Source organism: Neobacillus citreus (assembly GCF_018343545.2).
Lineage (GTDB): Bacteria > Bacillota > Bacilli > Bacillales > Cytobacillaceae > Neobacillus > Neobacillus citreus.
The window spans coordinates 1-44,808 of sequence record NZ_JAGYPE020000048.1 but is presented as its reverse complement, the minus strand read 5'-3'; the positions used below and the strand labels follow the sequence as shown (position 1 = coordinate 44,808).

The 44,808-nt window shown below is 47.2% G+C and carries 41 protein-coding genes; 34 read left to right on the top strand and 7 right to left on the bottom strand.

From position 1 onward, the window contains the following. The 12 genes from fdnG to KHB02_RS21385 form a co-directional block, all read left to right on the top strand. Positions 1-2,258: formate dehydrogenase-N subunit alpha (gene fdnG / locus KHB02_RS21440; RefSeq protein ID WP_241114006.1), on the top strand; the 2,258-nt coding region annotated here is incomplete at its 5' end. Continuing rightward, the gene (locus tag KHB02_RS21435) at positions 2,258-3,082 is read left to right on the top strand and encodes a 4Fe-4S dicluster domain-containing protein (protein ID WP_213147924.1); all 825 of its coding nucleotides are present in this window, start codon (positions 2,258-2,260) and stop codon (positions 3,080-3,082) included. The genes fdnG and KHB02_RS21435, both read left to right, overlap by 1 nt. After that, on the top strand, positions 3,075-3,779 hold the full coding sequence (locus KHB02_RS21430) for a formate dehydrogenase subunit gamma (protein WP_213147925.1): 705 nt from the start codon (positions 3,075-3,077) through the stop codon (positions 3,777-3,779). The genes KHB02_RS21435 and KHB02_RS21430 overlap by 8 nt, the downstream gene beginning before the upstream one ends. Positions 3,780-4,116: 337 nt before the next feature. Further along, complete coding sequence (locus KHB02_RS21425; protein ID WP_213147926.1) at positions 4,117-4,926, top strand: formate dehydrogenase accessory protein FdhE; 810 nt, start codon at positions 4,117-4,119, stop codon at positions 4,924-4,926. A gap of 12 nt (positions 4,927-4,938) precedes the next feature. Continuing rightward, positions 4,939-5,538, top strand: coding sequence for a molybdenum cofactor guanylyltransferase (mobA, locus tag KHB02_RS21420; protein WP_213147927.1), 600 nt, complete (start codon positions 4,939-4,941; stop codon positions 5,536-5,538). A gap of 16 nt (positions 5,539-5,554) precedes the next feature. Continuing rightward, positions 5,555-6,787 (top strand): molybdopterin molybdotransferase MoeA, encoded by a 1,233-nt coding sequence (locus KHB02_RS21415; protein ID WP_213147928.1) that lies wholly within the window; start codon positions 5,555-5,557, stop codon positions 6,785-6,787. 14 nt (positions 6,788-6,801) lie between these two features. After that, a complete protein-coding gene (locus KHB02_RS21410) occupies positions 6,802-8,724 on the top strand; it encodes a molybdopterin biosynthesis protein (protein WP_213147929.1) in 1,923 nt (640 codons plus the stop codon). After that, complete coding sequence (locus KHB02_RS21405; protein WP_213147930.1) at positions 8,725-9,192, top strand: molybdenum cofactor biosynthesis protein MoaE; 468 nt, start codon at positions 8,725-8,727, stop codon at positions 9,190-9,192. Next, the gene (gene moaD / locus KHB02_RS21400; protein ID WP_213147931.1) at positions 9,185-9,418 is read left to right on the top strand and encodes a molybdopterin converting factor subunit 1; all 234 of its coding nucleotides are present in this window, start codon (positions 9,185-9,187) and stop codon (positions 9,416-9,418) included. The genes KHB02_RS21405 and moaD overlap by 8 nt, the downstream gene beginning before the upstream one ends. 269 nt (positions 9,419-9,687) lie before the next feature. Then, complete coding sequence (locus tag KHB02_RS21395) at positions 9,688-10,707, top strand: thiazole biosynthesis adenylyltransferase ThiF (RefSeq protein WP_213147932.1); 1,020 nt, start codon at positions 9,688-9,690, stop codon at positions 10,705-10,707. Between the two features lie 163 nt (positions 10,708-10,870). Further along, positions 10,871-11,200 (top strand): YwdI family protein, encoded by a 330-nt coding sequence (locus tag KHB02_RS21390; protein ID WP_213147933.1) that lies wholly within the window; start codon positions 10,871-10,873, stop codon positions 11,198-11,200. A 143-nt stretch (positions 11,201-11,343) separates the two neighbouring features. Continuing rightward, the gene (locus tag KHB02_RS21385; RefSeq protein ID WP_213117082.1) at positions 11,344-11,715 is read left to right on the top strand and encodes a DUF423 domain-containing protein; all 372 of its coding nucleotides are present in this window, start codon (positions 11,344-11,346) and stop codon (positions 11,713-11,715) included. Positions 11,716-11,762: 47 nt separating this feature from the next. Here the strand turns inward: KHB02_RS21385 and gerQ are convergent, their stop codons facing one another. Both gerQ and hemQ read right to left on the bottom strand, forming a co-directional pair. Then, positions 11,763-12,227, bottom strand: coding sequence for a spore coat protein GerQ (gerQ, locus tag KHB02_RS21380; RefSeq protein ID WP_213147934.1), 465 nt, complete (start codon positions 12,225-12,227; stop codon positions 11,763-11,765). A gap of 185 nt (positions 12,228-12,412) precedes the next feature. Further along, a complete protein-coding gene (gene hemQ, locus KHB02_RS21375; protein ID WP_213147935.1) occupies positions 12,413-13,156 on the bottom strand; it encodes a hydrogen peroxide-dependent heme synthase in 744 nt (247 codons plus the stop codon). A gap of 247 nt (positions 13,157-13,403) precedes the next feature. Here hemQ and pta point away from each other — a divergent pair, with 247 nt between their 5' ends. Together pta and lipL are read left to right on the top strand one after the other, a co-directional pair. Further along, positions 13,404-14,372 carry a phosphate acetyltransferase gene (gene pta / locus KHB02_RS21370; RefSeq protein WP_213147936.1) on the top strand — a complete coding sequence of 323 codons (969 nt, stop codon included), beginning with the start codon at positions 13,404-13,406 and terminating at the stop codon, positions 14,370-14,372. 257 nt (positions 14,373-14,629) lie between these two features. Then, positions 14,630-15,460, top strand: coding sequence for an octanoyl-[GcvH]:protein N-octanoyltransferase (gene lipL / locus KHB02_RS21365; RefSeq protein WP_213147937.1), 831 nt, complete (start codon positions 14,630-14,632; stop codon positions 15,458-15,460). A gap of 268 nt (positions 15,461-15,728) precedes the next feature. Here the strand turns inward: lipL and KHB02_RS21360 are convergent, their stop codons facing one another. Then, positions 15,729-16,490: an RsfA family transcriptional regulator gene (locus tag KHB02_RS21360; protein WP_213147938.1), complete on the bottom strand. Its 762-nt coding sequence runs from the start codon at positions 16,488-16,490 to the stop codon at positions 15,729-15,731. Positions 16,491-17,019: 529 nt separating this feature from the next. On the opposite strand from KHB02_RS21360, the gene KHB02_RS21355 reads away from it, so the two are divergent. The 3 genes from KHB02_RS21355 to KHB02_RS21345 all read left to right on the top strand — a co-directional run bounded on the left by KHB02_RS21355 (position 17,020) and on the right by KHB02_RS21345 (position 19,216). Continuing rightward, positions 17,020-17,241: a YuzB family protein gene (locus KHB02_RS21355; protein ID WP_213147939.1), complete on the top strand. Its 222-nt coding sequence runs from the start codon at positions 17,020-17,022 to the stop codon at positions 17,239-17,241. 140 nt (positions 17,242-17,381) lie between these two features. After that, the gene (locus tag KHB02_RS21350) at positions 17,382-18,677 is read left to right on the top strand and encodes an HD domain-containing protein (protein WP_213147940.1); all 1,296 of its coding nucleotides are present in this window, start codon (positions 17,382-17,384) and stop codon (positions 18,675-18,677) included. Between the two features lie 32 nt (positions 18,678-18,709). Beyond that, a complete protein-coding gene (locus KHB02_RS21345) occupies positions 18,710-19,216 on the top strand; it encodes a YwgA family protein (protein WP_213147941.1) in 507 nt (168 codons plus the stop codon). A gap of 114 nt (positions 19,217-19,330) precedes the next feature. On the opposite strand, the gene KHB02_RS21340 is transcribed toward KHB02_RS21345, so the two are convergent. Continuing rightward, on the bottom strand, positions 19,331-19,516 hold the full coding sequence (locus tag KHB02_RS21340) for a 2-hydroxymuconate tautomerase (protein WP_213117092.1): 186 nt from the start codon (positions 19,514-19,516) through the stop codon (positions 19,331-19,333). A gap of 167 nt (positions 19,517-19,683) precedes the next feature. Between KHB02_RS21340 and KHB02_RS21335 the strand changes: the two genes are divergently transcribed. After that, positions 19,684-20,343, top strand: coding sequence for a site-2 protease family protein (locus KHB02_RS21335; RefSeq protein WP_213147942.1), 660 nt, complete (start codon positions 19,684-19,686; stop codon positions 20,341-20,343). A gap of 18 nt (positions 20,344-20,361) precedes the next feature. Further along, positions 20,362-20,871 carry a YwhD family protein gene (locus tag KHB02_RS21330; protein ID WP_213147943.1) on the top strand — a complete coding sequence of 170 codons (510 nt, stop codon included), beginning with the start codon at positions 20,362-20,364 and terminating at the stop codon, positions 20,869-20,871. A gap of 183 nt (positions 20,872-21,054) precedes the next feature. On the opposite strand, the gene KHB02_RS21325 is transcribed toward KHB02_RS21330, so the two are convergent. Beyond that, on the bottom strand, positions 21,055-23,124 hold the full coding sequence (locus tag KHB02_RS21325; RefSeq protein WP_213147944.1) for a transglycosylase domain-containing protein: 2,070 nt from the start codon (positions 23,122-23,124) through the stop codon (positions 21,055-21,057). Positions 23,125-23,349: 225 nt separating this feature from the next. Here KHB02_RS21325 and speE point away from each other — a divergent pair, with 225 nt between their 5' ends. The 5 genes from speE to KHB02_RS21300 all read left to right on the top strand — a co-directional run bounded on the left by speE (position 23,350) and on the right by KHB02_RS21300 (position 27,891). Beyond that, positions 23,350-24,180, top strand: a complete 831-nt coding sequence (speE, locus tag KHB02_RS21320) for a spermidine synthase (RefSeq protein WP_213147945.1) — start codon at positions 23,350-23,352, stop codon at positions 24,178-24,180. Between the two features lie 54 nt (positions 24,181-24,234). Continuing rightward, positions 24,235-25,107, top strand: coding sequence for an agmatinase (gene speB / locus KHB02_RS21315; RefSeq protein ID WP_213148108.1), 873 nt, complete (start codon positions 24,235-24,237; stop codon positions 25,105-25,107). A gap of 222 nt (positions 25,108-25,329) precedes the next feature. After that, positions 25,330-25,740, top strand: a complete 411-nt coding sequence (locus KHB02_RS21310; protein WP_213147946.1) for a YwiB family protein — start codon at positions 25,330-25,332, stop codon at positions 25,738-25,740. Next, entirely contained in the window at positions 25,737-27,407 is a 1,671-nt protein-coding gene (gene argS, locus KHB02_RS21305) for an arginine--tRNA ligase (protein ID WP_213147947.1), read from the top strand. The genes KHB02_RS21310 and argS overlap by 4 nt, the downstream gene beginning before the upstream one ends. A 304-nt stretch (positions 27,408-27,711) precedes the next feature. After that, a complete protein-coding gene (locus KHB02_RS21300) occupies positions 27,712-27,891 on the top strand; it encodes an H-type small acid-soluble spore protein (RefSeq protein ID WP_213117100.1) in 180 nt (59 codons plus the stop codon). A gap of 36 nt (positions 27,892-27,927) precedes the next feature. Here the strand turns inward: KHB02_RS21300 and uvsE are convergent, their stop codons facing one another. Together uvsE and cls are read right to left on the bottom strand one after the other, a co-directional pair. Further along, a complete protein-coding gene (uvsE, locus tag KHB02_RS21295; protein ID WP_213147948.1) occupies positions 27,928-28,887 on the bottom strand; it encodes a UV DNA damage repair endonuclease UvsE in 960 nt (319 codons plus the stop codon). A gap of 58 nt (positions 28,888-28,945) precedes the next feature. Then, positions 28,946-30,148: a cardiolipin synthase gene (gene cls / locus KHB02_RS21290; protein WP_213147949.1), complete on the bottom strand. Its 1,203-nt coding sequence runs from the start codon at positions 30,146-30,148 to the stop codon at positions 28,946-28,948. A 186-nt stretch (positions 30,149-30,334) separates the two neighbouring features. Here cls and KHB02_RS21285 point away from each other — a divergent pair, with 186 nt between their 5' ends. The 10 genes from KHB02_RS21285 to KHB02_RS21240 all read left to right on the top strand — a co-directional run bounded on the left by KHB02_RS21285 (position 30,335) and on the right by KHB02_RS21240 (position 44,617). Next, positions 30,335-32,446 (top strand): heterodisulfide reductase-related iron-sulfur binding cluster, encoded by a 2,112-nt coding sequence (locus KHB02_RS21285; RefSeq protein WP_213147950.1) that lies wholly within the window; start codon positions 30,335-30,337, stop codon positions 32,444-32,446. Positions 32,447-32,770: 324 nt separating this feature from the next. Continuing rightward, complete coding sequence (locus tag KHB02_RS21280; RefSeq protein WP_213147951.1) at positions 32,771-33,958, top strand: acetyl-CoA C-acetyltransferase; 1,188 nt, start codon at positions 32,771-32,773, stop codon at positions 33,956-33,958. 195 nt (positions 33,959-34,153) lie between these two features. Next, on the top strand, positions 34,154-35,005 hold the full coding sequence (locus KHB02_RS21275) for a 3-hydroxybutyryl-CoA dehydrogenase (RefSeq protein ID WP_213147952.1): 852 nt from the start codon (positions 34,154-34,156) through the stop codon (positions 35,003-35,005). Positions 35,006-35,206: 201 nt separating this feature from the next. Then, a complete protein-coding gene (locus KHB02_RS21270) occupies positions 35,207-36,337 on the top strand; it encodes an acyl-CoA dehydrogenase (RefSeq protein ID WP_213148109.1) in 1,131 nt (376 codons plus the stop codon). Positions 36,338-36,478: 141 nt separating this feature from the next. Continuing rightward, positions 36,479-37,618, top strand: coding sequence for an acyl-CoA dehydrogenase (locus KHB02_RS21265; RefSeq protein ID WP_213147953.1), 1,140 nt, complete (start codon positions 36,479-36,481; stop codon positions 37,616-37,618). A gap of 142 nt (positions 37,619-37,760) precedes the next feature. Then, positions 37,761-38,393 (top strand): TetR/AcrR family transcriptional regulator, encoded by a 633-nt coding sequence (locus tag KHB02_RS21260; RefSeq protein ID WP_213147954.1) that lies wholly within the window; start codon positions 37,761-37,763, stop codon positions 38,391-38,393. A 45-nt stretch (positions 38,394-38,438) separates the two neighbouring features. Beyond that, positions 38,439-41,699, top strand: a complete 3,261-nt coding sequence (gene icmF / locus KHB02_RS21255; RefSeq protein ID WP_213147955.1) for a fused isobutyryl-CoA mutase/GTPase IcmF — start codon at positions 38,439-38,441, stop codon at positions 41,697-41,699. A 135-nt stretch (positions 41,700-41,834) separates the two neighbouring features. Beyond that, positions 41,835-42,032: a hypothetical protein gene (locus tag KHB02_RS21250; RefSeq protein ID WP_213117109.1), complete on the top strand. Its 198-nt coding sequence runs from the start codon at positions 41,835-41,837 to the stop codon at positions 42,030-42,032. Between the two features lie 133 nt (positions 42,033-42,165). After that, a complete protein-coding gene (gene rpoE, locus KHB02_RS21245; RefSeq protein ID WP_277398331.1) occupies positions 42,166-42,756 on the top strand; it encodes a DNA-directed RNA polymerase subunit delta in 591 nt (196 codons plus the stop codon). Between the two features lie 265 nt (positions 42,757-43,021). After that, positions 43,022-44,617, top strand: a complete 1,596-nt coding sequence (locus KHB02_RS21240; protein WP_213147956.1) for a CTP synthase — start codon at positions 43,022-43,024, stop codon at positions 44,615-44,617. The last annotated feature ends 191 nt before the right edge of the window (positions 44,618-44,808 follow it).

The following is a 44,808-nucleotide window of genomic DNA, read 5'->3' as shown; positions in this document are numbered from 1 at the left end:
ACGGCGGTAAAATTATCAGTGTTGACCCGCGTTATACTCGGACATCAGCAGTATCTGATATTTACGCTCCTCTTCGTTCCGGAACAGACATTGCGTTCCTGGGCGGAATGATAAAATATGCACTCGAAAATAATCTTATTCACAAAGAATATGTTATTAACTATACAAACGCTTCCTTTATCGTAGCGGATGGCTATGATTTCAAAGATGGCTTATTCTCTGGTTATGACCAAGCAAAACGCACTTATGATAAAACAAAATGGGCTCTTGCTGCGGGACCAGATGGAAAACCGGTAACGGATCCAACCTTGGAGAACCCTCGTACTGTTTTCCAATTACTGAAGAAGCATTATTCGCGCTATGATTTGGATACGGTTTCATCTGTAACAGGTACACCAAAAGAAGATTTATTAAAGGTTTACAAGACATTCTGTGAAACCAGCAAAGTCGGTAAAGCGGGAACAATCCTCTATGCAATGGGTACAACCCAGCATACAGTCGGCTCGCAAAACGTCCGTGCTTATGCGATTATTCAGATGCTCTTGGGCAACATTGGCCTGCCAGGCGGCGGAATTAACGCGATGCGCGGCGAATCAAACGTACAAGGCTCCACTGACTTTGGATTATTATGGGATAACCTGACAGGTTACCTGGCTATTCCTAAAGCATCAGTACCTGAGCACGCGACACTTGACGGCTACTTAAAGAAAGAAACTCCTCCATCAGGCTATTGGAGCAACAGACCAAAATTCGTGGTCAGCCTACTAAAGTCGTGGTACGCACAAAATGCAACAGCCGAGAACGAATTTGGCTATCAATATTTACCAAAACCAGGGGCAAAGAACTACTCGCACATTTTCTTATTCAAAGCAATGTACAATAAAGAGCTTGACGGTGCTTTCCTATGGGGCACAAACCCAGTTGTCGGCGGACCGAATGCCGGCAAGGAAAAAGAAGCACTTGGCAACTTAAAATGGCTGGTTGCTGTTGACCTTTGGGAAACAGAAACAGCGGCCTTCTGGAAAAAAGAAGCGGGCAGCGACCCATCGAAAATCAATACAGAAGTATTCTTGCTCCCAGCATCCGCTTCATTTGAAAAAGAAGGAAGTATTTCCAACAGCTCACGCTGGATGCAATATCGCTGGAAAGCTATTGATTCAAAAGGCGAAGCAAGACCAGACCTTGATATCATCCATGAGCTGGCACTTAAGCTTAAAAAGCTCTATGCCGGTGACATGAGTGCACAAGCTGCTCCATTCCTAGCTCTTGATTGGAATTTTGGCAACGGTCCTGAATGTGACATTGATCTAGTTGCCAAGGAAATTAACGGCTATGATGTGGCAACGGGGAAATTGATTCCTGGTTTCGGTGCCTTAAAAGCAGATGGAACAACTTCTAGCGGAAACTGGATCTATAGCGGCTTCTATCCTGAAGAGGGCAAGAACAAATCTAAGAATCGCGACAACAAAGATACGGGCGGACATAACTATCTAAACTGGTCATTCGCTTGGCCGTTGAACCGTCGTGTCCTATACAACCGTGCTGCAGCGGATCCAAGCGGTAATCCATGGAGCAAGGAAAAGGCGATCATCTGGTGGGATGCCATCCAGAATAAATGGGTGGGCAACGACGTTCCTGACTTTAATGCTACATTAGCGCCAACAGCACCAGGCGGTACTGGCGCAATCATGATGAATAAAGACGGAGTTGGGCTGCTTTATGCACCAACGATGAATGAAGGTCCTTTCCCTGAACATTATGAGCCGTTTGAAAGCCCGGTTCCAAATGCTTTCTCATCTGTGGAATTAAACCCGGCCGTTGTGATTCATGAAGGCGACTTCAACAAGAAAGGCTCAAAAGGAACTTACCCAATCATAGCGACCACCTACCGGGTATCTGAACACTGGCAGTCCGGTTCGATGACCCGAAACCAAGAATGGCTGTCAGAAATCGCCGGTTACATGTTTGTTGAAATAAGTGAAGAACTCGCAAAAGAAAAAGGCATCAAAAACAAAGATAAAATCACTGTCAGCTCAGCACGCGGCGAAATCACTGCATACGCAATGGTTACAAAACGTTATAAACCTTTCAAAGTAAGAGGCAAAGTCGTGCACCAAGTGGGAATGCCATGGCATTTTGGCTATAAGGGATATGTTACAGGAGATACAGCTAACCGCCTGACTCCGCACATTGGAGATGCTAACACGCAAATTCCTGAATACAAAGCATTCCTCTGTGATGTTAGGAGGGCTGACTAATGGCTAAAGAATATGTGAAATTCGTTGATGTTACCAAATGTGACGGCTGTAAAGCCTGCATGGTGGCCTGTAAAAACTGGAATGACCTGCCTGTTGAAGAGACAGCATTCCAAGGCAGTGCTCAGTCCCATCCAAAAACAACAGCTGATACATGGAACGTCCTCCAGTACATTGAGCATGAGAATTCCAAAGGCGGTCTGGATTACTTGTTCCGCCACTCATCCTGCTTCCATTGTACGGACGCAGCGTGTGAAAAGGTATGTCCGGAGAATGCCATCAGCTATACCGATTTTGGTTCCGTTGTTATCGATCAAGACAAATGTGTAGGATGCGGCTATTGCGTCCAAAACTGTCCGTTCGAAGTGATTTCTCTAAAGGAATACAAAGATAAAAACGGTAAAGAGTACCGTAAAGCTCACAAATGTACAATGTGTACCGACCGTTTGGAAGAAGGCTTGCAGCCTGCCTGTGTAACGACCTGCCATACTGGAGCAATGGAATTTGGCGATAAAGATGCGATGATCAGAAAAGCTGAAAAGCGCGTCCAAGAAATCAAAGACCGTTATCCTAATGCCCAGGTGTACAATCCGCAAGGCGTTGGCGGCACACACACCGTTTATGTTTTAGCAGAAAAGCCGTCAGTTTACGGGCTTCCGGAAAATCCAAAAGTTCCAACCTCCGCAGTTGCTTGGAAGGATTACGCACAGCCAATCGGCAAGATGATGCTGGGTGCCACCACGATGGCTCTTGTCGGTGCGTTTGTGACAAACAAGCTATTCAATAAAGAAGGCAAGGAGCAAGACGGAGGTGGAAGCAATGAGTAATCAGATAAAACCTGATGTAAAAGTTCGCCGCTTTCCAAAGGCGTTTGTTTGGGCCCATGCAATCAATGGAATTTCCTTCTTTGCGTTGTACATTACAGCACTGCCAATGTATACCGAATTCTTTGACTGGCTGTATCCGGTGTTTGGCGGCCCGGCCAACGCCCGGCTGCTGCACCGAATTTTCGCCGTCACATTTATAACGCCAACCTTGATCTTGTTGATTTTTAGCCCGAAGTTCCTGATGCTTTGGCTAAAAGAATTAATCACATGGAAAAAGCGCGACCTTGAATTTTTCAGCAGTTTCGTTAAAGAATTGTTCGGCTTTAAGTTTAAGCATATAAAACAAACCTTCTTCAACGCCGGGGAAAAAATTAACTCGATTCTGCAGATGTTCTGTGCAATTTTGGTTATTTGTTCAGGCTTCACAATGTGGTTTCCTGAGTATTTCCCGAGAGCTCTTGTGCAATGGGGCTACTTCTTCCACAACGTCGGCTTCGCTCTTGGAATTGCCGTCATTGTCGGTCACATTTACTTGAGTGTGATTCATAAAAACTCAAGACCAGGCTACTCCGGTGTCATTACCGGCGAGGTTCCTGCACGGTGGGCAAGGGATCATTACCAAGAATGGTATGAAGAAGAGGTCAAAAAGGGTAACTTCCCTGAGTTGGATGATCCGAAACATAAAAAAGGCGCTTAATTTTATGAGGAAAGGGGCTGGCTGTCTGTCAAAGGCAGCCATTCCCATTAAAAAGTAGACTTTTTAGTGGGAGTACTGTCATTTTATTAGCGAATTTTAATGGTCTATTAGCGAATTCACATGGGCTATTAGCGAATTTTAAGAGTTTATTAGCGAATTTCAGGATTCTATTAGCGAATCGAGTTTCATCCGCCAATTTTTAGAGCGAAAAACAAGGAGTTCCGTACTCAATCGGCGAATTTCAGGCTTCAATCGGCGAATTAAGACTTTCTATCGGCGGATTGCAGCCATCTATCGGCGAATCCAAAAATATCACAAAAAAAGAGGTGCAACAACGATGATTAAATCCGTTGTTTCAAAGGAATACCAGAGCCTGCAAAAGGAAATTGTTCAGCTTCAGGAAAAATGGAAGCAGATGATTAATCCGGATACGGTCAGGCCTAATCTGGACAAAGCGGCGCTGGCTGCAGGGGTACCTGCTGCCGCGTTAACGGCGATTGACTTTGAAATTTCACTATTCTTACAGTGGGTAGAGGAGATAACAGCCCTCCTCATAGAGACCAACCCAGATTTGAAACCAAAGCTCGCTGATATTAGCAGTATGCTCAAGGAAGAAACGGCCATCCGCTGGATAGAGGAGGCATATTCCTTCAATAGCGTCTACTTTGAAAGGTTTGCTGAGGAAAATGGACTGGAACCATGGATTCCGCAATTTTTAGCAGAAACCGCGCTCCGTCCGTATCTTCAACTAGTGGCTGAAAAAGTCCAGCCGGAAATCGACCGTGCCGTACCGGGTTCAGGCTGCCCTGTCTGCGGCGAGCCTGTAAGACTGGCAGTTTTGGAGGATGAGGGTAAAAAGGTCTGCCAATGTCCGCGCTGCCTCGCCCATTGGAATGCCAAGCGCCTGGAGTGCTCGCATTGCGGGAATGAAGACTACCAAAAAATCAAATTTTTAACCATTGAAGGGGACGCCGTTTCGCAAATACAGGTTTGCGAGGAGTGCAACGGCTATATTAAAATTATTGATACAAGGCAATATATAGAAAAGCCGTCTGCTGCCATGATCGATTTAAATTCAATCCATCTCGATTTTGTAGCGCAGGAAAACGGATTTAGCTCAGTAGGAGAGAAAAAAGTAACGAATTAAGAGGTGCTGTCGATGAACGCTTCAGCAATTATTTTATCCGGCGGAAAATCCAGCCGAATGGGCACCAACAAAGCTCTATTAAAAATAAATGAGAAAACTAATATTGAAAGAATTAGAGACACACTTAAGCAACGTTTTAATGGTATAATTCTGGTAACCAATCATTTTGATGATTATGAATTTTTAGAACTGGAAATGGTCGCAGATGACTATCCCGGCATGGGGCCGCTCGCCGGACTTCATGCCGGTTTGAAAGCTTCCAAAGGCGATGTTAATTTTATCGTCGCTTGCGACATGCCGTTTGTGTCCGGGGAACTCGCCGAGACAATGGCAAAGCTATGCGGCGATTATGATGCGGTCATCCCGGTTATCAACGGGAATCAGCATCCGTTATTTGCTGTTTTTAAAAAATCAGTCGCAGCTGTTGCGGAAAGCTGTATTGCGGCGGGGAATCTCCGCATGAAACAGCTGCTGGACCGTCTTAATGTCCTTTATGTAACAGAAAAAGAGCTTGCAGGCTTTAGCCAAACAGAATTGGAGCGGGTCTTCTTCAACATGAACCGCCCGGAGGAATACGAAGACGCGAAAAAGTGGGCCGAAAGCGAACATTAGGGGGAGAAAGAGAACCATGCAATTTTTCAAAGTAAAAACAGTGGAAGAAACATTTGCCTTGATAGATGAAATGATCCCGGCAACCCAACAAACAGAAGTAAGAGAGCTTTCCGAAGCCCTTCATTATATACTAGCCGAGCCGGTGACTGCTAAGGAGAATGTTCCCGGCTTTGACCGCTCGACGGTCGACGGATATGCTGTCCGCGCGAAAGATACGTATGGTTCTTCCGAGTCCATGCCCGGCTTCCTGAACGTTGCCGGGGAAGTCAAAATGGGCGAGGTCCCCGATGTAAAAGTAGGCCGTGGACAAGCTGTTTACGTTCCGACTGGCGGGATGCTTCCGGTTGGCAGTGACAGCGTGATGATGATTGAACATTGTGAGGATGTCGAGGGACTCCTCAATACATATAAACAAGTGGCGCCCGGGGAAAATGTCATCCGGGCCGGCGAGGATATCCGCGAGGGCGAGATTCTCCTTGAAAAAGGGGTGAAACTCCGCGCACAGGAATTGGGTGCCCTTGCCTCCTTGGGGATTACTCATGTCACCGTTTTTCGAAAAATAAAAGCCGGCTACCTGTCGTCCGGCGATGAGATTGTTCCTTATCAAACGGAGAACTTGTCGGTCGGACAAATCCGTGATATTAACGGGCTGACGATTGCTGGCTTGGCCAGCGATTGGAATGTCGAGGTTGTGTACGGCGGCATTGTCCGCGATGACTATGAGGAATTCAGCCAAAAGGCCCGCGAACTTTACGAACAAGTAGACTGCTTGATTATGTCAGGCGGCAGCTCTGTTGGGGCGAAGGATTATACGACGGAGGTTATCCAATCATTGGGTGAGCCTGGCGTGTTTGTCCACGGGATTTCGATCAAGCCCGGCAAACCGACGATTTTAGCGGTGGCGGACGGCAAACCGGTGATTGGACTGCCTGGCCATCCGGCGTCGGCGATGATTATCTTCAAACTTTTTGGCGAGCGGATTTTGAAGAAGTTGTCCGGCGAACATCTCGTGTCTAAGCCTGGGCATATTTTTGCAAAAATAACGAAAAACATCCCGTCAAGCCCGGGACGGTCGGATTATATCAGAATACGGCTTGAGGAAAAGGACGGCGAATGGTGGGCGGAGCCGATTATTGGCAAGTCAGGCTTAATAACTACGTTAGTTAAGAGTGACGGCATTGTGGAAATCAGTTCTGAAAAAGAAGGAGTTTCGCAGGGCGAGTATGTTCCTGTGATTCTGTCCAGGTAAGGGGAGCGACAGTTATGTATAAACGGAAAATTTACTTGGAAGATAAACCACGTTTCGAGGCGCGTGATGAAATTCTCGCTGCTTTTGAGAGTACTCCGGAAAAGGAACTGATTCCGACAGTGGATGCATTAGGGCGTGTGACGGCTGAACCGATTTTTGCACCTGTGTCGACGCCGCACTATCATGCCTCGGCGATGGATGGGGTTGCGGTTGTAGCGGAAAGCACGTATACGGCGCATGAGCAGAACCCGCTTCATTTAAAGCTTGGTGAGCAGTTTGTTCATGTTGATACGGGAAATGCGATACCATCGCCGTTTAATGCGGTGATTATGATTGAGCATGTGCAGGTGTTGGACGAGGAGACGATTGAAATCATCGAACCCGCTACGCCTTGGCAGCACATCCGTCCGATTGGCGAGGATATCGTTCAGGAGGAAATGCTGTTTCCGCAGGGTCATGCATTAAGGCCTGCTGATTTGGGCGTGCTAATTGCGTCAGGGCTGCTTTCGGTTTCGGTTGTGAAAAAACCGGTTGTGGCCGTGATTCCGACCGGTAATGAGTTAGTTGAACCGGGGCAGGAAATGGCGCCTGGAAAAATTGTTGAATTTAACGGCACTGTGTTTGCCAATTTTATTAAAGAGTGGGGCGGCGAGCCGCGTTTGCACCGGATTGTCAAGGATGAGCCGGAGAAGATTAAAGAAGCGCTTTTGGAGGCTTCTGAGACTTCGGACTTTATCGTCATCAATGCGGGGTCGTCGGCGGGGCGCAAGGATTATACCGTTCATATCATTCAGGAGCTTGGTACGGTTTATACCCACGGCGTCGCGGCACGTCCTGGGAAGCCGGTTATTTTGGGTAAGATTAATGGTACGGTTGTGATTGGCGTACCGGGATATCCGGTTTCAGCTTATCTGGCGCTGGAATGGTTCGCACGGCCGCTTGTCTGCAAGTACTTAGGTGTGCCGGAGCCAGAGCGGCAGAAGGTTACCGTCAAGCTTGGCCGGCGCATCGTTTCGTCGATGGGCGCTGAGGATTTTGTGCGAATGAATATCGGCTATGTGAATGGCCAGTTTGTCGCTAATCCGCTGACAAGAGCGGCTGGGGTGACGATGTCGTATGTGCGGGCAGATGGGTTATTGGTGGTGCCGCCAGATGTGATCGGCTATGAACAAGGAGAGCTGGCGGAAGTGGAGTTGCTGCGGCCGCTTGAGGAAATCCGAAATGCGATCATGTTTACGGGCAGCCACGATTTGACGATTGACCTATTGTCGTCGGCGCTGAAGCGGGTGCGGACCGAAATGAAAATTGTCTCCTCGCATGTCGGCAGCATGGCCGGCATTATGGCAATCCGAAAAGGCGAGGCCCATGTAGCGGGGATTCATTTGCTTGACCCTGAGACAAAACAATATAATATATCATATGTACGCCGGTTGTTAGCCGGGCAGGAGGTTGTCCTGTATCCATTTTTGAAGCGCAAGCAGGGCTGGATTTTACCGGCAGGCAATCCGCTTGAAATCCGTGACGTGCGTGATTTGGTGGAAAGGGGAGCGAACTTCGTGAACCGCCAAAAAGGCGCCGGCACGAGGATTTTGTTTGATATGCTGATGGAGGAAGCGGGGCTTGAGCCGGAGAGAATAGCGGGCTATGACCGCGAAATGTTCTCGCATTTAGCAGTTGCTGCGGAAGTGAACAGTGATTCTTGTGGCGCTGGTCTCGGCATTTATCCGGCGGCAAAGGCAATGGGCTTGGAGTTCGTTCCGGTTTCCGACGAGGAATACGATTTAGTCATGACCAGGAGCTTTTATGAAAGTGAACAGTTCAAGCTGCTAGCGGAAATCATCCATTCCCCTGCCTTCAAGGCTCAGGTGGAGAATATCGGCGGCTATCAAGTGGTGGAAAACGCCGAGCCAAAGCGCTTGGCTGAAGAGGTGAAATAATTGAAGCTTTACGAGATTTCAAAAGAACCAATTAATATACAGGATGTTATCGACAAGGTGGTCCAGCGCGAAGCAGGCGCGATTACTACCTTCATCGGCACCGTCCGGGAATTGACCTATGGAAAAAAGACGTTATTTTTAATCTATGACGCATATGAAGCGATGGCTGTGAAAAAGCTGGAGCAGATTGGCCGTGAGATTGAAGAGCGCTGGGCGGGTTCTCAAGTTGCGATTACCCATCGGGTCGGGCGCTTGGATATTACCGATGTCGCGGTGGTGATCGCGGTGTCAACGCCGCACCGGGCTGATGCCTATGAGGCGAACCGCTATGCGATTGAGCGGATTAAGGAAATTGTCCCAATTTGGAAAAAAGAGCACTGGGAGGACGGCGAGGAATGGGTCGGCAACCAGCTCGAAACGAAGGCCTATCCGAGCGGAAAGCCTGAGGAAGGTGATTTAAGTGAATAAAATTTTGTTTTTCGCCCATTTGCGCGATGCGGTTGGTGAAGAGTTCCTAAGGCTTGATGTTAGCGGAAAAACGGTCGCTGAATTGAAGGCGGAACTCTCTGAGAAGTACGACCTGCCGCGTATGGAGACTGTAATGACGGCGATTAATGAGGAGTTTGCTTCTAATGATGAAGTCATCCAGGAAGGCGATGAAATTGCATTTATCCCGCCGGTCAGCGGGGGCTGATTTTTTGATTCGCCGATAGGACGTTAAAATTCGCCGATTGGGAACCCCAATTCGCCGATAGAAGTCTGAGATTCGCCGATAGACTGCAAAAATTCGCCGATAGACTGGAAACTTGTCCTTTTTAAAAAATGAATTTTCTTGTTGGAAACTCAAATTCTCTAATAGAATCACGAAATTCGCGGGCATTAAATATAAATCAATTAAAAATAGCTAATTTTACCCTAAAAGCTCGCCAAAATGGCGAGTTTTCTTCTAGAAAGGGGATCTTTATGAACGAACGCTACTCAAGGCAAGTCCTTTTTCCGGGAATCGGCAAGGACGGCCAAGAAAAGATAAGAAATAAGCATGTGTTAATCATCGGCGCTGGGGCTCTGGGTTCGGGTAATGCGGAAATCTTGACCCGCGCCGGTGTCGGCAGATTAACCATCGTCGATCGGGACTATGTTGAAGCCAGTAATCTGCAGCGCCAGCAGCTTTATACTGAAGAGGATGTGGCAGAAAAACTACCTAAGGCAGCAGCAGCTAAAAAGCGTCTAAAAGCAATTAATTCAGATGTTGAAATTAACGCCATCATCGGCGACGCCACTCCGGAGCTACTCGAGGAGCTAGCTGCGGGGGTCGACCTGATGTTAGATGCGACTGACAATTTTGAAACGCGGATGGCGATGAACGACGTTTCCCAGAAATACAACATTCCTTGGATTTACGGGGCCTGCGTCGGCAGCTATGGGATGAGTTTTTCCATCATTCCTGGTAAAACGCCGTGTTTAAATTGCCTGCTTCGGACGATTCCGCTTCAGGGGATGACCTGCGATACGGGCGGCATCATTTCTCCTGCCGTGCAAATGGTCATTGCCCACCAGACTGCGGAAGCGTTGAAGATGCTGGTCGAGGATTGGGATGCAGTCCGCCAGGCCTTTGTCAGCTTCGATTTATGGAGAAATCAATATACAAGCATGAAAATGTCAAAGGCCAAATACTCCGGCTGCCTATCCTGCGGCGAGGAGCGGACATATCCTTATCTCGACCGTGAAAATATGACAAAGACCACAGTCCTGTGCGGCCGCGATACCGTGCAAATCCGTCCTGCCACACCTGGGGAAATTTCGCTAGAAAGGCTCGCAGGCCAGCTTAGCTCGCTCGGCTACTCTGTAAAAGGCAATCCATATTTAGTGTCAGTTGAAATGGGCGAGGAGCGGATGGTCATCTTCCAAGACGGCAGGGCCCTTATTCACGGGACAAAAGATTTGACCCATGCGAAAACAATCTATCAAAGGATATTAGGATAAACTAAGAAACCCGAATCTTTAAAGATGCGGGTTTTACATTTTTCAACAAGTTTCACGTGGAACATTTGAAATATGTCGAAAGCCTGTAAAAGACTATTTTTTCGAAAAAAAGCCGATACTCATGTAGAATAAAATAGAGACCGAAAATGAGGAGTATTTGAACGTGAATATATCTGTCCAAAAATTATTAGCCAAAATGGAAGAAGAACTGAATCAGGCACGGGCCAGCCATAAGGAAGAAAGCTTGCGGGAAAGGGTTTACTCTATTAAAATATTATGCGAATTGATATTGGAAGAAAAGCAGACCGGACGGGATGTGCAGCCCGCATCGGCCGTTATTCAGCAAGCAACAACAGCTCAAGTATTCCAGCAGGCAGCCTATCAGCCCGCTGTCTCGCAGCCTATTTTTCAACAGCCAACAGTCACTACACCACAGCCAAAAAAATTGGAACTGGACGATGAGGCTAATGGCGATTCACTGTTTGATTTTTAAATAGAAAAGCGGAAGCGCCTTGACCAGCCCCGACAAGCATAAGACAAGCCGGCGAGAAGGCTGTTCTTTAGCCTTCTTGACGGATTGGCTTATGACCTCGAGGGGCTAGGCGCTGCAGCTAGACAAAAGGAGAGAATAATAACATGAAAACTTTTATTGTCATTGGCGCCATCAATGCCTTTTTGGCAGTCGCACTTGGTGCCTTTGGGGCACATGGACTAAAGGACAGATTAGATGCTCATTATCTTGAGATTTGGAAAACTGGCGTTACCTATCAAATGTTTCATGCAACCGGTATTTTAATCATTGGCCTGCTGCTTGGAAAAGCTGCAACTAGCTCTTTGTTTACCTGGTCAGGCTGGTTAATGCTTGTTGGTATCATCTTATTCAGCGGCAGCTTGTATCTATTAAGCTTAACAAAAATCGGCCCGCTTGGCGCCATCACCCCAATTGGCGGCGTTTGTTTCTTAGCGGCTTGGGTATTGATGATTCTTGGAGCGGTAAAACAATTTTAATCATGAAAAAAAGCATTGAGACATGTAAACTCAATGCTTTTTTATTTTTACCTTGGCGGGTAAGTGCCTAATTGCGGTCCTCCGCCGAACGGGTAATCATACTCAATTTCTTCAGAGAATGTAATGTAGTCCACGGCCACCATCGGAATCAGGTAACGGGTGCCCTTTTGCGGATCGCTTAAGATGACATGGTCGCGGCCGGCTGCCTCGATAATTCCTCTAAATTCTTTAGCATTCCACTGTGTGTTGCCTTCAAATGTAGCAAATACAGATACCAGTTTGCCTTTGTTTAAGCGTAAAATATTCTCAATATACGATTGTTCAATTGGCAGCATGCCCGGAACGGCGCCGCCTCCTGCTGGCGGTCTTGGCGGAACAGCTCCTCCCGGCGGAAATCCTCCCGACTGAGTGGGAACAAATCCCTGCCCGCCAGAGATTGGCTGGGCCCCTTGCATTCCGGCTCCACCGCCGGTATAAGGCTGAAATCCTTGAGGATTGTAATATTGGCTCATTTTATTCCCTCCTAAAAAAATATAAATAAAAAGCCCAACAATCTATACATACTCACGAACCATAAATTGGTTCCTACTTCTCGCTGTTTTATTAGTATGAGGGAAAGTTTGGAGATATGACTTTAGGACGAGGAGTAAATGAAAAAAGCTCCCAGCTATGTGTTGGGAGCTTTTAAACAAACGAGTTATACGTGTAAGAAATTCGGGATGCGTTCGTCCTCTAACAGGTTGCCGACAAAGAATGCCCCAAATTCACCGTAGCGGGCGCTGACTTCATCAAAACGCATTTCATAGACAAGCTTTTTAAATTGTAGGACATCGTCCGCGAACAGGGTTACGCCCCACTCGTAATCATCGAAACCGACCGAACCGGTGATGATTTGGCGGACTTTGCCAGCATACTGGCGGCCGATCATGCCGTGGCTGCGCATCAGATTGCGGCGCTCCTCCATCGGCAGCATGTACCAGTTATCATTGCCCTGGCGGCGCTTATCCATCGGATAGAAGCAGACATACTGTGTTTTTGGCAAAGTAGGATACAGGCGTGCTAAAATTTGCGGGTTCTGGTACGGGTCCTCTCCTGCAGGCAGGTAGTTGCTGAGCTCGACAACGGACACATAAGAATGAGCCGGCACGAGGAATTCAGCAAATTTGGTTTTGTTGAATTCGGTTTCAATTTGGTTCAGTTCTTCCATCGTCGGGCGCAGGATCATCATCATGAAATCTGCCTTTTGGCCTACGATTGTATATAAAGCATGGCTGCCTTCTTTGCGTTCTTGGGTGGTGTTCCATTTTTCAATCAGACTTAAAAACTCGTGAATCGCCGCTTGGCGCTCATCTTCAGAAAGCATCTTCCAGGTGGTCCAGTCCACAGTGCGGAAATCATGCAGGCAGTACCAGCCGTCAAGCGTTTGTGCTGCTTCACTCATTAAAATCACTCCTATGTAATCATTCTTCTTAAACAACCATAACTATACCATAGTTTGACCAAGGTTTCCCCAAATAAACCTTTTGTGGATATTTTTGTGAAAAAAAGAGAATAGTAAAAGGTAGAGTGCCATTTTTTGAAAAAATAAATTTTTCCGTGGAAACGCTGTCTGTGATGAACATCGCTTGAAAAATATAATGGGTAAAGTATGCTGATTTAAAGGAGTTTTTTTAAAAGGAGTGTTAGGTGTGGATTTGTTTGAAGGATTGAAAAATAAAATTTCCGGACGCGGCTTGAAGATTGTTTTTCCAGAAGGACTGGATGAGCGGATTGTCAGAGCGGCCGGCCGCTTAGCGGAGGAAAATCTGCTTACACCAATTTTGGTTGGCAATATTGAGCAGGTTCAGGCTAAAGCGCAGGAGCTTGGCGTATCCTTGGATGCCGCGGAAATTTATGACCCGGCGAGCTACGCGGGAATGGATGAGCTAGTGGCCGCGTTTGTGGAACGCCGTAATGGAAAAGCAACCGAAGAGGATGCCCGCAAGATTTTATTAGATGAAAACTACTTTGGCACGATGCTGGTATATACAAATAAAGCACATGGACTTGTCAGTGGCGCTGCCCACTCGACTGCGGATACCGTCCGCCCTGCTTTGCAGATCATCAAGACGAAGGCTGGAGTGAAGAAAACCTCAGGCGTGTTCATTATGGTCCGCGATGACGAGAAATATGTGTTTGCGGATTGCGCGATTAACATCGCACCTGACAGTATGGATTTAGCGGAAATCGCGATTGAAAGCGCGAAAACGGCGGAGAAGTTTGATCTTGAGCCACGTGTAGCGATGCTATCGTTCTCAACGAAGGGCTCTGCGAAGTCGGAAGAAACGGAGCGGGTTGTGGCCGCTGTTGAAGAGGCGAAGCGTCGTGAACCGTCGCTTGTGCTCGACGGGGAATTCCAGTTTGACGCTGCCTTTGTTCCTTCTGTGGCAAAAAGCAAAGCGCCTGGCTCCGTGCTGCAGGGCGACGCGAATGTATTTATCTTCCCTAGTTTGGAAGCGGGAAATATCGGCTACAAAATTGCCCAGCGCTTAGGCGGTTTTGAAGCAGTTGGCCCGATTCTGCAGGGGTTGAACGCGCCGGTTAATGACCTTTCCCGCGGCTGTAACGAAGAGGACGTTTATAAGCTGGCGTTGATTACGGCGGCACAGGGATTGTAGTGATATTTTGAGGGCTGGTCCGAGGCTGGACTGGCTCTTTTTTTCAGGCCCGATTAGAATTTGTAGATATCTTACTAAAATGTGTAGATATATCGTGAAAATTGTAGATATCTGAAAAACTTTTGTAGATAAGTTGCAGAAATTTGTTGATATAAGACAGAAACGTGTCGATACCCTCCTTTGAGAGAGCCCGAACTATTTTTTCCTGAAGCATTTTGATAAAATAACTCCATCATACCGTACAAGGAGCAACCAAAATGGAAGGTTTATTGCGACAACCACAGTGGCGGATTATTGACCAGTCCTCGGTCGGGCCGCATTTTCAGGCGCTGCAGTCATTTGGCATCGATGACACACTGTGTGCCTCGGTCGGAGCGGAACAGGCCCCGGCAACAGCGCGCACGTGGGTGCATTACAACACGATCGTCCTCGGCATACAAGATACAAAACTGCCATTCTTACAGGAGGGCATTCAATTTTTAGAAGAAAAGGGCTATCAGTCTATCGTCAGGAATTCCGGCGGACTTGCTGTGGTTCTCGATGAAGGAGTCCTTAACATCTCGTTGATTCTTCCGGAGGCGGAAAAAGGAATCGACATCAACCGCGGCTATGATGCGATGTGGGAGTTGGTCCAACACATGTTTTTCGACTTTCCGCAGCAGATTGAAGCGAGGGAAATCGTCGGTTCCTACTGCCCGGGCAGCTATGACCTCAGCATCGGCGGAAAAAAATTTGCAGGCATTTCGCAGCGCCGTTTGAAAAAAGGGGTCGCAGTCCAGATTTATCTTTGTGTAAACGGGAGCGGGTCGGAGCGCGCTGAACTTGTTCGCGAATTTTACAGAAAAGCAAAACGAAATGAGCCAACCAAGCTCGTGTATCCCGAAATCGTCCCGGAGGTTATGGCCTCACTTTCAGAGCTGCTCGGAGTGGAACTTAGCATAGCCGACGTCATGCTCAGGCTGCTAACGGAGTTGAAAAATACCAGTGACCGGCTGTTTGCCGGCCCTTTAAATGAATACGAACTGGAGCTTTTGCCTGGCTACTACCAGAGAATTGTCGAGCGGAATGAAAAGCTGGCGGAGATGTAGCGAATCCGGCAAAGCCTGCTGCTTTTACAGCTTTCCGCCAATTGGTGGGCCTTATCCGCAATTTGGAAGGCTCTATTGAAGCAAGTCAGCGCGGATTATCTGCAAGTTGGCAGGCCCTATCCGCAAGTTGGGACTGGCGTGGAGTGCATTCACGGAGCTAATTTTTCAAGCCAAGCAAAAAAGCCGTCACATCCTTTGTAAAGGATGTCCGGCTTTTTTTGAATAAAGATGCTGTGCGTCTCTCTCCCAGTGCTTTCTGTCTAGAGAATTATTCGGCTACCTTTTCGAGGTTCCCGTTGCGGTCCATTTTGAACTTTGTTGCCGGACGTTCCTCTTCCTCAAAAAGAACAAGCTTGCGGGCGCGGTTCATGATCTTCATGAGGGTCTCGTAATCTTCCTGCATCGTTTCGCGGTTATCCTCAAGATCCCTGACTTTCGAGCTCAATTCTTCATTCTGCTGTCTCAGGTCAGCAATTTCTCTTTTTAATCTTTCATTCTCAGTTTTTAATACATCATTTTGCAGATTGGAATGTTTAAAGTTTTCCAAGAAAGCAATAATGGTATCCATTGTGAGACCTGATGCGGATGTTGTCACAGCTGGCCTGTAGGTCTGTACCGGCGCTGTTTGCGCTTGCGTCTGCACCAATGCTTCTACTGCCATTTCAACCGTCATGTCCTGCATTTCAGCAGGGGCCTCAGGCATCACTTCACTCTGAACGTTTAAAACTCCTAAATCTTCGGAGACTGGAACCGGCGGGTTGTAGAGAAGCTTTTTCTTGCCGCCTTGATCCTTTCCTAGGATTCTTTGTCTTTGTTTGCGCTGTTTTTTCGCTAATTGCAACGCTTTTTCATAGCGATGGCGGACAACGGCGTTCCATCTGAAACCGCAGGCTGCGGAGGTCCGGTTCAATTTGTCTCCTACCTCTTCAAATGCGTTAAGCTGGGTGCTGCCCTCCCTCACGTGTCTGAGGACGGTTTCGGCCAAAAGCAAATCGTCTTCATCTGTCCATGCATCTTGACGAACTTTCATATTTTTTCATCTCCCTAACATAATATCCACATGATTTGCCGGGCAAATTCCGGCGAAATTATAAAAAGTTCTAGTCTTATGATGGACAAGTTTTCTAGGCTTTATACCAAAATGGTTAAAAGGATAATAGATTTTTTTGCTAATAGGTTAAATGAAAACTCGCCGATTGGCGAGTCCGATAGGACGAAGACAGAGGCGTAGTTGAATTTATGCGTTAAGAAAGTATAAAGTTTTCGACAGAAAGTTTATACTTTCTTATTAGCAAATATAAAGCAGTGATTTGGGTGATTGCTTTGGTTATGCCGATTAGCGGCTGTTGTGTTGCGGTTTATTGAGAAGTAGAACCATGATTGCTAAACTTTGCAACTTGCATTGAAAACAGAGAAAATGTAAAATACGTTAGTAGTTCAATGTACGGACCTGAGGTTTTAAACTTTTTTCAAATTGTGATTTTTCTCATTGTAATTTCAATATGGTAGTTGGTTAAACTATTATTTATAGATTGTTTTTGTAGAAAGGGTTGTAATAAATGTCCAATGAATTTCGCGTTTGCGACGATTGTCAAGCCGTAAATTTAAAGACATTGATCCCTCGTCTGAAAGAGATTGACCCGAATGCCGAAATCAAAATCGGCTGCCAGTCTTATTGCGGACCCGGCCGAAAAAAGACGTTCGCCTTTGTCAATAACCGCCCGCTCGCGGCCCTGACAGAAGAGGAATTAATGGAGAAAATCAATAAAAAGCTAAAATAATCACCTTTGCGATTATACATTGGTGATTTTTTTCTTTTATTGATGTCGAAAAATACTGATGAAAATTGTTGAATTTTGGATGATTTACCCTTTTATTGGGGATATAATAGAACCAAGAAAGATCAGGAAGAGGGAAGCCAATGGTGTATTCGGCGGAAAAATTAAGCGAAGAAAAAGTGTTTAAGGACCCCGTCCATCGCTATGTCCACGTCCGCGACCGGGTGATTTGGGATTTGGTCGGGACGAAGGAGTTTCAGCGTTTAAGACGCATTAAGCAGCTGGGGACGACCTTTTTGACCTTTCACGGTGCAGAGCACAGCCGATTCAACCATTCCCTTGGCGTTTACGAAATTGTCCGCCGGATCATCGATGACGTGTTCGAAGGAAGGCCAGAATGGAACGACGATGACCGCCTTCTAACCCTTTGCGCGGCTTTGCTGCACGACCTCGGCCACGGTCCGTTTTCCCACGCCTTTGAGAAAGTGTTCGGCTTTGACCATGAGGACTTCACCCGTGCGATTATCCTCGGAAGCACAGAGGTAAACAGGGTCCTCCAAAGAGTCAGCCCGGAGTTTCCTGAGCAGGTAGCCGAAGTGATCGCGAAAACATCGGAAAAGAAGATGGTTGTCAGCCTGATTTCCAGTCAAATTGACGCTGACCGGATGGATTATCTTCAGCGCGATGCCTACTTTACCGGGGTAAGCTATGGGCAGTTTGACATGGAGCGGATTTTAAGGGTGATGCGTCCGCGCGAGGACCAGGTCGTCATTAAAAAGAGCGGCATGCATGCGGTCGAGGATTATATCATGAGCCGCTACCAAATGTACTGGCAGGTTTACTTCCACCCCGTCTCCCGCAGTGCGGAGGTTATTTTGACAAAAATTCTCCATCGCGCCAAGGAATTATTTAAGAAAAACTATTCTTTTAAACATGAACCGATTCACTTTATCTCTTTTTTCACGGAGCAAGTGACGTTAGAAGACTATTTAAAATTAGATGAATCTGTGATTATGTTTTATTTTCAGATCTGGCAGGAGGAGGCCGACCCTATTATAAGCGACCTCTGCAAGCGTTTTGTCAATCGGAATTTATTTAAGTATGCCGAATTTGATCCTGCCAAGGAATATAAAAAGCTCGCCGAATTAACGTTGCTTTTTGAAAAAGCAGGTATTGACCCCGAATATTACTTGGTGGTCGATTCTTCATCAGATCTGCCATATGACTTTTACCGTCCAGGTGAGGAAGAGGAACGGCTGCCGATTCATCTGTTGATGAAAAATGGGGACTTGCGGGAGCTTTCCCGCGAATCAGAAATCGTCGATGCGATTTCGGGAAAACGCAGAACGGACCACAAGCTATACTATCCGGCTGATTTTCTTGAGGACACTGCCAATGGTGCAGAGTGGAAAAAGAAAATTCGCGCCCTTTTACAATAAGTATTGTTAAATGGAGTAGGAGATGACGAACATTGCTGAAAGATCATGCCAAACTGATGCAGGCAATTCTAGTTTCCGGTGAAATTATCGGAAGAAAAAAGCTGCAGAAGATGATATATATTGCTAAAAAAATTGATTTTCCGTTTCAGGACCGATTCCAATTTCACTTTTACGGCCCATACTCTGAGGAATTGACCACCCGCGTGGAGGAGCTTTGCAATATGGGGTTTCTAAATGAAGTGAAGGAGAAAAAGGGCGGATATTATCAATATCGCTATACATTGACCGATTCAGGCAAGGAGTTTTTGAGTCTAAACGAAGTGGACATGCCTTGCTTGGAGGATTGCCTGACCGATATGAATGACCAGAATGCTAGATTCCTTGAACTGGTTTCGACGGTTTTATATTTTGATAATCTTCCAAAGGAAGAGGTTGCCCAGAAGGTGTTCACGCTGAAAAGCAGCCAGCGCTATACAGAGGAAGAAATCGATGAGGCGTATCGATATATTGAGGCATTAAAAGTCAAAGTAACGCAATAAAGGCAATTGTAAAAAACCGCTTGAATCACGGCCGATTTCAAGCGGTTTTTTATTGCATTTGAGTCTGGGTGTGCACCTTAGGCGGACAAATGTCCACGAGCGGTGCCTGACACCCTATTTGTCGCTGAAGCGAACTCCTGCTCTTGCGTAGTGGTTTTTGCTCATTTCTTCGATGAAGATGGTGATGTTTTCTTTTGGTGCGCCGGTGGTTTCGCTGACGGCGTCGGTTACTTTTTCAACGAGCGCTTTCTTTTGCTCCTCGGTGCGACCTTCAAGCATTTTAACAGTTACATATGGCATACTAACTTCCTCCTTTTAATGGGTCATGATTGTAGTGTTCCACAAACGGTCAAAATGTGCAAGAATGGTCGGCACATTTGGTTTTCTTTTTCCATGCGGTTTCATGTATACTTAAAGGAAACTAGAGAGATACCAAGCTGTTTTTTCACGAGAGAGGAGAAATCCATTTGGAAGGTTTTAGTCGATTTTTCGCATACCCGTTGGAGCTGATTCCCTACGTCGCGATTACGCTCGTGTTTGCCTTTACATTTCACGAATTTGCCCATGCTTATGTTGCCTATAAATTCGGCGACCACACTGCCCAAAAGCAAGGCCGCCTGACGTTAAACCCGCTGCAGCATCTTGATCCATTCGGGACCATTTTAATTTTTATCGCTGGCTTTGGCTGGGCCCGTCCTGTTCCGGTCAATCGCTTTTTCTTTAAAAAGCCGCGCCTTGCCGGAGTGCTTGTGTCAGCCGCGGGGCCGCTGAGCAATTTGGTGCTGGCTTGCCTCGGCTTTATTATCGCCTATGGGCTGAACCGGTTTGGGGTCAATGCACCAGATCGTTTATATGATTTTTTTGAAATCTTTATTCAGCTCAATGTGGTATTGTTTATTTTTAATCTTCTTCCCCTGCCGCCGCTTGACGGCTACCGGATTGTCGAAGATTTGGCGCCCAATGAAGTCCGGGCAAAAATGACACAATATGAACAGTATGGGATATTAATTTTTCTGATATTAGTCATCACACCGCTCGACAGCTATACGATTCAGCCGATTTTTAATGTTGTCGTCCCGTGGGTGGCTGGTGGATTAAGCAATTTCTTTTATGGTTTGTTTTTTTAAAGGAGGTTTATAGCATCAATGGAAGAAAACAAGAAAAAACTAGGTTTTAATATTATTAAAAATGACCCGACGGACGGGCACAAGGGCTATGGCAAGGGGGCGTTGAGCCTGGATAATGTTTCGCCGGTCATTATTGACGTCAATGCCGGGGAAGCAGAGATTGATGTCGGTGCGATGCATGCCCGCAGCGTCGTTGAAAAAGGGATCAAATTCCTCCCGAATCAGGATGATGTGCCAAATGGCAAGCCTTATTGGCTTGTGTGGGTGACGGTTGACCGCAAGCCGGAAGGTCCTTATTATGCTGGAGTGACAGCCTGTTATATGACTGTTGACCGGGAAATCCGCCGCGGCTACAAGTCGCTGCCAGAGCACGTCAACCGCATGGATAAATCGCTGAAGCGCCACATTATCGTCGAACATATGGACGACAAATCGAAAAAGGTGCTAGCCGATTTCTTGCGCGGCCATAACGAAGATTTATGGAACAATTCGACCGATGAACTGAAAAAAGGTTTGCAGGCTAATTAGAATATTTTAGGGAAAATCAAGCCCCTTTTTAACCCTAATTATGAACATTTTTTTACAAAAATAAATGATGTCAAACTCTTGTAGTTTTTTTCAAAAATGGGTAGTATTATAAGAAGTGTGAAAACACTGTAAGACTAGGACAGGAAAAAGCTCCGGGGCTGAACCCGGAGCTTTTTCCGTTCATTAACTCCATGGAAGAATGCGTTTATACCATGGGGTTTTTTGGTCATCGCCATTCTTATCATGCTTTTTCGAACCGCCTTTGCCGATATGCTCGGTGCAATATTCGGTTGGTTCAGTGCCAGTCACGTAGTAGGTGAAGCGGCGGACTGGGCAATCCCTGGTCGCCAGCTTGCCGTTCGTCGGGTCGACGTAAAGCCCGATGACACCCTCTTTTGGCGGCTTGAATGCTTTGACGGGCTTGCCGTCCAAAGCCTCCTCCATGAAATTCGCCCAAACGTTCTTCGCATACGTTTTCTCGGCAGTAACATCAAGCGGTTTGCCGATATCATAGCCTGCCCAAACGGCCGTCACCAGCTGTGGCGAGAAGCCGATCATCCAGCTGTCCGTTTCCGTCGAACCGGACTTTCCGGCATAGGGGCGGGTCAAGTCGTTGATGATAGTGCTTCCCGTAACCCTGGCATAGCCGCTAAGCTTAGGGTCGAACACACCGGTCATCATTTGCGTCATGACGAACGCTTTGGCCGGGTCCAGCACCTTTTCTTCTTTATTTTCCTTTTCAAAAATGACATTGCCATTAAAGTCTTCCACTCTCGTAATCAGGTTCGGGCTGACCTTTTTGCCGCCATTGGCGAACATGCTGTAGGCGTTCGCCATTTCAATCACTCGCACCCCTGAGGTACCCAGCGCAAGTGACGGCACCTTCGACATTGTGGTGGACAGGCCGAATTTCTTCGCTGTATCAATTAATGTTTCTTCCCCTAAAAAGAGGTGGGTTTTTACGGCAAAAATATTATCCGAAACGGCAAGGGCCTGAGCAAGAGTAATCTCGCCGTCAGCATACTTGTTGTTAAAATTATGCGGCGTATAGTCGGCCTGCCCGTCGTCAAACTGGAATTTCGTAAACTCGCTCCGCATCGTTGACGATGGCGTGAAGCCGTGCTCAAGGGCAGCGTAGTACAGGAGCGGCTTGATGGTCGAGCCTGGCTGGCGGACCGCCTGAACGGCCCGGTTGAACGGACTTTTTTCATAATCCCGGCCGCCGACCATCGCCTTAACATTGCCGTTTTTCGGGTCCATTGCGACAAGGCCGACCTGAATTTCCGAGGATTTTGAGACATACCGATTGACCTGCTCCTCAGCCGCCTCCTGCTGCTTCATGTTCAGTGTCGTATAGACCTTTAGGCCGCCGAGGGCGATGGTCCGGTCATCGAGATGAAGCTGATTTTTCAAGGCTTTTTTAACCGCATCCTGAAAATAAGGGGCGGTCCTTGCTTTAACCGTCTGGTGTTCCCCCACGAAGACAAGGCGCTGCCCGGCCGCAATTTGGGCTGCATCTTTCTTGATGTATCCGTTTTTCACCATGCTTTGCAAAATAATGTTTTGCCGCGCTTTCGCGTTTTTGATAGACCGGAGCGGTGAATAGATGCCCGGCCCCTTCGGAATGCCGGCGAGCAGGCTTGCTTCTGCCAGCGAGAGGTCGGCTGCTTTTTTACCATAATAATATTGGCTGGCTGCTTCGACCCCATAAGCGCCGTTGCCGTAATAAATCGTATTTAAATAGCCTTCTAGAATTTGTTGTTTTGAATAGTTCATCTCGAGGCGGATCGCATAAAAGGCTTCGGTCAGCTTACGCGTCCAAGTTTTGTCATGCTCGAGGAAAAGGTTCCGAGCGTATTGCTGGGTGATGGTACTTGCCCCCTGAACCTTGGCGAAGGCCTTGATATCGGCGAGAACTGCCCCGGCAATCCGCTTATAATCAAACCCATGATGCTCGTAAAAATTTTTATCCTCAATCGCAATGGTCGCATTGACGAGATCCGGAGAGATATCGTTAAGCTTTGCCCAGTAGCGCTTCTGGCCGTTATTGCTTTCGCCGATCAGCGTTCCGTCGTCAGCGAAGAATAACGTCGACTGCGGAACGGCGAGCGGCGGCGGTCCTAGTATTTTCGCATAGGCGAGGACGCCGAGGAAAAGTACAAGCATACAAATCATGCCAATCAAGCTGATGATGATTAGAGCACGCAAATATTTAACTGTTTTTCGAAAACCGTGATTCGTCATGACTTCCATGCTAACTTCACCCCCTGTTTTTTTGTAATACCGTTCTGACGGGAAATTTTGGATTTTGGAAAAAACCGATAGTAATAGTATTGAAAAAATAGACTCTTTTTAAACAATTTTTTGCAGGAATTTGAAACATTTTTGCTAGACTTTTTCATGTGTTTGTAATTCAATAGTTTGGGTAGTATAAATTTGAAGTGTTTATTAGAAAAAAGAGGAAAGGAAGATGGTTAGATGGGCGGACTTTGGTTTACGGAAAAGCAGACCGAGAACTTTGGGATTACGATGAAAGTGAATCAAACTTTACATACAGAACAAACCGAGTTTCAAATGCTGGAAATGGTAGAAACAGCCGAGTGGGGCAACATGCTCTTGCTAGACGGCATGGTCATGACTTCGGTAAAAGACGAGTTCGTCTACCATGAGATGGTCGCACATGTGCCGTTATTTACGCATCCGAATCCGGAGAATGTGCTGGTTGTCGGCGGCGGTGATGGCGGCGTCATCCGCGAGGTGTTGAAGCACCCAAGTGTGAAAAAGGCGACGCTTGTCGATATCGACGGGAAAGTAATCGAGTATTCGAAGAAGTTCCTGCCTGAGATTGCCGGCTGGCTGGACGACCCTCGTGTCGATGTCCGCGTTGATGATGGGTTTATGCACATTGCCAATAGTGAAAATGAATACGATGTCATTATGGTAGACTCGACTGAACCGGTTGGACCCGCCGTGAACCTGTTTACAAAGGGATTCTATGCCGGGATTTCCAAGGCATTGAAGGAAGACGGAATCTTTGTGGCCCAGTCAGACAACCCGTGGTTTAAAGCGGATCTGATTCGCAATGTGCAGCGTGACGTTCGTGAAATTTTCCCGCTGACCAACCTTTATGTTGCCAATATCCCAACCTATCCAAGCGGCCTGTGGGCATTCACCATCGGATCGAAAAAATACGATCCGCTCGCAGTCGGCGACGACCGCTTCCACGACATCGAAACACGATACTACACAAAAGAACTCCACAAGGCAGCCTTTGTTCTGCCGAAATTTGTGGGGGATTTGTTGAAATAAAATGGTCTGGTGATGTATTGGGGGGCGTACCCCCGTTAGAAAGGGGAATAAATGATGCGTTTTGATGAAGCGTATTCGGGGAATGTATACATTAAGAGCCACCCGAATTTTGAGGAGAGTCAGGTTGTATTATATGGAATGCCGATGGACTGGACGGTAAGCTACCGCCCGGGTTCCCGTTTCGGCCCGGCACGGATTCGCGAGGTGTCGATTGGGCTTGAGGAGTACAGCCCGTACCTCGACCGCGAGCTTGATGAAGTAAAATATTTCGATGCGGGCGATATTCCGCTTCCGTTTGGGAATGCCCAGAAGAGCCTTGATATTATTGAAGATTTCATTGACCAGGTATTGGCTGCCGAGAAGTTCCCGTTTGGCATGGGCGGGGAGCACCTAGTTTCCTGGCCGGTTATGAAGGCTGTTTTTAAAAAATATCCGGATTTGGCGATTATCCATATGGATGCCCATACCGACCTGCGTGAAAATTATGAGGGTGAGCCGTTATCGCACTCTACACCAATTCGTAAAATCGCTGAGCATATTGGGCCGCACAACGTGTATTCTTTCGGCATCCGTTCCGGGATGAAGGAAGAATTCGAGTGGGCCAAACAAAACGGCATGCATATTTCCAAGTTTGAAGTGCTTGAGCCGTTAAAGGAAATTCTGCCGAAGCTTGCTGGTCGTCCGGTTTATGTCACAATCGATATCGACGTCCTCGATCCGGCGCATGCGCCAGGAACTGGTACCGTCGATGCGGGTGGAATCACCTCAAAAGAGTTGCTTGCTTCGATTCATGCGATTGCCCGTTCTGAGGTAAATGTGGTCGGCTGCGACCTTGTTGAAGTGGCGCCAATCTACGATGTATCCGAGCAAACAGCCAACACAGCTAGCAAACTGATTCGCGAAATGCTGCTTGGCTGGGTGAAATAAGTGTTGCATGGGGCAGACCCCCGATAGAGTAACGCGTTAAAGCAATGGGGGTCAGACTCCCTAAAAGATGCCTGCCCTTTTTTGGGTGGGCATCTTTTGATTTGTAGGTAAACCATGTTTATAATAGGAAAAGTATGCGAAACGGTGTGTAAGTCAATGTTATAGACATGGACAGAGAAAAAAGAGCTTATCAAGGTTCCTTTTTTTAAAGAGGAGTGCAGCATGGAGATTCCTGTAAAGATTAACGTGAAGACAACGATTGATGACCAAGAGACGTTTGAACTGACGGTGTTTGGCCGCTACTTTCAAAAAGATCAGGCTTCCTACCTGCAGTATGAGGAAGTGCTGGAGGAGGGGATGGTGCGCACGATTGTGAAAACATCCCAAGACGAGGCCCTAATCCTAAGAAGCGGCCCTTTGAAGATGCGCCTGCCCTTTCAACTGAATCGGAAGCTTCGCGGCAGTTACGAGCTGGCGTTTGGGACGTTTGAGACAACGACAAAGACGCGGAAGCTTGTCTATTCATACGACAATGGCAGCGGACATATCAGCATCCTATATGATTTTGCCATGCAGGGAACGCCTGCCGGTACATACCATTTAGAAATAAGTTTTCAGGAGGAACAAAAATGAACATTGTGGGACAAGTGCAGCAAAAGATTAAGGAGGAAATTCGGGCAGCGGTGCTGAAGGCAGGGCTTGCGTCCGAAGAGCAGATTCCGGATGTGATTCTCGAAACCCCGAAGGAGAAGGCACATGGCGATTATTCGACCAACATGGCGATGCAGCTGGCGCGGGTGGCGAAGAAGGCGCCGCGGATGATTGCCGAGGCCCTTGTGGAGAACTTCGACCGTTCCAAGGCTTCGATTGAAAAAATGGAAATTGCCGGGCCGGGGTTTATAAATTTTTACATGAATAATTCGTATTTGACTGAGCTGATTCCGACAATTTTGCAGGCAGGGGACAAGTATGGCGAGACGACGGTTGGCGGCACCCAGAAAATCCAAGTGGAATTCGTGTCGGCGAATCCAACGGGCGACCTTCACTTAGGACATGCTCGCGGTGCGGCGGTCGGTGATTCTTTAAGCAACATTTTGGCCAAGGCTGGCTATGATGTGTCCCGTGAATATTACATCAATGATGCGGGAAATCAGATTAATAACCTGGCGCTTTCTGTTGAAGCGCGCTATTTCCAAGCGCTTGGTCTGGAAAAAGAAATGCCGGAGGACGGCTACCACGGTGCGGACATTGTGGGGATTGGCAAGCAGCTTGCGGAAGAGTTTGGCGATAAATATGTAAATGTCTCTGAAGAAGAGCGGTTTGAATTTTTCCGGGAGTATGGCTTGAAATATGAAATGAAAAAGCTCCAAAGGGACCTCGAGGACTTCCGTGTCCGCTTTGATGTGTGGTACTCGGAAACATCGCTTTATAAAAATGGAAAAATTGACACGGCGCTGGCGGCATTGCGGGAGAGCGGCTATATCTATGAGCAGGACGGGGCAACCTGGCTGCGTTCCACCGAACTTGGCGACGACAAGGATCGCGTGTTGATTAAGCAGGACGGCTCTTACACGTATTTGACGCCGGATATTGCCTATCACAAGGACAAACTTGAGCGCGGCTTTGAAAAATTGATCAATATTTGGGGAGCGGACCATCACGGTTATATACCAAGGATGAAGGCGGCGATTCAGGCGCTCGGCTATGACCGCGAGGCACTCGAGGTTGAGATCATCCAGCTTGTTCATTTGTATAAAAACGGCGAGAAGATGAAGATGTCGAAGCGGACCGGAAAGGCTGTAACAATGCGGGATCTGGTCGATGAGGTCGGCCTCGATGCGACGCGTTATTTCTTTGCGATGCGCAGCTCGGATACCCATATGGACTTTGATTTGGATTTGGCAGTATCGCAGTCCAATGAAAATCCGGTTTATTATGCGCAGTATGCTCACGCAAGGATTTGTTCAATTTTGCGGTCTGGCGAGGAGCAGGGATTTGCAGTTGATTCCGGCGCTGATTTTTCAATGGTGGCTTCTGAAAAGGAAATCGAATTGTTGAAAAAGTTGGGCGAGTTCCCGCATGCGGTTGGCGAAGCGGCGTTGAAGCGCGTGCCGCACCGGGTTACCAATTACATTTTTGAATTGGCTTCGACGTTCCACAGCTTTTACAATGCGGAAAAGGTGCTCGAGGCTGGTGAGCCTGAGCGGACTAAGGCACGCCTTGGATTGGTGAACGCTGTGCAGATTACGTTACGGAATGCGCTGGCGTTGATTGGGGTTTCGGCACCGGAAAAAATGTAGCATATATTATCAGATTCGAAATGCCTCCTTTTTTGGAAAAGGGGGCCTTTTTATTGGGGTTGGAGAGTAAATTGGGGATTTTGGCGAGTAAATAGATTAAACCGACGAGTAAATCTCGAATTAAGCGAGTAAATTTAAAAAGTTGGCGAGTAATTGCCAGAAACTGACGAGTAAGCAAAAAATGACGCACAAAATTAGATTAACGGCCCTTGCTATTTATCAAATAGTCCCTAAAAATATGAATACCCTCCAAAAAAATGCAAATAGTAATAGTGTACTTATTTGTGAGGAGTGGACCGAACGCATGAATGTAGGCAGAGCGAAGGAAATTTTGGAATCCGCGGATATGATTAATGTGACCTATGAGGGAACGCCGGTCATTATCCAGCATGTGGACGAAGCATCGAAAATGGCGCGGATATATTCCAGGACGGATCCTGAACATGAGCAGGACGTTCCTGTCTTAAATTTAATTGAAGAATAAAAGAGTCTCCGGGGTCGGGGACTCTTTTTACTGGAGTTATTTAATTTCTAGCGCACCTCCGCTAATCCGCTTAAAGCCGCGAATCTTGCTTAAATCCTCCACCAATTTCAAACAGGCTTGATCCTTTGCTTTCGCCTCAATCATGAAATCAACATCCTTTCCAGCCTCTTTCAGCAATTTTAAAAAGGGCATGATAAACTCTGGGTCGACGAAATCCGCATGGGACCGGTATTCCTTTTCCGACTTGGGAGAGGAGATGTGTACCTTCGGCAAGAGGCTCGGCCTATGGGACCAGGTTTGGAAAATCCGTGGCAGCAGTTCCTCAAGCGGCTTGGTGCAAGGATTGGCCATATGGTGATGGTAATCAAAAATGAACGGAATCGTCTCTTCTTCACATACAGCCAGCGTCTCTTCTGCGGTATACGTTTTGTCGTCATTTTCTAAGGTCATAATATTTTTTATATGAGCAGGCAAGGCTTTCAGGTTTTGATGAAAACGGGAAAGGGCCTGCTGTTTGTCACCATAAGCACCGCCGATATGGATGTTAATCAAGCTATCCGCCGCAACTTCCATGGCGTCCAGCATTTGAAAATGGTAGGTCATGTCGATCACCGCGTTCTCCGTAATTTGCTGCTTTGGCGAGGTAAACAAGGTAAATTGGTTCGGGTGAAAGCTGACCCTTAGGTTATGCTTTTTCACAAGGTCGCCAATTTCCTGCCACTCGCTGCGAAATGGGGCGACGAAGTCCCAGCGCACCTCCGGATGGGTGGCAAGCGGAACAATCGAGCTGGAGAATCGATACAGCTCCAGCTCATGAGCCACATTATAATGGAGCATCCGCAGTGTGTGGTTCAGATTTTGTTTCGTAATCTCGCGGAGTTTAGCCGCCCGCTCCTCAGAGTTCAGCTGTTGATACCGCGCAAAGGTAAGCGTCTTGGCCGGAGAGGCATCCCACAAACTAATCGCATGCGAAACATACCCAAAGCGAATTCTCATTACTCCCACCTCCCATAGAAATAGTTCACGCCAAATGTTCACGCCAGTGCCTGAGGCCTTATAAAAAGTAAGAAACCACTCCAGCAACAGCTTCTTTCATCGATCTGGCCAAGTTTGGTTTGTTCAGTTGCTCGAGTGTGAGCCGAGTGGAGTCGTGGACGTCTTTGTCCAGTATGCCTTTTATTCTGTCAATAAAGCTTGGGTCGTAGATGTAGCAGTTGATTTCTTGGTTTAAAAAGAGGCTGCGTTTGTCAAAGTTGGCGGTACCGATGTCGGCGACCTTGTCATCAATGACGATGGTTTTGGCATGGTAAAACCCTTTATTATACTGATATACCAATGCACCTACGCGAAGCAGCGTTCGTAAATATTTGAACGACGCCTCTTTCACGAGTATGTGGTCAGAAACTGACGGTACAATGATGGTCAGACAGACGCCCCGTTGCACCGCCTTCTGCAGCTCCGCAAAAATCTTTCTGCTTGGAATAAAGTAAGGTGTGCCGATGGTAATTGATTTTTCGGCCAATTGGATGAGACTGATGAACATACATTCCAGCTGATTGGCTTCTGTCGGAATAAATTGCTGGCGGACGGAACCCTTAGGCAATTTCGGGAAATATTTTGCCTCACCTTGCAAGTCAACCCCCGTGCATCGCTCCCAATCAATCAGAAACTCACTTTGTAGAAAATTGACGCTTTCACTGCTGATTTTTAGATGATAATCACGCCATGGGCCAAGGCTTGGTTCTTCGTCAATATATTCCTTCCCGATATTAAACCCGCCAAGATAGCCAATTCGCCCATCGATAATCGAAATCTTCCGGTGGTTCCGGACCTGCATCGAGTAAAAAAGATAGGGGAGCTTCACCGGATTGCTGAAGGCAAACTCGACCCCCGCCGCGCGTAGCTCTTTTATCTCAGATCCTTTTACTTTCCAGCTGCCAAGCCGGTCGAGCAGCAAGCGAACCTCAACTCCGGTCCGTGCTTTTTCTTTTAAAATTGAAAGAAATTCCTGACTAAAGGCATCATCCTTTACAATATAAAACAACACATGGATATGTCTTTCTGCCTCGCGCAGCACGGAGAAGTAGTCGTAAAACAGTTCCTTGCCATGAGGAAAAATGTCAAAATCACCATGCAGGATGGGAGTTTCCATTTTTCTTACAGAAGAATGATGCTTCTGTCGCCCTAGACAAAAGTCTAGAATAAGCCATATAATGAAAAGTAAGACAATTCCGAAAAAAATGACGAAAAAATTCATTGGAAAACCTTCCTCCAATCAGTTTCGTTAGTTTTTCCAACAACAAACATTTCTATAAGTTAGTAAAAATGGATTGACTGAATGCTCATTCATATTATAATAGAGTTAAGGTAAGTTCAGAAAATTTGTTATTTTTAACAACAAGTAAAAAACTTAGGGGAGAAATCAACGAAAGGGGCTTTTTTCATGAATGGACTTTTATGGGTCAACCTTATTGCCTTCTTGGCCGTAACCGCTTACGCGCTCAGCCTGTTCGTCTATGTTGTCAAAACACGGATCGAATATATGAAGCTTGGCAAAAAGGAAGAGTTTGACAACAATGTCAAAGAACGTATGCGAAAAATCTGGGTTATGGTATTCGGGCAGAAGAAGCTTTTAAAGGATAAGAAGAGTGGTGCCATCCACGTTATGTTCTTTTACGGCTTCATTCTTGTTCAATTTGGAGCGATCGATTTTATTTGGAAAGGGCTTGCACCAGGATCCCACCTTCCACTTGGACCGCTTTATCCGGCATTTACATTCTTCCAGGAGATCGTCACTTTAGTCATTTTAGTGGCCACTTTCTGGGCATTTCATCGCCGTTATGTTGAGAAACTTGTCCGCTTAAAGAGAGGCTTTAAATCAGGTCTTGTCTTAATCTTTATCGGCGGCTTAATGATTTGGGTACTATTAGGAAACGGAATGGGCATCATCTGGCATGGTGAAGAAACTTCCTTGGCAGAACCAGTGGCATCTCTCATTTCAATCATCTTCGCCGGTATCGGCAAAACAGCAGCAGTGTCCATCTTTTATGTAGCATGGTGGCTGCACTTGATTTTCTTATTGGCATTCTTAGTATACGTACCGCAAGGAAAACACGCTCACTTAATTGCCGGTCCTGCAAACGTTTACCTGAATCGTTTGGATAAGGCAGGCAAATTGAGAAAGATTGACTTCGAGGACGAAACCGCTGAATCATTTGGCGTTGGAAAAATTGAAGACTTCACACAACTGCAAATGATGGACTTCTATGCTTGTGTAGAATGCGGCCGTTGTACAAATATGTGTCCGGCAACCGGCACAGGCAAAATGCTGTCGCCAATGGATTTAATCGTGAAAATGCGTGATCATCTCACCAATTACGGTGCGGCTGTGACGCAAAAACAGCCGTGGGTACCAACATTTGCATTTTCCGGTACAAAGGGCAACCAGCTAGCGCTTGCCGCTGCAGGACAAGGTGCTTCCGAAACGGCAGCAACTTCCATCTACAGCCCTAGCCTGATTGGCGATGTCATCACCGAAGAAGAAATCTGGGCTTGTACAACCTGCCGTAACTGTGAAGACCAATGTCCGGTTATGAATGAGCACGTTGAAAAAATTATTGACCTTCGCCGTTACCTAGTTTTAACAGAAGGAAAATTGGACGCTGATGCACAACGCGCGATCACTAACATCGAGCGTCAGGGCAACCCTTGGGGCTTGAACAGAAAAGAGCGCGAAACATGGCGCGAAGCTCGTGAAGATGTTCATGTGCCGACTGTCAAAGAAATGAACAAAGCTGGCGAAGAGTTCGAGTACCTGTTCTGGGTTGGCTCAATGGGCTCTTACGACAACCGCAGCCAGAAGATTGCGTTGTCCTTCGCTAAATTGTTGAACGAAGCAGGCGTGAAATTCGCTATCCTTGGAAACAAAGAAAAGAACTCGGGCGACACGGTCCGCCGTCTTGGAAACGAGTTCCTGTTCCAGGATCTTGCTGCGAAAAACATTGAAGAATTCGAAAAGGCTGAGGTTAAGAAAATCGTTACGATTGACCCGCACGCCTACAATATTTTCAAAAATGAATACCCTGATTTCGGGTTGCAGGCTGAGGTTTACCACCATACGGAGGTTCTTTTCGAACTTGTCCGCGATGGCCGTTTGAAGCCAAAGCATGCAGTAAACGAAACGATAACGTTCCACGATTCTTGTTACTTAGGACGTTACAACGACGTTTATGATCCGCCGCGTGAAATCTTGAAGGCCATCCCAGGCGTGAAGCTGGTGGAAATGGAACGGAACCGTGACAAAGGAATGTGCTGCGGCGCCGGCGGCGGCTTGATGTGGATGGAGGAAGAAACAGGACACCGCATCAACGTGGCACGTACAGAGCAGGCATTATCGGTGAACCCATCTGTCATTAGCTCCGGCTGTCCATACTGCTTGACAATGCTGTCAGACGGTACGAAGGCGAAAGAGGTTGAAGACAAGGTTGCTACCTACGACGTGGCTGAGCTTCTTGAAAAAGCTGTCTGCGGCGAGCCTGCGGCAGTGGCATCGTAAGACTGAAAATTGAATTTTAAAATAGCAGAGGTTGATTGCATACACGCGAAAAAATTTTAGGAATTTTGTGTAAAACAATTCAACTTCTGCTATTTTTTTTGTAAAATAGAATAAGTGGATTAAAACGCTTACATTTCCTTTTTAAATTAAATGCGTGGGCAGGGTGATCCCCTGGACCTGCGTTAGTTTTTGCAGCAGTGTTGAGCGAGCGTTCAGTCGATGATGAAATCAGCACGCTCCCATTTTTTTATGTACCGGTGACTGAAAATTGGGAAAAGGCATAATTGTTTTTTGAAATAAAAACAGGGGAAAGGAATGTTTTGAATGAGCAGAACGGTTATCTTAAGCGGGGTTAGAACGCCTTTTGGTAAATTGGGCGGGGCATTGAGCGGCTTTAGCGCTTCTCAGTTAGGCGGTATAGCCATTAAAGAAGCGTTACAACGTGCTAATGTGAATCCGGAAGACGTGCAAGAAGTGATATTTGGATCAGTCCTGCAGGGTGGACAAGGGCAAATCCCATCCCGCCAAGCTGCGCGGGGCGCTGGGCTGCCATGGGAAGTGAAAACAGAAACGATTAACAAGGTCTGTTCATCAGGCTTACGCAGCGTCACGCTTGCTGACCAAATCATCCGCGCCGGCGATGAAGAAGTGATTGTTGCAGGCGGTATGGAATCAATGTCAAATGCACCGTACATTTTGCCAAAAGCAAGGTGGGGCCTAAGAATGGGCGACGCGGCTGTTCAGGATTTGATGATTCACGATGGATTGAGCTGCAGCTTTACCGGCGTGCATATGGGAACGTACGGAAACTCGACTGCTGAAGAGATGTCGCTTAGTCGCGAAGCACAGGATGAGTGGGCATTAAGAAGCCACCGGCGGGCAATTGAAGCAATCGAGAGCGGCAAGTTTGCCGAAGAGATTGTGAAGGTGGAGGTGCCGCAGCGCAAAGGGGCGCCGGTAGTAGTCGAGCATGATGAAGCGCCGCGGAAAGACACTTCTATAGAAAAATTAGCTAAGCTTGGACCGGCGTTTAATGGCGAAGGTACCATCACAGCCGGAAACGCACCTGGGGTCAATGATGGAGCCGGTGCACTCGTGTTGATGAGCGAGGAACGTGCGGAGCATGAAGGCCGGCGGGTAGAAGCGGTCATCATCGGTCAGGCTGCGATTGCGGTAGAAGCCAAGGACTTCCCGCAAACACCGGGACTTGTTATCAATGAAATTTTACGAAAAACAGGCCGAAGCCTTGAGGAAATTGACTTGTTTGAAATTAACGAAGCGTTTGCGGCCGTAGCGCTGGCAAGCGGCCAAATCGCCGGCTTGGATCCGGAAAAAGTCAATGTCAACGGCGGTGCGGTTGCCCTTGGCCATCCAATTGGCGCAAGCGGAGCGCGAATCATCATTACTTTGTTGCATGAGTTAAAGCGCCGCGGCGGCGGGATCGGCATCGCGGCCATCTGCAGCGGCGGCGGCCAGGGCGATGCGATTATGATTGAGGTGCCGAAGAGGTAAACAACTTTGCTGAAAGGCAGACCGGCGGGCGGCAGTAACTGTCGTATAAGGCGTCGTTACTGTCGTATAAGTGACCATAACTGTCGCATAAGACATCCTTACTGTCGGATAACTATTTTTTACTGTCGATACGCAAAAATAATACAAAAATCAAGGCCGGATTTCATTTCCGGCCGCCAAATCGGAGGGGAAAACATGAAAGTAGAAAAGGTAATGGTAATTGGGGCCGGCCAAATGGGCTCGGGAATCGCCCAGGTATGTGCACAAGCTGGTTATAAGGTTATTTTAAACGATTTGAAATCGGAATTTGTTGAGCGCGGACTCGGAGTAATCAACAAAAACCTATCCCGCAACGTTGACAAAGGCCGCATGACCGAGGAGCAAAAGCAAGAGGTTCTGAGGAACCTGACTCCATCAACAGACCTGCAAGACGCATCCGGCGTGGATCTTGTCATCGAAGCAGCTGTTGAAAACATGGAAATCAAAACAAAAATCTTTGCGCAGCTAGACGAAATTGCGCCGGCGCATGCGATTTTAGCAAGCAATACCTCCTCGCTGCCTATCACGGAAATCGCGGCAGCAACGAAGCGCCCGGAAAAGGTCATCGGTATGCACTTCATGAATCCGGTGCCAGTTATGAGGCTGGTGGAAATCATCCGCGGCTTGGCAACGGCAGATGAAGTGTATCAAGTCATCGAGGACATGACAAAAACGTTATCCAAAGTGCCTGTAGAGGTAAACGACTTCCCTGGCTTTGTTGCCAACCGCGTGCTAATGCCGATGATAAACGAAGCGATCTATACATTATACGAGGGCGTGGCCACGAAGGATGCCATCGACGAAGTGATGAAGCTTGGCATGAACCACCCAATGGGGCCGTTAACGCTCGCCGACTTTATCGGTTTGGATACCTGCCTTTACATCATGGAAACATTGCACGAAGGCTTTGGCGATGACAAGTACCGCCCATGCCCGCTGCTGCGTAAATATGTAAAAGCAGGCTGGCTGGGTAAGAAGACTGGACGCGGATTTTATGTATACGAATAAGCTTTGAAGTCGTCAAATTTTACAAAAATAGAAAGATAGAGATAACGATATGGTCTACTCGGGAGAGAAATTTTTCAAGAATAGCAGTAGGGGTCTTAAAAATAGGGGTAGCAAGATTCAAGCAAAGAATACAGTATCCTCGAGAAAGGGGCTTTAAAAATGAGTTCGGTCACACTACTTTCTCCAAAAGGGGAGTTCAGCATGAATCTTACATTCACAGAAGAGCAAGAAATGATGCGCAAAATGGTGCGCGACTTTGCCGCCATTGAAGTTGCGCCGTTTATAGAAAAAATGGAGAAAGGGGAATTTCCGCGTGAGATTCTCCGCAAAATGGGCGGGCTAGGCTTAATGGGCATCCCGGTTCCGGAGCAATACGGCGGCGCTGAGATGGATTTCACCTCCTATATCATCGCCATCAACGAGCTTTCCAAGGTGAGCGCGACAATGGGTGTGATCTTGTCGGTACACACCTCCGTTGGTACGAACCCGATTCTTTACTTTGGAACGGCGGACCAGAAGCAAAAGTACGTACCAAAGCTTGCTTCAGGCGAGTATCTTGGGGCCTTCTGCTTAACCGAGCCGAGCGCCGGGTCGGATGCTGCCAGCATGAAGTCGCGGGCGGTTCGCGACGGCGACCATTATGTGATTAACGGTTCCAAGGTCTTCATCACCAACGGCGGCGAGGCCGATGTTTACATCGTTTTTGCAAAAAACAATCCGGAATTGGGCGCCAAAGGGGTATCTGCTTTTATTGTTGAAAAAAATACCCCTGGACTTGTGATTGGCAAGGACGAGAAGAAAATGGGCCTGCATGGCTCGAGAACGGTACAGCTTACGTTTGAGGATATGCGCGTTCCGGTTGAGAACTTGCTTGGTGCTGAGGGCGAAGGTTTCAAGATTGCAATGGCTAACCTCGATGCCGGCCGCATCGGAATTGCCGCCCAGGCGCTTGGAATTGCCGAAGCCGCACTATCGGCCGCAACCGAATATGCGAAGGGGCGCCATCAATTTGGGAACCCGATTGCCGCCCAGCAGGGGATCGGATTTAAGCTTGCTGATATGGCGACGAATGTGGAGGCTGCTAGATTACTAGTCTACCGAGCTGCAGATTTGCGTGGGCAAGGCTTGAAGTGCGGTATGGAAGCGTCGATGGCGAAGCTTTTTGCAACAAGAACAGCGGTGGAGGTGGCGACAGAAGCAATCCAGGTCTTCGGAGGCTACGGCTATACTGAGGATTACCCAGTTGAGCGCTACTTCCGTGATGCCAAGGTGACGGAGATTTATGAGGGCACGAGCGAGATTCAGAGGATTGTAATTAGCAAGCATCTTTAGGGATGGAATTGTAGATAACCTTTGGGATTTTGTAGATATATTTTAAAAATTGTAGATATCCCTTGGAATTTTGTAGATATATTTAAAAATTTGTAGATATCCAATCAATAATTGTAGATAAAACTGAGGAGGATACCCAAAATGAACTTCAAATTAACCGAAGAACATGAAATGATTCGCAAAATGGTGCGCGATTTTGCGCAAAACGAGATTGCTCCGACGGCCGCTGAGCGTGATGAGGAAGAGCGCTTTGACCGGGAGATTTTTGACAAAATGGCGGAGCTTGGCTTAACGGGAATTCCATGGCCGGAAGAGTACGGCGGCATCGGCAGTGATTATCTTGCTTACTGTATCGCGGTTGAAGAGCTTTCCCGCATCGATTCATCAGTCGGGGTTACCCTTTCCGCACACACATCTCTTGCCAGCTGGCCAATTTACAAGTTCGGTAATGAAGAGCAAAAGCAAAAATACCTTCGTCCACTGGCCGAAGGTTCAAAAATCGGTGCTTACGGCTTAACGGAGCCTGGCAGCGGCTCTGACGCAGGCGGGATGAGAACGATGGCACGCCTTGAGGGCGACCACTACGTGCTGAATGGTTCAAAAATTTTCATTACCAATGGCGGTGAGGCCGACATTTATGTCGTATTTGCACTAACCGATCCATCCAACAAGCAGCGCGGTACAACAGCATTTATCGTTGAAAAGGATTTCGCGGGATTCTCTGTTGGGAAAAAAGAAAAGAAACTGGGTATTCGTTCCTCACCGACAACAGAAATTATTTTTGAAGATTGCAAGGTTCCGGTTGAAAATAGACTTGGCGAAGAGGGCGAAGGCTTTAAAGTGGCGATGATGACACTGGATGGCGGCCGGAACGGCATCGCGGCGCAGGCAGTCGGTATTGCCCAAGGCGCTCTTGATGCAGCAGTTGACTATGCGAAGGAACGCGTTCAGTTCGGCAAGCCAATCGCCGCCAACCAAGGCATCAGCTTCAAGCTTGCCGATATGGCGACAAACATTGAAGCAGCAAGACTATTAACCTATCAGGCAGCATGGCTTGAGTCCAACGGTCTTCCGTATGGTAAGGAGTCCGCTATGTCTAAACTGTTTGCAGGCGATACCGCGATGAAGGTAACAACAGAAGCAGTTCAAGTGTTCGGCGGCTACGGCTATACGAAGGATTATCCGGTCGAACGCTTCATGCGCGATGCGAAAATCACGCAAATTTACGAGGGCACTCAGGAAATTCAGCGCCTTGTTATTTCTAGAATGATTACGAAGTAAAACGAAAAGCGGAAGCGCCTTGACCAGGGGCACGAGGCTAGACGAGCCGGCGAGAAGGCTGCTTTTTAGCCTTCTTGACGGATTGGCTGTAGACCTTCGAGCCCCTAGGCGCTGTAGCTAGACAAGGAGCGGTTCGAGCGCGATGAATAAACGGGAGGTTCAGGCCTCGGTCAAAGACGAACGCCTTGTGCAAAAAAGGCGTGATCAAATGATCAAAGGGGCCGTTGCACTTTTTAAAGAAAAGGGGTTTCATCGGACAACGACCCGGGAAATTGCCAGAGCGGCGGGCTTTAGCATCGGGACATTGTACGAGTACATCCGGACGAAGGAAGATATTTTATATCTGGTCTGCGACAGTATCTATGATCATGTGAAGGAGCAGCTCGAGGAGAACCTTGATCACAAGCAAGGGACATTAGAGAGCTTAAAAGTGGGAATTGCAAACTTTTTCTATGTTATGGATGAATTGCAGGACGAAATCCTCGTCATGTATCAGGAAGTAAAATCCTTATCCAAGGACGCCCTTCCATATGTGTTAAAAAAGGAATTAGAGATGGTCGCCATGTTTGAAAATATGCTCCACAAATGTGTGGAGAACGGCGAACTTGAGCTGTCGGAAAAACAAATCAAAATCATCGCCCACGATATTTTTGTCCAGGGGCAAATGTGGGGCTTCCGCCGCTGGGCGCTCCGGAAGCTGTTTACGCTTGAGGAATACATCGAATTGCAGACTGAGTTTATTTTTAAAGGGCTTGGGGTAAAAAGGGACGGTTAAAAGAAGTAATTCAAGAATTTTAAAATACAAGGGGGCCAAATTGAGATGAGTACAACCGGAAAATATCAGCCGAAGCATCATATTCGCTTTGTGACCGCGTCGAGTTTGTTTGACGGCCATGATGCTTCCATCAATATCATGCGGCGCATCCTTCAATCAAGCGGAGCCGAGGTTATTCACCTTGGCCACAACCGCTCGGTCGAGGAGGTTGTCAACGCTGCCATTCAGGAAGATGCCCAGGGAATTGCGATTTCCTCTTATCAAGGAGGGCACGTTGAATACTTTAAATACATGTACGACCTATTAAAAGAAAAAGGCGCATCGCATATCCGCATTTATGGCGGCGGCGGGGGCGTCATCATCCCAAGAGAAATCAATGAACTCCAAGAGTACGGCATTGCCGGAATCTTCTCTCCGGAAGACGGCCGAAAGCTCGGGTTGCAGGGCATGATCGACCAGATGATTCAAGAGTGTGATTTTTCAACGGTTGCTTCAGAAAATATCCCAGAGCAAATCGAAAAGCTGCCGACGGGTGACACGAATGCCGTTGCCAAGCTGATTACAATTGCGGAAAATCATGTTGACCAAAAAAATGAGGCGGCTGCCACAGCTGAGCAGGTTCTTGAAAAAGTGAAGGAGCTGGAGAAGTCGATTCCGGTTATCGGGATCACCGGTACAGGTGGCGCTGGAAAAAGCTCGCTGACGGACGAATTGATCCGCCGTTTTATCAACGAGTTTCCAGCCAAAAAGGTTGCGATCCTTTCAGTTGACCCAACCAAGCAAAAAACGGGCGGTGCGTTGCTTGGCGACCGAATCCGTATGAATGCGATTTTTTCACCAAACGTCTATATGCGCAGCTTGGCAACCCGTGCATCAAGGAGCGAATTGTCGCTGGCCATCAAAGACGCCGTAGCGGTCACGAAGGCAGCCGGATTTGACTTGGTCATCGTCGAAACGAGCGGAATCGGCCAGGGCGACGCTGGCATCACGGAAATTTGCGATGTCGCGATGTACGTCATGACCAGCGAGTTCGGGGCGCCATCCCAGCTGGAAAAAATCGACATGATCGACTTTGCCGACCTGATTGTCATCAATAAATTTGAGCGTAAGGGCTCCGAGGACGCGAAGCGCCAGGTGCAGAAGCAGTACCAGCGCAGCCATATGCTTTTTGAAAAAGACCCATCCGAAATGCCGGTGTACGGCACAATTGCCAGCCAGTTCAATGACCCTGGCACGAATGCCTTATTTGCGGCTCTTGTTGAAAAAATCAATGAAAAAGCTGCGACCGATTGGGTTACTTCATACAGCAAAGAGGCGAAGGTCGAAAAGCAAAACATCATCATCCCGACGGACCGCCGTTATTACTTACGGGAAATTTCCGAGACCGTTCGCGGCTATCATAAAAAAGCGGAGCAGCAGGCGAATATTTCCCGGAAATTATTCCAGCTGGAAGGCGCCATAGAAGCGGTGAAGAGCCAGCCGGAAGTCGTTGCAGCCCTCGAAGCGGTTAAACAGCAAACCGAAGCGCAGCTGACACCTGAGTCAAAGCGTATTCTTGACGGCTGGGAAAAAACAAAAGAAGCGTACTCCGCCGATAAGTTCGTCACGAGAATCCGCGACAAGGAAATCATTACAATTTTAAAAACAAAGAGCTTATCAGGGCTTGATATTCCAAAAGTGGCCCTGCCAAAATACAAGGATTATGGCGAAATCCTGCGTTGGGTGTATCGTGAGAACCTGCCGGGCTCCTTCCCGTACACAGCAGGAGTATTCCCGTTCAAGCGTGAAGGGGAGGATCCAAAACGCCAGTTTGCCGGGGAAGGCACACCGGAACGGACGAACCGCCGTTTCCACTATTTATCGAAGGACGATTCGGCAAAACGCCTCAGCACGGCCTTTGACTCGGTGACCCTATACGGGGAAGACCCGGATTACCGTCCCGACATTTACGGTAAAGTCGGCGAAAGCGGCGTCAGCGTTTGTACGTTAGACGATATGAAAAAGCTGTACGATGGCTTCGACCTTTGTCATCCGTCGACATCCGTATCGATGACGATCAACGGTCCAGCGCCTATTATCCTGGCGATGTTCATGAACACGGCAATTGACCAGCAGCTAAAACGTAAAGAAGCTGAACTAGGCCGTGTCCTAACTGTCGAAGAATTTGCCGAAGTTCGAGCCTATACGCTGAAAACCGTCCGCGGTACAGTTCAGGCTGATATTTTAAAAGAAGACCAAGGCCAAAATACATGTATTTTTTCTACAGAATTTGCTTTAAGGATGATGGGCGATATCCAGCAATATTTTATCGACCATCAGGTGCGTAACTATTATTCCGTGTCGATTTCCGGGTACCATATTGCCGAAGCGGGAGCGAACCCGATTTCGCAGCTGGCATTTACCTTGTCGAACGGTTTCACGTACGTTGAGTATTATTTGAGCCGCGGCATGAACATTGATGACTTCGCGCCAAACCTGTCGTTCTTCTTCTCGAATGGTTTGGATCCGGAGTATACTGTGATTGGCCGGGTGGCTCGTCGCATTTGGGCGACTGTCATGCGTGACAAGTATGGTGCCAACGAGCGCAGCCAAAAGCTGAAGTACCATGTGCAGACATCGGGCCGTTCGCTGCACGCGCAGGAAATCGATTTTAATGATATCCGCACAACGCTTCAGGCATTAATGGCGCTGCACGATAACTGTAACTCGCTGCATACGAATGCATACGATGAGGCGATTACTACACCGACCGAGGAATCGGTCCGCCGGGCAATGGCGATTCAGATGATTATCACTAAGGAGCACGGCTTGACGAAGAATGAAAATCCGCTTCAGGGCTCGTTTATCGTAGAAGAGCTGACTGATTTAGTTGAAGAAGCGGTACTTCAAGAATTCGAACGGCTGAATGACCGCGGCGGCGTGCTGGGCGCAATGGAAACTCAGTACCAGCGCGGCAAGATTCAGGATGAGTCAATGCACTATGAAATGTTAAAACATACGGGCGAACTGCCGATTATCGGGGTAAATACGTATTTGAATCCAAATCCTCCATCCGAGGAAGCGATTGATAATATGGAATTGGCTCGGGCAACGACGGAGGAGAAAGAGCTGCAGATTCACAATTTGCGTGCCTTCCAGGATGCGCACGCAGCAGAATCCGATGCAGCGCTGAAGCGGTTGAAGGAAGCGGCCACAAGCGGCGGCAACATCTTTGCCGAACTTATGGAAACCGTCAAAGTCGCCAGTCTCGGCCAAATCACACGCGCCCTATACGAAGTAGGCGGACAGTATCGCCGAAATATGTAATGAGTGGAGACGTTAATCAAAAGGGGGGCACTTCCCCCTTTTTTGATTTTCAAAAAATATTTTCCAATATTATGATATATCCTATATAATCAATATAGTATTTTACCTCCAGAGGTTATGGGCAGGTGTCAGCTTATGAGAGTAAATCATATCATCATGGTTTTAATAATTACAGCCTGGCCATTATATTATCTTTATGAACTGCAACTAGGTGCTGTTTCGTTCCTGTTGCTGGCCATCTTCTTTTTGTACATATCTCTTAAAGAGCTAAAAATAGTAAGAGAACAGATTAAAAAGAATGAAGAGAAGCCAAAAAAGGAAAAAATCAAGTAAAACAAACAGCTAGAACTAGCATAAACCTCTAGAATTTGTTTATAATGAGGAATATGCGTTTTTAAGGAAAAACTTTGAAATAGCCGTTATTCACTCTACTAAGAGTGTTAAATAGAGAAAGGAAGTGCCGATATTGAGTTTAGCAATGTACTCAAAAGAGGAGCTGCAAGAGTTATCGCTTATCGAAATGGCTTATGAATTTATGAAAAATAGTAAGCAGCCAGTCGCCTTCGCCGATTTAGTGAAGGAAATTACCAAGGCTGCGGGTATTTCTGAATCAGAAATGCGTGCTCGTCTGGCACAGTTTTACACCGATTTAAATATCGATGGCCGATTCTTGACTTTAGGTGAAAACCGCTGGGGACTTCGCGTTTGGTATCCGGTTGATACCCAAGAGGAAGAAGTTGTCGCAGTCGTCAAATCGAAGAAGAAGAAGAAGAAGGTTGTCGAAGACGAGGATATCGATGAAATCGACGAATTTGCAGAACTTGATGACGAAGACTACGACGATGTCGACGACTTTGAAGAGGAAGATGATCTCCTTGACGATGAAGAGGAGAACCTTGACGAGATTGATGAAATCGACGACGAATTCGAAGATGAAGATGACGTTCTTGAAGATGACGAAGAACTTGAATTCGAAGATGATGAAGAACTTGAAGATGACCTAGAAGAGGAAGAAGAACTTGAACTAGAAGATGAGGAAGAGGACGAGGATCTCTAATCTTAAACATCTCATCTCGGGATGAATAGGCTTGACTTTTTCATCAGCCCCTTGTATCATCTTGTTTGGGCTCCTTAAAAAGGACCATTCGAACGAATGTATACGCGCTCCCTTACAATGCGTAAGAGGAGCGCTTTTTATTTTGATAAAAACCCAGCTTTTATGGGGTTTTTTATTTTTTGGAGCAGCAGAAAAATAATTTTTGCAAAAATACCCTTTAACATTCTGAATAATGCACAAACTGTATCTGAGGGGGAATATTTACATGACAAAGTATATTTTTGTAACTGGCGGTGTTGTTTCATCGCTTGGAAAAGGAATTACCGCCGCATCTTTAGGACGCTTATTGAAAAATCGCGGCTTAAGCGTGACCACTCAAAAATTAGACCCGTACATCAACGTTGACCCGGGAACAATGAGCCCGTATCAACACGGCGAAGTGTTCGTAACCGATGATGGTGCGGAAACGGATTTGGATTTGGGCCACTATGAGCGTTTTATTGATATTAACGTAAACAAATACAGCAACGTGACAACTGGAAAAATCTATTCCACTGTCCTTCGCAAAGAGCGCCGCGGTGACTATCTTGGCGCAACCGTGCAGGTTATCCCGCACATCACGAACGAAATTAAAGACCGTGTCTTCCGTGCCGGCAAAGAAACCAATGCTGATGTGGTGATTACGGAAATCGGCGGTACTGTCGGTGATATCGAGTCCTTGCCGTTTTTAGAAGCAATCCGCCAAATTAAGAGCGATATTGGCAGTGAAAACGTCATGTATATTCACTGTTCACTTGTTCCTTATATTAAAGCGGCTGGTGAAATGAAAACAAAGCCAACCCAGCACAGCGTAAAAGAGCTGCGCAGCCTTGGCATTCAGCCAAATATTATTGTTGTTCGTACTGAAATGGAAATTTCGCAGGATATGAAAGATAAACTAGCGTTATTCTGTGATATTGATGCAAAAGCGGTCATCGAGTGCCGTGATGCCGATACGCTATACTCCATTCCGCTAGCTTTGCAGGAGCAGAACATGGACCAAATCGTCTGCGACCATTTGAAGCTGCAAACTGGGGAAGCGGATATGACTGAGTGGAAAGCGCTGGTTGACCGCGTGCTGAGTCTTGCCAACAAGACTCGCATCGGGTTAGTCGGTAAATACGTGGAACTTCAGGATGCCTATATTTCCGTTGTGGAAGCGATGAAGCATGCTGGTTATGCATTTGATTCCGATGTAGAAATTAAATGGATCAATGCCGAAGAGGTTACCCGTGAAAATGTGGTGGAACTTCTTGATGAGGTAGATGGAGTGCTGATTCCAGGCGGCTTCGGCGACCGCGGTGTCGAAGGGAAAATAGAAGCGATCCGCTATGCGCGTGAGTCTAAAAAGCCATTGCTTGGCATTTGCTTAGGCATGCAGCTGGCGACTATTGAATTCGCCCGCAATGTCCTTGGCTATAAAGATGCTCATTCTTCTGAGTTCGTACCGGAAACACAGCATCCGATCATTGACCTGCTTCCAGAGCAGAAGGATGTCGAGGATTTAGGCGGAACGTTACGTCTTGGACTGTACCCTTGCCGTGTTGTTGAGGGAACAAAAGCCCATGAAGCGTACGAAAATAATGTCGTTTACGAGCGCCATCGTCATCGTTATGAGTTCAACAATCATTATCGTCAAGAAATGGAAGAGGCAGGCTTTGTCTTCTCAGGGACAAGCCCAGACGGCCGTTTAGTGGAAATCATTGAGTTGAAGGATCACCCATGGTTTGTGGCATCCCAATTCCATCCGGAATTCATCTCTAGACCAAACCGCCCTCAGCCATTGTTCCGTGACTTTATTAAGGCTACTTTACAGAAATAATTTTTTGAAATAATAAGACCAGTTATCCGGGTGCGGGACTGGTCTTTGTTTTTTAGTTAAAAATGGGCGGTTGGCGGGTGAAATGAGGAATTTGGCGAGTAAATGGTGATATTCGGCGAGTAAAAGTTAAAAATGAGCGAGTAAATCATGAAATTCGGCGAGTAAATTTCTATTTTAGGCGAGTAAATCAA

Coding starts and splice junctions, on each gene's coding strand:
- KHB02_RS21435 (WP_213147924.1), top strand. CDS start 2,258: ATGGCTAAAGAATATGTGAAATTCGTTGATGTTACCAAATGTGACGGC.
- KHB02_RS21430 (WP_213147925.1), top strand. CDS start 3,075: ATGAGTAATCAGATAAAACCTGATGTAAAAGTTCGCCGCTTTCCAAAG.
- KHB02_RS21425 (WP_213147926.1), top strand. CDS start 4,117: ATGATTAAATCCGTTGTTTCAAAGGAATACCAGAGCCTGCAAAAGGAA.
- mobA (WP_213147927.1), top strand. CDS start 4,939: ATGAACGCTTCAGCAATTATTTTATCCGGCGGAAAATCCAGCCGAATG.
- KHB02_RS21415 (WP_213147928.1), top strand. CDS start 5,555: ATGCAATTTTTCAAAGTAAAAACAGTGGAAGAAACATTTGCCTTGATA.
- KHB02_RS21410 (WP_213147929.1), top strand. CDS start 6,802: ATGTATAAACGGAAAATTTACTTGGAAGATAAACCACGTTTCGAGGCG.
- KHB02_RS21395 (WP_213147932.1), top strand. CDS start 9,688: ATGAACGAACGCTACTCAAGGCAAGTCCTTTTTCCGGGAATCGGCAAG.
- KHB02_RS21385 (WP_213117082.1), top strand. CDS start 11,344: ATGAAAACTTTTATTGTCATTGGCGCCATCAATGCCTTTTTGGCAGTC.
- gerQ (WP_213147934.1), bottom strand. CDS start 12,227: ATGAGCCAATATTACAATCCTCAAGGATTTCAGCCTTATACCGGCGGT.
- hemQ (WP_213147935.1), bottom strand. CDS start 13,156: ATGAGTGAAGCAGCACAAACGCTTGACGGCTGGTACTGCCTGCATGAT.
- lipL (WP_213147937.1), top strand. CDS start 14,630: ATGGAAGGTTTATTGCGACAACCACAGTGGCGGATTATTGACCAGTCC.
- KHB02_RS21360 (WP_213147938.1), bottom strand. CDS start 16,490: ATGAAAGTTCGTCAAGATGCATGGACAGATGAAGACGATTTGCTTTTG.
- KHB02_RS21355 (WP_213147939.1), top strand. CDS start 17,020: ATGTCCAATGAATTTCGCGTTTGCGACGATTGTCAAGCCGTAAATTTA.
- KHB02_RS21350 (WP_213147940.1), top strand. CDS start 17,382: ATGGTGTATTCGGCGGAAAAATTAAGCGAAGAAAAAGTGTTTAAGGAC.
- KHB02_RS21340 (WP_213117092.1), bottom strand. CDS start 19,516: ATGCCATATGTAACTGTTAAAATGCTTGAAGGTCGCACCGAGGAGCAA.
- KHB02_RS21330 (WP_213147943.1), top strand. CDS start 20,362: ATGGAAGAAAACAAGAAAAAACTAGGTTTTAATATTATTAAAAATGAC.
- KHB02_RS21325 (WP_213147944.1), bottom strand. CDS start 23,124: ATGGAAGTCATGACGAATCACGGTTTTCGAAAAACAGTTAAATATTTG.
- speE (WP_213147945.1), top strand. CDS start 23,350: ATGGGCGGACTTTGGTTTACGGAAAAGCAGACCGAGAACTTTGGGATT.
- speB (WP_213148108.1), top strand. CDS start 24,235: ATGCGTTTTGATGAAGCGTATTCGGGGAATGTATACATTAAGAGCCAC.
- KHB02_RS21310 (WP_213147946.1), top strand. CDS start 25,330: ATGGAGATTCCTGTAAAGATTAACGTGAAGACAACGATTGATGACCAA.
- argS (WP_213147947.1), top strand. CDS start 25,737: ATGAACATTGTGGGACAAGTGCAGCAAAAGATTAAGGAGGAAATTCGG.
- KHB02_RS21300 (WP_213117100.1), top strand. CDS start 27,712: ATGAATGTAGGCAGAGCGAAGGAAATTTTGGAATCCGCGGATATGATT.
- uvsE (WP_213147948.1), bottom strand. CDS start 28,887: ATGAGAATTCGCTTTGGGTATGTTTCGCATGCGATTAGTTTGTGGGAT.
- cls (WP_213147949.1), bottom strand. CDS start 30,148: ATGAATTTTTTCGTCATTTTTTTCGGAATTGTCTTACTTTTCATTATA.
- KHB02_RS21285 (WP_213147950.1), top strand. CDS start 30,335: ATGAATGGACTTTTATGGGTCAACCTTATTGCCTTCTTGGCCGTAACC.
- KHB02_RS21280 (WP_213147951.1), top strand. CDS start 32,771: ATGAGCAGAACGGTTATCTTAAGCGGGGTTAGAACGCCTTTTGGTAAA.
- KHB02_RS21275 (WP_213147952.1), top strand. CDS start 34,154: ATGAAAGTAGAAAAGGTAATGGTAATTGGGGCCGGCCAAATGGGCTCG.
- KHB02_RS21270 (WP_213148109.1), top strand. CDS start 35,207: ATGAATCTTACATTCACAGAAGAGCAAGAAATGATGCGCAAAATGGTG.
- KHB02_RS21265 (WP_213147953.1), top strand. CDS start 36,479: ATGAACTTCAAATTAACCGAAGAACATGAAATGATTCGCAAAATGGTG.
- KHB02_RS21260 (WP_213147954.1), top strand. CDS start 37,761: ATGAATAAACGGGAGGTTCAGGCCTCGGTCAAAGACGAACGCCTTGTG.
- icmF (WP_213147955.1), top strand. CDS start 38,439: ATGAGTACAACCGGAAAATATCAGCCGAAGCATCATATTCGCTTTGTG.
- KHB02_RS21250 (WP_213117109.1), top strand. CDS start 41,835: ATGAGAGTAAATCATATCATCATGGTTTTAATAATTACAGCCTGGCCA.
- KHB02_RS21240 (WP_213147956.1), top strand. CDS start 43,022: ATGACAAAGTATATTTTTGTAACTGGCGGTGTTGTTTCATCGCTTGGA.